Below are 57,671 nucleotides of genomic sequence, written 5' to 3' on the forward strand. Positions count from 1 at the left end.
GCGGTAGCGAGGGTGTCTATCTCGGTCGTCACACACTGAGACTGGACACCCTCGCCTCGTCTACGGGCCCAAACCCTTGGAATCGATCATCTAGGGCAACGGGGGCGCGGTACGGGCCGGATTGGCCTCCAGCGCCTCCAGGGCGATGCGCACGGCCTCGTCCAGCTGCGGGTCGCGCCCGGCGGCCCAGTCCTGCGGGGTGTGGACGACCTCCACGTCCGGGTCGACACCGTGGTTCTCCACGTCCCAGCCCACGCCCTCCAGCCACGTGGCGTACTTCGGCTGGGTGACCAGCGTCCCGTCGACCAGGTGGTAGCGGGAGTCGATGCCGATGACGCCGCCCCAGGTCCTGGTGCCCACCACGGGCCCGATCCCCAGCGCCTTGATCGCCGCGTTGACGATGTCGCCGTCCGAGCCGGAGAACTCGTTCGCGACGGCCACGACGGGCCCGCGCGGAGCGTCCAGCGGGTAGCTGAAGGCGGGCAGCCCGCGCGGCAGGTCCCAGCCCACGATCCGCCGCGCCAGCTTCTCCACGACCAGTTGGGAGGTGTGGCCGCCGCGGTTCTCCCGCACGTCCACGACCAGACCCTCCCGGGTGACCTCCACGCGCAGGTCGCGGTGGATCTGGGCCCAGCCGGAGCCGACCATGTCGGGCACGTGCAGGTACCCCAGCCGTCCGCCGGACAGCTCGCGCACGTACGCCCGGCGCCCGGTCACCCAGTCGTGGTAGCGCAGCGGCTCCTCGTCCCCGATGGGCACGACGACGACATGGCGCACCGCCCCGCCGTCGGCCGGGCCGACGGTGAGCTCCACGGGCTTGCGCACGGTGCCGAGCAGCAGCGGGCCGGGGCCGGCCAGCGGGTCCACGGGCCGTCCGTCCACCGCGAGGATCGCGTCGCCGGCGCGGACCGCGACGCCCGGCGCGGCCAGCGGGGACCCGGCCCGGGGGTCGGAGGTCTCCGAGGGCAGCACGCGCTCCACCCGCCACACGCCGTCCGCGTCGCGGGCGAGGTCCGCGCCGAGCAGGCCCTGGCGGTTCAGCGCGTCACCGCGGCCGCCGGGCGGGGTGACGTAGGCGTGCGAGGTGCCGAGCTCGCCCGCCACCTCCCAGAGCAGGTCGACGAGGTCGTCGTGGGTGGCGACCCGGTCCAGGACGGGCCGGTAGCGCTCGCGCACGCCGTCCCAGTCGACGCCGCCCATGTCGGCGCGCCAGAAGTTGTCCCGCATCAGCCGGTGCGACTCGTCGTACATCTGACGCCACTCGGCCTGCGGGTCCACGGTGACGCGGACCCGGGAGAGGTCGACGGTCACGTTGCTGTCGGTCTCGTCGTCGGACGGTGCCGACTTGTGGTCGGCCGCCGCCACCCGCAGCCGGTGACCGGACGTCACCAGCACCTTGTTGCCGTCCCCGCTGACGGCGTAGTCGTCGGCGTCGTCGGCGATGTCCTCCACGCGCAGCTGCTTGAGGTCGTACCGCTCCAGCGCGGTGGACGGCGGCTCGGCCTCGGGCGAGGCCAGGCTCGCCCCCAGGACGCCGCGCACGGGGTGCCGGAGCCACAGGACGCCGTCCTTGGCCGCGCGCAGCGTGGAGTAGCGGGCAGCCTCCACCGGGAAGGGCACGATGCGGTCGGCCAGGCCCTCGGCGTCCACCTTGGTGACGGGGGTGCGGTGCCGGTCCTCGCCGTCCTCCTTGCGGGAGTCCTTCTTGCCCTCGTCCTGGCCGCGGTCGTCGCCGTCCTTGTCCTCGGACGAGGAGTCGACCGGCCGCCCGTGGCGCTGCGGGCCGAAGGGCGAGGGCGTGGTGGCGGCGAGCGTGATCAGGTGGGGGCGGCAGGAACCGAGGAAGGCGAGGTCGAAGACGTGCTCGTCGTAGACCGGGTCGAAGGAGCGCTCGGACAGGAACGCCAGGTGCTTGCCGTCGGCGGTGAAGGCGGGCGAGAAGTCCCGGAAGCGCAGCGGGGTCGCGTCGACGACGGCGAGGTCGGCGGTCGAGGCGAGCTTGAGCTGGCGCAGCGGGTCGGGACCGGCGTGCGACCACGCGAGCCAGGCCGAGTCGGGCGAGAAGGCGAGGCCGCTCGCGGGGCCGTGCTCGCCCTCGACGACGGTGCGGACCTCACCGGTCTGGGCCTCGACGAGCAGCACCCGGCCGTCGTGCGAGGCGACGGCGATCCGGTGGCCGTCCGGGGAGACGCTCATGGACAGGACCCGGCCGAGCCGCCCCGCGGCCAGCCTGCGGGGCGCGGTCGTGCCGGAGCCCGCCGCGGGGGCGATCTCCAGCGCGTCCTCGCCCTCGGCGTCGGTGACCCAGACGACCTGCTGGTCGCCCTCGCCGCCGAACACCCGCGGCAGCCGCGTGCGCACCCCCGGCTCGGCGGACAACGCCCGCGCCGGGCCGCCGCGGTGGGTGACCCAGTGCGTGGTGCCGCGGATCTCCACCGCGCTGCCACGGCCGGTGTGGTCGGGCCGGGCGTCGCCGAGGTGGTGGGCCGCGTGGACCGGGTGCGGCTGCAGGTCGGCACGCTGGCCGCCGAGGCGTACCTCGACCGGGCGGGCCTGCGCGCCGTCGAGGTCGTCCAGCAGGAACAGCCGGCCGGTGCTGGTGTAGACGACGCGGGTGCCGTCGGTGGCGGCCTGCCGCGCGTAGAAGCCGCCGTCCTCCACGGCGGTGTGCCGGCGCAGGTCGCCGCCGTCGGGGAGGCTGGAGTAGAGCGCGCCGACGCCCTCGTGGTCGGAGAGGAAGGCGATCCTCTCCCCCACCCACATCGCGCACTCCAGGTTGCCGTCCAGGCCGGCGTGGATCCGCTCGAACTCCCCGTCGCCGGTGCGGTCGATCCACAGCTTGCCCGCGGTGCCGCCCCGGTAGCGCTTCCAGGCCGCGGCCTCGCGGCCCATCGTGGCCGACAGCAGCAGCACGGCCCCGTCCGGCCCGTGGGCGACGTCGCCGACCGGCCCGTACGGCAGCGTCGACGCGGGACCGCCGTCGACCGGGATCGCCCGCGCCCAGCTGCGGCGCAGCGACGCCTGCCCGGACGTGCTGATGGCCAGTACGTCGCCGCCGGGCGTCCAGCCGCGCACGGAGGTGCGGCCGCTGCCCCAGTACGTCAGGCGTTTCGACGGCCCGCCGTCGGTGGCCGCGACGTGCACCTCGGGTGCGCCGTCCCGCGTGGAGGTCCACGCGATGAGCGCCCCGTCGGGGGAGAACCGCGGATGGCCGACGGGCATGTTGTCCGCGCTGACCCGCCAGGCCCGGCCGGCGCCGTCCAGCGGGGCGGCCCAGACGTCGTCCTCGGCGGTGAAGGTGATCAGGTCACCGTGCAGGTGCGGGAAGCGGAGGTACGCGGGGTGCGAAGGCTGCGGCTGCGTCACGTCGTCACACTAACCACCCGGCGCCCTGCTGGTCAGGGGTTTTCGATCTCATTGCCCGCCGGGGGGGATTCCGGCCCGGCGGCCGCCTCAGCCCCAGCGCCCGGTGCGGCCGAGCAGGAGGGCGGTCGCGGCGACGCCGGCGGTGGAGGTGCGCAGGACACTGGCGCCGAGTCGGTACGGCTTGGCACCGGCCGCGGCGAAGGCGTCGAGCTCCTCCGGGGAGACCCCGCCCTCGGGGCCGACGACGAGCACGACGTCACCCTCGGGCGGCAGCGGGGCCGCGGCGAGCGGCTCGGAGCCCTCCTCGTGGAGGACCGCGGCGAACGCCGCACCGGACAGCAGCCCGGCGACCTGACGGGTCGTCATCATCTCGGCGACCTCGGGGAACCTCAGGCGCCGGGCCTGCTTGGCGGCCTCGCGGGCGGTGGAACGCCACTTGGCCAGGGACTTGGCGCCGCGCTCGCCCTTCCACTGGGTGATGCAGCGCGCGGCGGCCCACGGCACGACCGCGTCGACGCCGACCTCGGTCATGGTCTCGACGGCGAGTTCCCCGCGGTCGCCCTTGGGCAGCGCCTGGACGACGGTGATCCGCGGGCGGGGCTCGGCCTCCTCGCGGACGTCGGCGACGGCGACCTCGAGCGTGTCCTTGCCGTCGACGGCCGCCACCGTGCCGTACGCGCCGCGTCCCAGGCCGTCGGTGAGCACGATCTCCTCGCCGACCCGCAGCCGGCGCACGGACACCGCGTGCCGCCCTTCGGGGCCGGAGAGGGTGATGCGGTCCGTGCCCAGCGCTCCGGGTTCGACGACGAAGACGGGTGCGGTCACGGCGCGGTCCTCGGGGAGCGGTGGGTCAGGGCGGCCATGCGGCCATCGTTTCACGGCACGCGACGGCCCGCGGTCCAGGGTGTCCACCCCGGACCGCGGGCCGGTGGGCGGCCGGGCCCCGTCGGCCCGGCCGTGTCGTGCTAACGCCCGTTGAACGCGTCCTTCAGGCGGGAGAACAGGCCCTGCTGGCCCGGCTGGAACTGCCCCATGGGCCGTTCCTCGCCGCGCAGCTTCGCCAGGCGGCGCACCAGCTCCTCCTGCTCCGGGTCGAGCTTGCCCGGGGTCTGGACCTCGACGTGCACGATGAGGTCGCCCCGGCCACCGCCCCGCAGGTGGGTGATGCCGCGCTGGTGGAGCGGGATCGACTGGCCGGACTGCGTCCCGGGCCTGATGTCGATCTCCTCCAGCCCGTCCAGGGTCTCCAGCGGGACCTTGGTGCCCAGCGCCGCGGCCGTCATCGGGATGGTGACGGTGCAGTGCAGGTCGTCGCCGCGCCGCTGGAAGACCTGGTGCGGCAGCTCGCGGATCTCGACGTACAGATCGCCGGCGGGGCCGCCGCCGGGGCCGACCTCGCCCTCGCCCGCGAGCTGGATGCGGGTGCCGTTGTCGACACCGGCCGGGATCTTGACCGTGAGCGTGCGCCGCGACCGGATCCGGCCGTCGCCCGCGCACTCCGGGCACGGGGTGGGGACGACGGTGCCGAAGCCCTGGCACTGGGGGCACGGCCGGGAGGTCATGACCTGGCCCAGGAAGGACCGCGTGACCTGCGAGACCTCACCGCGGCCGCGGCACATGTCACACGTCTGCGCGGTCGTGCCCGGGGCCGCGCCCTCGCCGTGGCAGGTGTTGCAGATGATGGCCGTGTCGACCTGGATGTCCTTGGTCGTGCCGAAGGCCGCCTCGTCCAGCTCGATCTCCAGCCGGATCATCGCGTCCTGGCCGCGCCGTGTGCGCGAGCGCGGACCGCGCTGGGACGCCGTCCCGAAGAAGGCGTCCATGATGTCGCTGAAGTTGCCGAAGCCCTGGCCGAAGCCCGCGCCTGCGCCCGCGCCGCCGCCGTTGGCCGACAGCGGGTCGCCGCCGAGGTCGTAGACCTGCTTCTTCTGCGGGTCCGAGAGCACCTCGTAGGCGGCGTTGATCTCCTTGAACCGCTCCTGGGTCTTCGGGTCCGGATTGACGTCCGGGTGCAGCTCGCGCGCAAGACGGCGGAAGGCCTTCTTGATCTCGTCCGGGCTTGCGTCGCGGCGTACGCCGAGCACGGCGTAATAGTCCGTGGCCACTACGACTCCGCCAGGATCTGTCCGACGTAACGTGCCACTGCGCGTACCGCTCCCATCGTTCCGGGGTAGTCCATGCGGGTCGGTCCGACCACGCCGAGTTTCGCCACCGCCTCGTCGCCCGAACCGTAGCCGACGGAGACGACCGATGTGGAGTTCAGGCCCTCATGGAAGTTCTCGTGACCGATTCTCACCGTCACGCCCGAGTCCTTGGCCTCGCCCAGCAGCTTGAGGAGCACCACCTGCTCCTCGAGCGCCTCCAGCACCGGGCGGATCGTCAGCGGGAAGTCGTGCCCGAAGCGGGTCAGGTTGGCCGTGCCGCCGAGCATGATCCGCTCCTCGGTCTCCTCGACCAGGGTCTCCAGCAGTGTGGCGAGGACCACCTGGACGGAGGGCCGGTCGTCGGGCTCGAAGCCCTCGGGGAGCTCCTGCACCAGCGGCGGGACGTCGCTGAACCGGCGTCCCACCACCCTGCTGTTCAGCCGGGCGCGCAGGTCGGCCAGGACGGTCTCGCCGACCGGCGCCGGGGCGTCCACCAGCCGCTGCTCCACCCGTCCGGTGTCCGTGATCAGCACGAGCATGATCCGGGCCGGGGCGAGCGCGAGCAGCTCGACGTGGCGCACGGTCGAGCGGGTGAGCGACGGGTACTGGACGATCGCGACCTGCCGGGTCAGCTGCGCCAGCAGCCGGACCGTGCGGGCCACCACGTCGTCGAGGTCGACGGCGCCGTCCAGGAAGTTCTGGATGGCCCGGCGCTCGGCGCCGGACAGGGGCTTGACGCTGGTGAGCCGGTCGACGAAGAGCCGGTAGCCCTTGTCGGTCGGCACGCGGCCCGCGCTGGTGTGGGGCTGCTGGATGTAGCCCTCGTCCTCCAGCACGGCCATGTCGTTGCGGACGGTGGCCGGGGAGACGCCGAGGGCGTGCCGCTCGGTGAGCGCCTTCGAGCCGACCGGCTCCTCGGTGCCCACGTAGTCCTGGACGATGGCACGCAGCACTTCGAGCCGTCGTTCGCTGAGCATCGCGCACCTCCAGTCGCTCGGTCACCGTGCGGGTCGTGTCGCCCCCGTGGCCTGGCACTCCTCTTCCCTGAGTGCCAGTTTTCCCCAAGTCAGTGTACGGCGGGGTGGCAAGACCTCGGCAAGGGCCGTCCACGGGTCCGGCCCGGGGGCGTCCTTGACCGGCCACCGTAGCGGGCGAGAGGCGTCCCGCGGGGATACCGTCGCGTTGTGGAGACCACACCGACCGCACCGGACTCCCCCGGCGGCTGGGAGCAGCTCGCACCGGGGGTGGCGCGGCGGCGGCTGCCCTTCCTCGACGTGACCGTCGGGGTCGTCGTCGGCGACGAGGGCGTGCTGCTGGTCGACACGGGTTCCTCGGTCCCCGAGGGTGCCGGACTGCGCCGGGAGGTGCGCGAACTGACCGGGCGGGACGTGACGCACATCGCATTCACCCACGGCCACTTCGACCACGTCTTCGGCGCCGCCGCCTTCGAGGGCGTCCAGGTCTTCGGGGAGATGACCCTCGACGCCTACCTCGACCGCGAGCGCTTCTCGCTGGGCCTGGACGCGGTCGAGCACGGCGCCGGCAAGGCCGAGTCCGCACGGGCCGCGGACGCCCTCGTACGCCCCGGCCACCTCGTGGACGGCTCCTACGAGCTCGACCTCGGCGGCGACCGCCAGGTCCTGCTGGTCCACCCGGGTGAGGGCCACACCACCCACGACCTGGTGGTGGTCGTGCCGGGCACGCCGGCCGTGGTCTTCTGCGGGGACCTCGTCGAGGAGTCCGGCGAGCCCCAGGCCGGCCCCGACGCCGCCCCGCACTCCTGGCCCGCGACCCTGGACCGGCTGCTGCGGCTGGGCGGCGAGACCGCGCTGTACGTGCCGGGCCACGGCGCCGTCGTCGACGCCCGCTTCGTCCGCGCCCAACGGGACGCGCTCTCCGCCCGGTTCGGATCCGCCTGAGCGCCGGCCCGCGCGGATACGATCCCTGGCATGCGCAGCCGCAACTACGACCCCGACCTCACCCCGCCGTGGAAGCGTCCCGCCACGCCCGCACCCGAGGTCGCGGCCGAACGGGACCTGGTGGTGGAGGAGGTGTCCACCGGCTACTGCGGCGCGGTCGTCCGCTGCGAGAAGACCGCCGAGGGCCCGACGGTCACCCTGGAGGACCGCTTCGGCAAGCACCGCGTGTTCCCGATGACGCCCCGCGGCTTCCTCCTGGAGGGCCGCGTGGTCACCCTCGTACGCCCCTCCGCCGCCGCCCCCGCGACCGGCCCCCGGCTGACCGCCTCCGGCTCCCTCGCGGTCCCCGGCGCCCGCGCCCGGGTCGCCCGCGCCGGCCGGATCTACGTCGAGGGCCGCCACGACGCGGAACTGGTCGAACGCGTCTGGGGCGACGACCTGCGCGTCGAGGGCGTCGTCGTCGAGTACCTGGACGGCGTCGACGACCTCCCGGCCATCGTCGCCTCCTTCGCCCCCGGCCCGGACGCCCGCCTCGGCGTCCTCGTGGACCACCTCGTCCCGGGCAGCAAGGAGTCCCGCATCGCCGCGGAGGTCACCGGCGAGCACGTCCTGGTCGCCGGCCACCCCTACATCGACGTCTGGGAGGCCGTGAAGCCCTCCTCCGTCGGCATCCCCGCCTGGCCGGCCGTCCCCCGCGGCCAGGACTGGAAGACCGGCGTGTGCCGCGCCCTGGGCTGGCCGGAGAACACCGGCGCCGCCTGGCAGCGCATCCTGGGCGCCGTCCACTCCTACCGGGACCTGCAGCCGGAACTGCTGGGCCGCGTGGAGGAACTGATCGACTTCGTCACGGCCCCGGGCTGAGTCAGTCGACCAGGTCCCTGACGACGGCGTCGGCGAGCAGGCGGCCGCGCAGGGTGAGGACGGCGCGGCCCTCGCGGTAAGGACCGGCCTCCAGGAGGCCGTCCCTCACGGCGAGCTCCGCGGCCCCGGCACCCGCCGGGGCCAGCAGGTCGAGCGGGCAGCCGTCGGACAGCCTCAGCTCCAGCAGGATCCGCTCCACACGGCGGTCCTCCGCCGCCAGCACCTCACGGCCCGCCCCGGGACTGCGGCCTTCCGCGAGCGCCGCCGCGTACGCCGCCGGGTGCTTGACGTTCCACCACCGCACCCCGCCCACGTGGCTGTGCGCGCCCGGCCCGGCGCCCCACCAGTCCGCGCCGGTCCAGTACAGCTCGTTGTGGCGGCACCGGGCCGCGTCCGAGGTCGCCCAGTTCGACACCTCGTACCAGCCGTAGCCGGCCGCCGCCAGGCGCTCCTCCGCGATCAGGTAGCGGTCCGCGTGCACGTCGTCGTCCGTCATCGGCACCTCGCCCCGCCGGATCCTGCGCGCCAGCTGCGTGCCCTCCTCCACGATCAGCGCGTACGCCGACACGTGGTCCGGCCCCGCGCCGATCGCGGCGTCCAGCGACGCCCGCCAGTCCTCGTCCGACTCCCCGGGCGTGCCGTAGATCAGGTCGAGGTTGACGTGCTCGAACCCCGCCGCCCGCGCCTCCGCCACGCACTGCTCCGGACGGCCGGGCGTGTGCCGCCGGTCCAGCACCTGCAGCACGTGCGGCCGGGCGCTCTGCATCCCGAACGAGACCCGCGTGTACCCCCCGGCCCGCAGTTCCTCCAGGTACGCCGGGTCCACGGACTCCGGGTTCGCCTCCGTCGTGACCTCCGCGCCCTCCGCCAGGCCGAACTCGTCACGGATGGCCCCCAGCATCCGGGCCAGGTCCGCGGCCGGCAACAGGGTGGGGGTCCCGCCGCCCACGAACACGGTCTCCACGCGGCGGGGGTCGTCACCCAGCACCTTGCGGGCCAGCCGGATCTCGTCGACCAGGGTGTCCGCGTAGTTCTCCCGGGAGGCGAGCACGCCGCCGGTGCCGCGCAGCTCGGCGGCGGTGTAGGTGTTGAAGTCGCAGTAGCCGCAGCGGGTCGCGCAGTACGGGACGTGCAGGTAGAACCCCAGCGGGCGGGACTCCGCGCCGCGCAGGGCGGTCGGCGGGAGCGCGCCGTCCTCAGGCATGGGCTCCCCGTCGGGCAGTACGGATGGCATGCGTCCCATTGTCCGCCATCCCCCGCGCGGGCTCCGCCGCCGCCCTGCGGTGCCCCTCGCGGCCGGCTGTTGCGTGCGGGTTGTTTGCGCCTGCGGCGGGCGGTTTCCCCGCCGCCCGCCCGATTGCCCGGCGCGGTCAGTGCGGGCCTGCGCACTGTTGGGTTGGGGTCGGTGCCGCGCCGGCGCACGTCCTCAGCGCTCGCGGTTTACCCCTGCAATATTCGGTGCCGGGTCCCCCGCTCGTCGCTTCCGGGCGCACCCCGCCACACCCCCTCCCGTCGAAAGGGCGCGTGACGGCCGGTGGGGGTTCTGGAAAGGCACTTGCGGCGGACCCCGGACCGCCTTCTGACCCCTACCGGCCGTTACTGATGATCTCGGCGGGATGTCGCGCTCGCGTCGACCGTCGACGCAGTTCAAGGCGCTGCGCCGGGCGCCATCACGCCAGGAATCTCAATAGTCGCCCCGATAACCGGAGGGGGTGTGCCGGGGTGCCCCCATGGGGGTCCCCCCGGCCGAAGGCTGTGGGGAGACGAGCGGAGCACGCGGCGCCCGACGATGTAGGGCAGCGCCGCGAGCGCCGAGGTGGGGGTCCCCCCGGCCGGGGGCTGGGGGAGGGCAGGAGGGCGGGGGAGAAACCGCAACCGCAACGGCGCCGCACACAACAACGGGCCGCAAGGGGCACCCCCCGCACACGGCGAACGCACTCTCACTGGGCCTGAAGCACAAGCACCGCGAGATCATCATCCGGCGGCGCCACGTCGTACTCGTGCACCGCCCGCCGGACCCGCTCCGCCACCCCCGCCGCCCCCAGCCCGGCGCACGCCGCGAGCACGGCCGCGAGTCCGTCGTCGTCGTCGAACTGACGGCTCCCGTTCCGCCGCTCCGTCACCCCGTCCGTGACGCACAGCAGCGTGTCCCCGGGGGCCAGCCGGAACGATTCGCTGCGGTACCGCGCGTCGTCCGTGATCCCGAGCAGTATCTGCGGCGCCGCCGCGGGCCGTACCGCGCCGCCTCCCGTGAGGAGCAGCGGAAGGGGGTGCCCGGCGCTGGCCAACGTGCACAGGGCACCGCCACCCGCACCACCGCCCGCCGCGCCCTCCCCCGCCCCCTGCGGCCCGTCCGGACCCTCCGGGACGATCTCCCCGTACAGCAGGGACAGGAAGCGCGGCCCCGCGTCCCACCCCGGCCCGAGCGCGTCGCCGAGCGTGGCGGCCGCGGCCTCGTCCGACAGCGCGCGGTTGAGCCGGTCGAGGACCTCCGCGACGCCGTACCCCTCGCGCGCGAGGAGCCGCATGACGGGCCGGGCGAGGCCGGTGACCGCGGCGGCCTCGGGGCCGTGGCCCTGGACGTCGCCGAGGGCGAAGCACCAGCGGCCGCCGCCCGCGGGGAAGAGGTCGTAGAAGTCGCCGCCGACGACGTCGGCACGCGTGGGCTCGTAGACGACGGCCGTGTCGACGCCCGGCACCGCGCCGAGCCCCGCGGGCAGCAGGCCGCGCTGCAGGACCCGGCTGATCATGGCCTGCCGCGTGTACTGGCGGGCGGTGCCCACCGCGAGGGCGACGCGGCGCGCGAAGTCCTCGATGAGACCGATGACCTCGTCGGGGAAGCGCATCAGCCCCGTGCGTCCGAGGAGCAGCGTGCCGTGCCGGCGGCCCCCGGTGACCAGGGGGCAGGCGAGGGCCGCGCCGACCGCTTCCACGCCGTGGGCGACGGCTGGCCACGGCCAGGGCACTGCGCCGGGGCGGGAGCCGGGCGGCGGCGGTTCCTTCTCCAGCACCATGCGGAGCGCGTCGATGCGGCCCTCCGCCGCGTGCCAGACGCGCGCCAGGCGCGGCTCGGAGCCCTCGGGCCCGTCCCCGGTGAGCCAGACGGCGCACCAGTCGGCGAGCCGGGGCACCAGCAGCTGCCCGGCGAGGGAGGCGACCATGTCCTCGTCGAGCTGCCCGGCCAGCAGGTCGGAGGCCTCGGCGAGGAAGGAGAGCGAACCACGGTTGATCCACTCGCTGTCGTACCGCCGCGGGAGGCGGTGCGCCATGGGCGCGAGGATCTCGGTGGCGCGCAGTCCGCGCAGCAGGGCTCGCTCGGCCTCGGGCGCCGGCGGCAGCGTCTCCCCGGGTCCGCGGGCGGCGGCCAGCCGGCACCAGATGGTCTTGAGGTCGCGCCGGTAGGTGATGCCCCACTCCTCGGAGAGCGCGGAGACGAGCTGCAGGCCGCGCCCGCCGTCCCGGCCCTCGCGGGCGAGTTCGGCCCGGTCGCGGACGACCCGGGCGGGGTGGTGGTCGGAGACCTCGACGACGAGGCCGCCGTCCTCGCGTGCGCCGGGTGCCGCGCTCTCCAGCCGGCAGAGCAGCTCGACCGTGGTGCCGGCGTGGATGACCGCGTTCGTCACGAGTTCGCTCACGAGCAGCACCGCGTCGTCCACGAGGTGGTCACCGATGCTCTCGGCCGGCCAGGGCTCCTCGGTGGTCCACTCGGCCAGCGCGGCGCGGACGAACTTCCGTGCCGCGGAGGCCGCCAGCTGGTTGCCGGGCAGGCTGGTACGGGAAACGAACTCCCGTGGCATGGAATCTGGCCCCACTGTGCGGCTCCCGAGCAGATCCGGCATTGCGCCCTTAACGGCACGCACAGCGTGACAGACTGGGCGCGCTCATAAGCGCCGAGTCACCGAAGAAGGCCGTCATGGCTCTTAAATCGGCTGTTCCCGCCCCGAAAACCGCGACTCCTGCGCGTCCGCGTGTCGTCGACCCGCCGCCGGACGGTGAGTGGATACGCGCGGCGGAACTGCGGCCGCTGCTCACGGCGATGCGCTCCCTGTGCGACGGCGACTTCCGGGTGCGGCTGGGTGACGGTGCCGAAGGGGTGCTGGCCGAACTCGCCGGAACGTTCAACCGGATCGTCGCGCGGGAGCAGCACTTCTCCGCCGAACTGGGCCGGGTCAAGCGGGAGGTCGTACGCCGGGGCAGGCTGGACGAGCGGCTCGCGGACAGCCCGGGCCAGGGGTCCTGGGCGATGAGCGTGCAGGCGGCGAACTCCCTGATCGACGCGCTGGTCATCCCGGCGGCGAACGCCACCCGGGTGCTGGACGCCGTGGCGGACGGCGACTTGACGCAGCGGGTGGACCTGCACGACGGCAGCCGGCCGCTCCGCGGGGACCTGCGCAGGCTCGGCCGGGCGGTCAACCGCATGGTGGACCAGCTCTCGCTGTTCACCGGTGAGGTGACCCGGGTCGCCCGCGAGGTCGGCACCGAGGGCCGGCTCGGCGGCCGGGCCAAGGTGCGCGGGCTCTCGGGCAGTTGGCGGGACGTGACCGAGGCGGTCAACACGATGGCCGCCCGGCTGACCGCCCAGGTCCGCGACATCGCGCTGGTGACGACGGCGGTGGCACGGGGCGACCTGACCCGCGAGGTGACGGTCGAGGCGACGGGTGAGCTGCTGGAACTCAAGCTCACCGTCAACACGATGGTCGACCAGCTCTCCGCCTTCGCCGACGAGGTGACCCGGGTCGCCCGCGAGGTCGGCACCGAAGGCCAACTGGGCGGCCGCGCCCAGGTCCGCGGCGTCTCCGGCGTCTGGAAGGACCTCACCGACAACGTCAACTTCATGGCGTCCAACCTCACCTCGCAGGTCCGCAACATCGCCCAGGTGACCACCGCGGTCGCCAACGGCGACCTCTCGCAGAAGATCACGGTCGACGCGCAGGGCGAGATCCTGCAGCTGAAGTCGACGATCAACACGATGGTGGGCCAGCTCTCCGCCTTCGCCGACGAGGTGACCCGCGTCGCCCGCGAGGTCGGCACCGAAGGCCAACTTGGCGGCCGCGCCCAGGTCCGCGGCGTCTCCGGCGTCTGGAAGGACCTCACCGACAACGTCAACTTCATGGCCGACAACCTGACCTCCCAGGTCAGGAACATCGCCCAGGTCGCCACCGCCGTCGCCCAGGGCGACCTCGGCAAGACCATCACCGTGGAGGCCAAGGGCGAGATCCTGGAGCTCAAGTCGACCATCAACACGATGGTCGACCAGCTCTCCGCCTTCGCCGACGAGGTGACGCGCGTCGCCCGCGAGGTCGGCACCGAGGGCAACCTCGGCGGTCAGGCCCAGGTCCGCGGCGTCTCCGGCGTTTGGAAGGACCTCACCGACAACGTCAACTTCATGGCGTCCAACCTCACCTCGCAGGTCCGCAACATCGCCCAGGTGACCACGTCGGTGGCGAACGGCGACCTGTCGAAGAAGATCACGGTCGACGCCCGCGGCGAGATCCTGGAGCTCAAGGACACCATCAACACGATGGTCGACCAGCTCCGCGGTTTCGCGGACGAGGTGACCCGGGTCGCCCGCGAGGTGGGCACCGAGGGCCGGCTCGGCGGCCGCGCCCAGGTCCGCGGCGTCTCCGGCGTCTGGAAGGACCTCACCGACAACGTCAACTTCATGGCCGACAACCTGACCTCCCAGGTCAGGAACATCGCCCAGGTCGCCACCGCCGTCGCCCAGGGCGACCTGTCGAAGAAGATCGACGTGGACGCGCGCGGCGAGATCCTGGAGCTGAAGACGACCATCAACACGATGGTGGACACGCTGTCGTCCTTCTCCTCCGAGGTGACCCGGGTCGCCCGTGAGGTCGGCAGCGAGGGCCAGCTGGGCGGCCAGGCCCGGGTGGAGGGCGTGTACGGCACGTGGAAGCGCCTGACGACGGGTGTGAACGAGCTGGCGTCCAACCTGACCACCCAGGTGCGGGCCATCGCCGAGGTGGCCTCCGCGGTCGCCCAGGGCGACATGTCGCGCAGCATCGCGGTCGAGGCGCAGGGCGAGGTCGCCGAGCTGAAGAACAACGTCAACCTGATGGTGGCCAACCTCCGCGAGACCACCCGCGCCAAGGACTGGCTGGAGTCCAACCTGGCCCGCCTGGCCGGCCTGATGCAGGGGCACCGTGACCTGATGGAGGTCGCGGACCTCATCCTGCGCGAGCTGACCCCACTGGTGAACGCCCAGTACGGGGCGTTCTTCCTGGCCCAGACCGACGCCGCCCGGAGCGGCACCGCCCAGCCCCGGGCACCGCGCGGGCTGGCCTTCATCGCCGGGTACGGCTCGGCGCAGGGCGCCACGGTGGACACCCCGGGCATGCCAGGACACGGGCTGGTGCGGCAGGCGGCGCTGGAGAAGAAACGCATCCTCGTGGAGGAGGCGCCACCCGACTACATCACCATCACCTCGGGTCTCGGCGAGGCCGCCCCGACCAGTGTCGTGATCATCCCCATCCTCTTCGAGGACGAACTGCTCGGCGTCATCGAGCTGGCCTCCTTCTCCCGCTTCTCCGACGTCCACCTGGCCTTCTTCGACCAGTTCGTCAGCACCATCGGCGTGGCGATCAACACGATCATCGCCAACTCCCGCACGGAGTCACTGCTGTCGGAGTCCCAGCGGCTCGCCCAGCAGTTGCAGGAGCGGTCGGACGAACTCCAGCGGCAGCAGGCCGAGCTGCAGCGCTCCAACGCCGAACTGGAGGAGAAGGCGGCCCTGCTGGCCACCTCCTCGCAGTACAAGTCGGAGTTCCTGGCCAACATGTCGCACGAGCTGCGCACCCCGCTCAACTCGCTGCTGATCCTCGCCCGGCTGCTCGCGGACAACCCGGACGGCCATCTGTCGGAGCAGGAGGTGCACTTCGCCACCACGATCCACCGCTCCGGCTCGGACCTGCTGCAGCTGATCAACGACATCCTGGACCTGTCGAAGATCGAGGCGGGCCGCATGGACGTCCGTCCCAAGAAGCTGCCGCTGATCAAGCTGCTGGACTACGTGCACGCCACCTTCCGCCCGGTCACCCTCGACCGCGGGCTCACCTTCGACGTCGCCGTGGGCGAGGACGTGCCCCGCGAGATGTTCTCGGACGAGCAGCGGCTGCAGCAGGTGCTGCGCAACCTGCTCTCCAACGCGATCAAGTTCACCTCCCAGGGCCGGGTGGAACTGCGGGTGGCGCGCTGCGGGGGCGCCGACGACCTGATCGCCTTCGCCGTGCGGGACACCGGCATCGGCATCCCGGGCGAGAAGCTCCCGGTGATCTTCGAGGCCTTCCAGCAGGCCGACGGCACCACCAACCGCAAGTACGGCGGCACCGGGCTGGGGCTGTCCATCAGCCGAGAGATCGCCGGGCTGCTCGGCGGCCGCATCGTCGCCGAGAGCGAGCCCGGCCGGGGCAGCACCTTCACGCTGTACGTCCCGGCGGTGTACGCGGGCCACGGCGGCGCCGGCGAGCCCGAGCCGCAGCACGGCCCCGCGGGCGGCGGAGCGGAGGCCGGAGGCGGCCCGGTGCCCGTGGCCGCCGCGTACGACGCCGAGCGCCGGACGTCAGGCCCGGTCGCGCCGGGGGACACCTGGCCCACCTCGAACCGGATCGACGAGTGGCGGGACGGCCGCACCGGCCGGGTCCTGGCCGGCAACCGCGTGCTCATCGTCGACGACGACATCCGCAACGTCTTCGCCCTCACCCACGTCCTGGGCCGGATCGGGATGCCCGTCCTGTACGCGGAGAACGGCCGCGAGGGGATCGAGACCCTGGAGCGGAACCCCGACGTCGCCCTCGTGCTGATGGACATCATGATGCCCGAGATGGACGGGTACGAGACGATCGAGGCCATCCGCCGCACCCCGCGCTTCGCCGAGCTGCCGATCATCGCCCTCACGGCGAAGGCGATGCCGGGCGACCGGGAGCGCTCGATCGCCTGCGGCGCCAACGACTACGTGCCCAAACCGGTCGACGTGGACCGGCTGCTGCACGCGGCGCACCTGCTGCTCGACCCCGACGCGTGCCGGGACGGCGAACGGTCCTGCCCCGGCGGCTCCGACGGCCCCGCGAGGCCCACCTCGTGACCCCGGGCGGCACCGCCACGGTCACGGGGAAGGCCGGCATCCTCCTCGTGGACGACATGGAGGACAACCTGATCGCCCTGGAGGCCATCCTCGGCACGCTCGACCAGCCGCTGGTGCGCGCCCGTTCCGGGGAGGAGGCGATGAAGGCGCTGCTGCGCCAGGAGTTCGCGGTGGTGCTGCTCGACGTCCTGATGCCGGGCATGGACGGCTTCGAGACCGCCGCGAACATCAAGCGCCTCGACCAGACCAAGGACATCCCGATCATCTTCCTGACCGGGAACGACCTGGACACCACCTTCGCATTCCGCGGCTACGCCACCGGCGCGGCGGACTACCTCACCAAGCCCTTCGACCCCTGGGTGCTGCGCGCCAAGGTAACCGTCTTCCTGGAGCTCCACCACAAGACCCGCCAGTTGCGGGGCCTTCTGGAGCGCGACCGGGACCGGCTGGAGGCGATCGAGCAGCGCCTCGCGGCCGTCGAGCGGCAGCTCGCCGCCGACGGCCGTCCGGACGTCACCGCGCTCGCCCGCCGCGTGGCCCGGCTGGAACACGCGCTGCGCGACGTGGACCTGCCGGGCCCCCGGGTGGGCGACTGAGACGCTCAGTCCTCCCGCGTGCCGGCGTACATGTCCTCGATCAGGTCCTTGAACTCCCGCTCCACGACCGGCCGCTTGAGCTTCAGGCTCGGGGTGAGGTCACCGTGCTCGACGTCCAGGTCGCGCGGCAGCACGCGGAAGGTCTTGATCTGCTGCCAGCGCTGCAGGTCCGCGTTGACCCGCTGCACGTAGCCGTCCATCAAGGCCCGCACCTGCTCGGAGCCGACGACCTCCGCGTAGGGCTTGCCCTCCAGGCCGTTCTCCTTCGCCCAGCCGAGGATCGTGGGCTCGTCGAGGGCGAACAGGGCGGTGCAGAAGTTGCGGTCGGCGCCGATCACCAGGACGTTGCTGATGAACGGACAGGCGGCCTTGAACTGGCCCTCGACCGCGGCCGGCGCGATGTACTTGCCGTTGGAGTTCTTGATGATGTCCTTCTTGCGGTCGGTGATCGTGAGGTAGCCGTCCGCGGAGAGCTCCCCGATGTCACCGGTGTGGAACCAGCCGTCCGACTCCAGCACTTCGGCCGTCTTCTCGGGCAGCCCGTGGTAGCCCTGCATGATGCCGGGGCCGCGCAGCAGGATCTCGCCGTCCTCCGCGATGCGGACCTCGGTGCCGGGCAGCGGCTTGCCGACGGTGCCGGTCCGGTAGGCCTCGCCGGGGTTGACGAAGCTGGCGGCGCTGGACTCGGTCAGGCCGTAGCCCTCCAGGATGTGGATGCCGGCGCCGGAGAAGAAGTAGCCGATCTCCGGGGAGAGGGCGGCCGAGCCGGAGACGCAGGCGCGCAGCTTGCCGCCGAAGGCGTCGCGGAGCTTGGCGTACACCAGGCGGTCGGCGACGGCGTGCTTGGCGGAGAGCCCGAAGGGCGCGCCGGCGTTGCCGGTGCGACGGCGGTTGTCCTGGGTGACCTTGGCGTACTCGCGGGCGACCTCGACGGCCCACTTGAAGATCCGGTACTTCGCCGCGCCGCCTGCGCGGGCCTTGGCGGCGACACCGTTGTAGACCTTCTCGAAGATGCGCGGGACGGCGGCCATGTAGGTGGGCTGCACGACCGGCAGGTTCTCGATGATCTTGTCGACGCGGCCGTCGACCGCGGTCACGTGGCCGATGGTGATGTGCCCGGCGGTGAGCACCTTGCCGAAGACGTGCGCCAGCGGCAGCCAGAGGTACTGGACGTCGTCCGCCTCCAGCAGGCCGTTCGCCTGGATCGCGCGGGCCATGTACGCCCAGCAGTCGTGCGGCAGCCGCACGCCCTTGGGGCGGCCGGTGGTGCCGGAGGTGTAGATGAGGGTGGCCAGCTGGTCCTTGGTGATGTCGCCCACGGTCTTGCGGACGGCCTCGGGGTTCTTCTCCAGGTAGACCTTGCCGTGCTGCTCCAGCTGGGCCAGCGAGAGCGCCCACCCGTCCTCCCCGAGGTCGGCGCCCTCGGCGTCCACGACCACGACGTGGGCCAGTTCGGGCAGCTCGGCACGGCGCTCGACGGCCTTGGCCAGCTGCACGGCGTTCTCGGCGATCAGCACCCGGCTGCCGGAGTCGGCCAGGATGAAGGCCGTCTCGTCGGCGTTGGTGCTCGGGTAGACGGTGGTGGTCGCGGCGCCGGCGCAGAGCACGCCGAGGTCGGCCAGGATCCACTCGACCCGGGTGGCGGAGGCGATGGCCACCCGCTCCTCGGGGCGCACCCCCAGGTCCATCAGGCCCGCGGCGATGGCATGGACCCGGTCCGCAGCCTGCTTCCAGGTGAGCGACCTCCATTCTTCCGGACCGCCGTCGGCCGACGGCACCGGGAAGCGGTACGCCTCGGCATCGGGCGTCGCCTCGACGCGCTCCAGGAACAGGTTCGCCACGGAGGGCGGCCGGTTCTCGATCAAAGTCTGCGTGTCGGTCACGACAACCTCCGGGGGCCCGCCTCTTTGCTGGGTGACTCGCGAGTAACTAACGAGTGGTGATCAGAGTAGGGAATCGGCGCCCGCTTGGTAAGGGGCCGCGGCCACCGCGATGCAACCGTGACGACCAGATACATGGTATGTACACGTAACGGCGGGCCCGCCCGGAATCCGGGGAGCCCGCCTTCCGGCCACCGCTCCGGCCACCCGTCGGCGGCACCGCGGGATGTACGGCGCTCAGCCGCCGATGGGCAGACCGCCGATCATGCCCTTGGTGCCCCCCGTCTTGCCGGCACCGCCGAGCAGCTCGTTCGTCTTGCCCGTGACCGCCTTCAGACCGGTCTTGGCGACCTCGTCCTTGGCGTCCAGGATCTTCATCGGCCCGTTGCCGAGCGGGAGGGCCTCCCCGGCGAAGGCGGGGGACGCGGCGGCACCGGCGGCGCCCAGCGCGATCACGGAACCGGCTACGACGGCCGCGGCCTTCGAGTACTTCACTTCACATTCCCCTTCCGCAGCGACGCCTTTCGCCGCTGTCACGATGAGTAACGTCCTCGATCCCCGGCAGAAACCGCGCGGCCCGGGGTTTTTGCCAATCACCCGAATGCCGGTCCGCTCATACGAAAGGGCGCCTGCCCGGTCATCGGACAAGCGCCCTTCCTGTGCGGTGCGTCGGACCGCGCCGGCGAGCCGCGCCGGCTACTTCTTCTTGGCCGCGCCCTCGTCGCTGGAGAGCACCGCGATGAAGGCCTCCTGCGGCACCTCCACGGAACCGACCATCTTCATCCGCTTCTTGCCCTCCTTCTGCTTCTCCAGCAGCTTCCGCTTACGGGAGATGTCACCGCCGTAGCACTTGGCGAGGACGTCCTTGCGGATGGCGCGGATGGTCTCGCGGGCGATGACCCGCGAGCCGATGGCGGCCTGGATCGGCACCTCGAAGGCCTGCCGCGGGATGAGCTCGCGCAGCTTGGCGACCAGGCGCACCCCGTACGCGTACGCCGCGTCCTTGTGCGTGATCGCCGAGAAGGCGTCCACCTTGTCTCCGTGCAGCAGGATGTCGACCTTGACCAGGCTGGAGGTCTGCTCGCCGGTGGGCTCGTAGTCCAGCGAGGCGTAGCCGCGGGTCTTGGACTTCAGCTGGTCGAAGAAGTCGAAGACGATCTCGGCGAGCGGGAGGGTGTAGCGGATCTCCACCCGGTCCTCGGAGAGGTAGTCCATGCCGAGCAGCGAGCCGCGCCGGGTCTGGCAGAGCTCCATGATCGCGCCGATGAACTCCGTGGGCGCCAGGATCGTGGCCCGCACCACCGGCTCGTACACCTCGGCGATCTTGCCCTCGGGGAACTCGCTGGGGTTGGTGACGACGTGTTCGGCGCCGTCCTCCATCACCACCCGGTAGACCACGTTGGGCGCGGTGGCGATCAGGTCGAGCCCGAACTCGCGCTCCAGCCGCTCGCGGATCACGTCGAGGTGCAGCAGGCCGAGGAAGCCCACGCGGAAACCGAAGCCGAGGGCCGCGGAGGTCTCCGGCTCGTAGACCAGCGCGGCGTCGTTGAGCTGCAGCTTGTCCAGCGCGTCGCGCAGCTCCGGGTAGTCGGAGCCGTCCAGCGGGTACAGGCCGGAGAACACCATGGGCTTGGGGTCCTTGTAGCCGCCCAGTGCCTCGGTGGCGCCCTTGGACTGCTGGGTGATCGTGTCGCCCACCTTGGACTGGCGGACGTCCTTCACGCCCGTGATCAGGTAGCCCACCTCACCGACGCCGAGGCCGTCGGCCGACAGCATCTCGGGCGAGTTGGTGCCGATCTCCAGCAGCTCGTGGGTCGCGCCGGTGGACATCATCCTGATGCGCTCGCGCTTGTTGAGCTGACCGTCGACGACCCGGACGTAGGTGACGACACCGCGGTAGGAGTCGTACACGGAGTCGAAGATCATCGCGCGGGCGGGCGCGTCGGCGACGCCGACCGGGGCCGGGACGGTCTCCACCACGCGGTCCAGCAGCGCCTCGACGCCGAGTCCGGTCTTGGCGGAGACCCGCAGCACGTCGGAGGGGTCGCAGCCGATGAGGTTGGCCAGCTCCTCGGCGAACTTCTCGGGCTGCGCGGCCGGCAGGTCGATCTTGTTCAGCACCGGGACGATGGTGAGGTCGTTCTCCATCGCCAGGTAGAGGTTGGCCAGCGTCTGCGCCTCGATGCCCTGGGCGGCGTCGACCAGCAGGATGGTGCCCTCACAGGCCGCGAGCGACCGGGAGACCTCATAGGTGAAGTCCACGTGCCCCGGGGTGTCGATCATGTTCAGGATGTGGGTCTTCCCCTCATCGGCGCCCGCGGTGGGCGCCCAGGGCAGACGGACCGCCTGGGACTTGATCGTGATGCCGCGCTCGCGCTCGATGTCCATGCGGTCGAGGTATTGGGCGCGCATCTGCCGCTGATCCACCACACCGGTCAGCTGGAGCATCCGGTCGGCAAGGGTCGACTTGCCGTGGTCGATGTGCGCGATGATGCAGAAATTGCGGATCAGCGCCGGGTCGGTACGGCTCGGCTCCGGCACGTTCGAAGGGGTCGCGGGCACGCAGGGTCCTGTCTCTTGAGGCGCCTGTCGCCTCTGGTCGGATCGATACGTATGGCTCCCATAGTCCCATGGCCGGGGCCCACGGCCGTGCCGGGCGGTGCGGGAGGAGCCACGGGACCCGCCACGGGCCACCGGTTTGGGCGGCGCGGCGGCCGACTGCTAACCTGGGCAGTCGCGCCTCGTGCCCTCTTACCCGAGGCGCGGACCCCATCAGACCAAACCTGAAAAGGCTCTTTCGTGGCGAACATCAAGTCCCAGATCAAGCGCAACAAGACCAACGAGAAGGCGCGCCTGCGCAACAAGGCCGTCAAGTCCGAGCTCAAGACCGCCATCCGTCGCACCCGTGAGGCCGTGGCCACCGGCGACGTCGAGAAGGCGACCGAGGCCGCGCGTCTCGCCTCCAAGAAGCTCGACAAGGCCGTGAGCAAGGGCGTCATCCACAAGAACCAGGCCGCCAACAAGAAGTCGGCGCTGGCTCTCAAGGTCGCCGGCCTCCAGGGCTGAGCCTTCCCGCAGCAGTACCCGCCGGTGACGGACACAGCGGTCCCTCTCACCCGCTCCTCCACCGGCACCCTTGATGTTCCGGCCGCACGCGGCCTGCGTTCGCCACGCGGGTGCGGCCCCCGAAGGGCCCCGTACCTCCCGGTACGGGGCCCTTCGGCACGTCCGGTTCCGGCGGCTGCGGCCGTCAGCGGGCCCGCGCGGCCCGGGCCACGGCGACGACCGCCTTCTCCAGGGCGTAGGCCGGGTCCGCGCCGCCGCCCTTGACCGCGGCGTCGGCCTCGGCGACCGCACGCAGGGCGGCGGAGACACCGTCCCCCGACCAGCCGCGCATCTGCTGCCGGACGCGGTCGATCTTCCACGGCGGCATGCCCAGCTCCCGCGCCAGGTCCGCGGGGCGCGCCCCGCGCGGGGCGGAGGCGAGCTTGCCGATGGCCCGGACGCCCGAGGCGAGCGCGAACGTGATGCCGGGCAGCGGCTGGCCGACCGCGATCGCCCAGCGCAGCCGCTCCAGTGCCTCGGCGGCGCGGCCGGTCACCGCGAGGTCGGCGACCTCGAAGCCGGTGGCCTCGGCCCGGCCCGTGTAGTAGCGGGCGACCACGGCCGCGTCGATCGCGCCTTCCACGTCGGCGGCGAGCTGGGCGCAGGCGCTCGCCAACTCCCGCAGGTCGCTACCGATGGCGTCCACCAGGGCCTGGCAGGCCTCGGGGGTCGCGGACCGCCCCAGCGCGCGGAACTCCTGCCGGACGAAGGCCAGCCGGTCGGCCGGCTTGGTCATCTTCGGGCAGGCCACCTCGCGCGCCCCGGCCTTGCGGGCCGCGTCGAGCAGACCCTTGCCCTTGGCGCCGCCCGCGTGCAGCAGGACGAGCGTGATCTCCTCGGCCGGGGCGTCCAGATAGGCCTTGACGTCCTTGATGGTGTCCGCGGACAGGTCGTGCGCGTTCCGTACGACCACGACCTTGCGCTCGGCGAAGAGCGAGGGGCTGGTGAGCTCCGCCAGCGTGCCCGGCTGGAGCGCGTCCGGGGTGAGGTCGCGCACATCGGTGTCGGCGTCGGCGGCCCGCGCCGCCAGCACGACCTCCCGTACCGCGCGGTCGAGGAGCAGGTCCTCCTGCCCCACCGCGATCGTCACGGGGGCGAGCGGGCTGTCTGTCGTACTGTTCCTGGCCATCGCCGTCCAGCATCCCACGCGGGTCCGACACAATGTCCCGGTGACCGACGTCAGACATGTGCTCGTCCTCCCCGACCGCGATGCCGCGGAGGAGGCCGCCGACGAAGCCACCGAGCGCTTCGACCTGCCCGCCCGCCCCCAGCTCCTCCGTGACGCCCTCGCCGGCGAGGACGACGCCGAGGACGCCCAGTGGCTCCTGCTCATCAACGACGAGGACGAGGAACTCGACCCCGCCGCGCTGAACGAACTGGCGGAGGAGTTCGAGGGCTGGCTGGAGGAGGACTAGACCGTGCCGCTGCGCGTTCCCGCCCAGCGCCGTCGCCCGCAGGAACCGGGGGCGGAGCGCCCCGGGGTGGCCGGGGCGCTCCCCGCGGTCCCGTTCAACCAGCGCGTACGTCTCCTGGTCGAGGCCGTCGACGAGCCCGACGAGCTCGCCCTCGCCCAGGGACTGATGGAGGCGCGGGGCTGGGCGGTGCGCCGCGCGGGCCGTGAGGACGCCCCCGCCACCGCGGGTGGCAGCCGCGTCGCGCTCGTCGTCGAGGTACGGCTGAACGGCTCCCGCTGGCGGGCCGAGAAGGCGGCGTGCGGGGCCGTGGAACGCCTGGCGAGGACCCATCAGCTCGGCCTGTGGGTCCGGGACGCGGCGTTGCTGCTGCGGCCGGACGACCGGCGGACCGAGTACCGCGTGATCCACCGTCCCGGCGCGGACGGCGGAGGGCACGACCGGCTCGCACGGTGGTGGGCCGCATGCGGCGGGCGCGGCGCGCACCGGCTGCTGCGGCTGCCGTCCGGGCTCACCCGGGAGGCCGTCGAGCGGGAGCTCTCGGAACGTCCCCTCGGTGGAAGCGCGTTCACACCGGACACCCACGAACTGCGGCCCGCACCGCCCGAGACGGACGTCCCGGCGGCCACCGGGACGCACCGTGCCGCGCTCCGGGTGCGGACGCTGCCCGGCGTGGCCGCCGCCGCGGCCTCGGCGGCGCTGCTGGGCTGGACGGCCTCCGGGGCGGACGCGGAACTCCTGTGGTGGCCCCTGGCGGCGGTGGCCCTCCTGTGCGCGCCGGGGGTCCACTTCGCCCTGCGCGACTCGTGGTTCTCACGGAACGCGGTCTGGCTGGTGCCGCTCGCCCTGCCCGTGGGGTGGTCGCTGGTGACCTGGCTCGGGCGGCTGATGCAGGCGTTCTACCTCGACCGGTTCGGCATCCCGTCCGGCTCGGTCCGCTCCACCGCGGACCTGTGGCCGTACGCGGCAGCCGCCGAACCGCTGGGCCTCGCCCTGGGGTTCGTGCTGCTCTTCACGGCGGTCGCGGGCTGGCTGCGGCACGTGCACATCGCCAAGGGCGACAACCGCCTCGCCCTGGTCACCGTGACCGTGCTCCTGTCGGCCGCCTTCGCGGCCACCACGCTCGTCGCCGGCGCCCACGACGCGGACCGGGCCGCCCGCGATGCGGCGTCCGCCGCCGGGCGGGGGCACGTCCCGGCGACGTACTTCGGGCTGCACGGCACCCTGATGTGCGTGGTGCCCGTCGGCGAGGGCCCCGTCCCCGTGGAGAACGGCCCGGTGCCGGCCGGCCACGCCGTCCTGTCCTTCGGCGCCTCCGGGGACTGGATCTGGCTGTGGGACCCGCGCCGTTCGCAGGCCCTGTCGGTGCGCCGGGAGGACGTGCAACTGCTCCCCGCGCCCGCGGTCAGCGGCGGGAGTCCCCGAACAGGATGCGGTAGATGATCAGGAGGGCGAGCGCGCCGCCTATGGCCGCGCCCCACGTGGGCAGGTCGTAGAAGTCCTTGGTGATGGGGTGGTCGAGGAACTTCGCCGAGATCCAGCCGCCCACCACCGCGCCCGCGATGCCGATCAGCGTCGTCCCGACCAGTCCGCCCGGGTCCTTCCCGGGCAGCAGTATCTTCGCGATGGCGCCCGCGATCAGGCCCAGTACGATCCAGCCGATGATGGTCATGCCGTCAACCTGCCACGGCCCCCGCCCCTTCATGCGCACCGAGACGGAGCCATGGGCAAGCCGTGACACGGCGGTTGCACTTCTCAGCGAACTCTCGGCCCGGCGGCGGGCGGGTGACACCGGGTGCGGGAAAACCGGGTGACGTCCGTGCCCGCGGCTCTGCAGGATCGCGGGGTCAGCCGCTCCCAGCCAGGAGGTCCCGTGGTGCACCGCATGATCGTCCCGACCTTGTTCCCGCCGCCCGGTTACGCGCACGCCACGGTCGTCGAGGCCGGGCAGCGGCTCGCCTTCATGGCGGGTTCCGTACCGCTCGACGCGGAGGGCACCCTGGTGGGGCCCGGCGATCCCGTCGCCCAGGCGCGCCAGGTCGTCGCCAATCTCGACGAGGCGCTGCGGGCCGTGGGCAGCGGCCTGGAGCACGTGGTCGCCTCCACCGTGTACGTCGTGGGCACCGAACCCGCCGAACTGTCGCGGGTCTGGGAGGTCGTCCGGGCCTCGGGGCTGGGCGAGGGGCCCCACACGTCGACGCTGCTCGGGGTCGGCTGCCTCGGGTACGCCGGCCAGCTGGTGGAGGTCACCGCGACGGCGGTGGTGCCGTGAGCGGCGGCGGACGGTTCAGCCGCGCCAGGCGCGGACCAGGTCCTCGGGGCCCCAGTGGGCGGCCAGGGGGAGGCCGGGGGTGACACCGCAGCGCGAGACGGCGACGAGCGGGGTGGCGGGCGTCGCGCCGGGGACTGCGGTCACGTCGCGGACGAGGGCTTCGTATTCGTGGCGGCCGAAGGGGTGGGTGTCGAACCACTTGACGGAGCCGACGAAGTGGACCTGCGTGGCCACCGGTTCGCGGTCGGCGCCGACGAGGTCGACCTCGGGGTTGTTCTGGCGGTTCCACCAGCCGCCGACGGCCTCGGTGCGGGGCCAGGCCTCGTCGGGGAGCAGCCTGAGCAGGGACGCGCGGACGACGGGCTCGACCGCGCGGCCGCGCCAGGTGGACCAGGACCGCTCGAAGCGTTCCAGGGCGAGGTCGCCCCGGCCGCGTTCGATCAGGGGGAGGGCGCGGTCCACGAAGGCGAGCCAGAAGCGCAGGTAGGGGTCGGCGATGCGGTAGCGCTTGTTCTTGGTGTCGGCCTTGGCCGACAGGGGGAGGTCGGCGGAGAGCACGCGCTTGGTCAGGAGGGTGCCGAGCAGGGGCGACAGGGTGCCCGAGGGGAGCGGGTGGGCGCCCCCGGTGCGGGCCGCGATGGAGGAGAAGGTGCGTTCGCCGCTGCCGACGGCCTCCAGGACGGCACGGGAGTGGGAGGCCTCGGGGAACTCGCCGAGCAGGGAGAGCTCCCCCGCGACGAGGAGCGGGGAGAGCGGGGTGGAGAAGGCCCCGCGCAGGAACGCGGTGCGGGAGGTGCCGGGCCGCCACGACTGGACGATCTCCGGGAAGCCGCCGGTGATCAGGAGGGCGTCCACCGCGTCGGCGGCGCCGAGACCGGTCATGGACTGCACGTCGGCGAGGTGGAGCGGGCGGACGGTCATCTTGGTGCCGCGGCCGTAGAAGGGGCGGCCGTAGGTCTGGAGCGCCTCCATCACCGACATGTCGCTGCCGACCAGCACCAGCAGGACGGGCTTGGCGGACAGGTGGCGGTCCCAGACGGTCTGCAGGGCCCCCTCGAACTCGGGGTCCTGCTCCACCAGCCAGGGCACCTCGTCGATCACGGCGATGCTCGGCGTGGTGTCGGGGACGGCGAGGGCGAGCGAGCGCAGCGCCTGGTTCCAGTCGCCGGTCCGGAGGCCGGCGACGAGGTCGGCGCCGGGCAGGCCGGAGTGGGCGAGGGCCGTGGCGAAGTCCGCTCGTTCGGCCGCGGGGTTCCGCCCGCGGGTGGCCTGGAAGACGACGTACGGCACCCCGGAGCGGTCGCAGAACTCCTGGACCAGGCGGGACTTCCCCACCCGGCGCCGGCCCGTCACGATCACGGCTTGGCCGCGGGTGGCGGCCGTGCCGTCGGTGACCCGGCGCAGCAGGTCGGTGAGGTGCTCGAGGTCGGCTGTGCGGCCGGTGAACTCCATCGGCGTCGGCCCCCGTGGGCTGGCTGGGAAGGCGGCTGGAAAGGTAGACCCGATCTTACGTAGATCGAGTCTTACTTTACCTCGGGAACCCGGTCCAGGACGAGGCCGAAGCGCTCGCGGTAGGCGGCGAGGACGGCGGCGTCGCCGTCCAGGGCCTCTTCCCGGCGGATGCCGTCCGGGGCGGTGGTGATGAGCGTGCGGCCGGAGAGGGTCAGCCTCCCGCCGTCCTCCGTCAGACGGGAGCAGACCAGGGACCGCGTGAAGTGGGAGTGTGGCGAGGTCTGCTGGTACCAGGAGCCGACCTCGAAGTCGGCGAGTTCCCGGGGGCGGGGTTCGAGGCGGAAGACCGGCTCGCCGTCGTGGTGGAGGTCGAGGTCGCCGTACGGGGCCGGGGTGAAGCGGAAGACGCCGCCGGGGTCCTTCTGGTCGACGCCGGGGGTGAGGTCGAGGGGGAGGTGCGCATGGCGGCCGAAGCCGACGTCCGCGAGGAGGGTGACACCGTCGCAGGTGCGGACGCGGAGCGCCATGTGGTCGAAGGGGATGCCGAGGCGCGGGCCGTTGACGGAACGGGCCGCGTAGAGCGTGACGTCGTAGCCCAGGGCGGCGAGCAGGGCGCCGAAGGCGCCGTTGACCTCGTAGCAGAAGCCGCCGCGGCGGGCGGTCACGATCTTGTCGTGGAGGACCTCGGGGTCCAGATAGACGCCTTCCCCGAGGTGGATGGAGAGGTTCTCGAAGGGCACGGCGACGAGATGGCGCACGTGCAGCTCGCGCAGAGCCGCCGCGTCGGGGCGTTCGGGGCGCGCGGCGCCGATGCGGCGGAGGTAGGCGTCGGCCTGGGAAGCGTCCATGGCGTCAGTCTTGGGGAACCGGCGACGATCACGCCAGACCCGGCTGGCTTCACGGCATGACGCGAACACTGCGCGAGCGGCACGCCGCGGCGATGGGCCGGCTCAGGGACGACGGGGACGTGTGGGTGGCGACGGCGGACGCGCGCGGGGTGCCGCGCCTCGTCCCGCTGTCGTTCTGGTGGGACGGGGAGGAGCTGTGGCTCGCCACGCGCAGGACGAATCCCACCGGGAGGAACCCGGAGTCCTCGGGCCGTGTGCGGCTGAGTCTGGGTCACACCAGGGATCTGGTGCTCATCGACGGCACGGCACGGGTCGTGGACTTCGCGCGGCTGCCGGACGGTGTCGCTGACGCCTTCGCGGCGAAGGCCGAGTGGGATCGCCGCGGTGACGGACCTTCGTACGCGTTCTACGCGATCCGGCCGCAATGGGTGCAGGCCTGGGGGACGCTGCCGGAGATGCGGGACCGGGACCTGATGAAGGAAGGGGTGTGGCTGTTCTGATCGCCAATCGGCGATATACACAGTGACAGGCCTTAAGTTGCCGGTTTTACGTCGGACATGGGCTGGTTGATCTTCGGATTTCGTTGTCCGGAGACTCTTGACGGGGGCTTGACGCGCGCGGTTTCATCCTCGGAAGCGGAGATGAATATTCCGTTTCATGTTTCCCTGGACCGGAGGCGGTAGCCCCCTCGAGCCCGACCCGATCGGATGCGCGCATGACCGACACGCTCCACCCGCCGACGGCCCCGCACTCGCCGCTGGCCCCGCCCATCGAGGCCCCGAAGTCGCTCAAGAGGTCGATCGGCGTGGTCGGCGGAACGCTTCTGACGCTGTCGTGCCTGACCCCGGCCTCCTCGCTGTTCGTCATCGTGCCCCCGCTCTTTGCCGACCTGGGAACCGGGACGGCGCTGACCATCGTGATCGCGGCGGTCCTCTGCATCGCGGTGGCCTTCTGCTACTCGGAGCTCGGGACGCTGATACCGAGCGCGGGCGGCGAGTACGCGATGGTCGGCACGCTCATCGGGCGGCTGGCCGGGTGGATCGTGTTCGTGCTGTCCCTGATCGTCGTGATGATCGTGCCGCCGATCATCGCGCTCGGCACGGGCGAGTACCTGGCGCCGATCATGCAGATCGACCCGAAGATCGCGGGCGCCGCCGTCATGCTGCTGGCCACCGTCATGGGCCTGCTGGACCTGCGGGCCAATGCCTGGATCACCGGCATCTTCCTGGTCCTGGAGGTCGTCGCGGCGGCGGTCGTGGCCTTCCTCGGCTTCTCCCACAGCTCGCGGTCGGCCTCGGTGCTGATCCACCCGGTGACGGAGGCCGGGCACGGGGTGGGGTCGGCGGTCACGGCGGGGACGATCATCGCGGGGCTGGCGATCGCGCTCTTCGTGCTGCAGGGCTTCAGCACGGCCGTGTACCTGTCCGAGGAGATGGAGAACCCGCGGCGCACGGTCTCCCGGACCGTGCTGTGGACGCTCGGCATCGGCGCCCTGGTGGTGATCGTGCCGACGATCGCGATCACGCTGGGCGCGCCCGACATGAACTCCCTGATGGCGGGCGACCTCTCGGCGCTCGTGCGGGGCTGGAGCAATTCGGCGGTCGGCACCTTCATCAGCCTCTGCATCGCGCTGGCCATCATCAACGCGGGCATCGTGATGGTCATCCAGAACTCCCGGGTGCTGTACGCCTCCGCGCGGGACCGCGCCTGGCCGGCCCCGGTCAACAAGGCCTTCGGCACGCTGAGCAAGCGGTTCGGCGCCCCGTGGATCGCCACGCTCGCGGTGGGCGTGCCGGGCGCGGTGCTGTGCTTCGTGCCGGTGGAGACGCTGAGCGGCGTCACCGGCGTGGCGGTCGCCGCGATGTACGTCGTCGTCGCCCTCGCGGCCCTCGGCTCGCGCCGCGCCGGGCACAAGGAGCGTGCGGCCTGGCGCATGCCGCTGTGGCCCGCGGTACCGCTGCTGCTGGTCGTCGTGCTGGCGTACGTGCTGACCCAGCAGACCGCGCAGGACCTGGTGATCACCGGTGTGATCGTCGCCGCCTCGCTGGCCTACTGGCTCTTCTACCTCCGGCCGCGGCAGAGCACCCGCTGGGTGATCTCCGTGCCCGAGGAGGAGATGGGCCTGGAGGACGCCTGAGCCGCCCGTCCCCGGCACCCGTGGGGCCCGTACCGGTCGTGCACCGGTGCGGGCCCTTCGCCGTCCCCGGACGGCCCGCTCCGCGGCGGGCGACGGACCGGTCGCGGCGGCCCGCAGGTCCTCCCGGTCGCCCAGGACGGCGACCGGGCCGTCCCGGTCGGTGCGCAGGACCGTGGTGCCCTGGGCGCGCAGCGCCGCGAGGGTCCGGGGCGACGGATGTCCGTACGGGTTCCCGGCCCCGCAGCTGACGAGCGCGAGACGGGGCCGGATGCGGGTCAGCAGCGCCGGGTCCTGGTAGGCGGAGCCGTGGTGGGCGACCTTCAGGACGTCGACGCGCGGGAGGTCCGGGGCGGCGGTCAGGAGCGCGTGCTGGGCCGCGGGCTCCAGGTCGCCGAGGAGGAGCACGGTGAGCCCTGCGGTGCGGACCAGCAGGGTGACGCTGGCGTCGTTGGGATTGGTGCCGCCCAGATCGGCGCCCTCGGCGCCCGCGAGCAGGGAGGGCGCGGCGGGCCACAGCACACGCCAGTCGAGGGGGCCCAGGCGGCGGCGCTCCCCGGGCGTCGCGCGCAGCAGGGGAACGCGGGCGGCGGCCGCCTGACGGCGTACGAAGGCGGCCTGGTCGGAGGGTTCGTCGAGGGTGGTGGTCTCGATGGCGCCCACGGCACGGTCGCGCAGGACCCCGGGGAGGCCGGCGACATGGTCGGCGTGGAAGTGCGTGAGGACGAGCAGCGGGATCGCGGTGACCCCGAGCGAACGCAGGCACCGGTCGACGAGGCGGGGCTCCGGGCCGGTGTCCACCACGACGGCGGCGCCGTCGCCCGCGGAGAGCACCAACGCGTCGCCCTGGCCGACGTCGCAGGCCACCAGCCGCCAGGCCGGCGGCGGCCAGCCGGTCACCGAGCGGGGCAGCGGTGCGGGGCGTACGACGGCCAGCACGAGCAGCAGCGCGGCGGCCGCGCACAGCCAGGGGCGGCGCAGGATGCGGCGCCCCGCCGCGACCACCACCACGGTGACGGCCGCCAGCAGCAGGGCGCCCGCCCAGGTGCCGGGCCAGTCGAGCGTCGCCCCGGGCAGGGCGGCACCGCGCCGGGCCACCGCAGCGATCCAGCCGGCGGGCCAGCCCGCGACCCAGGCGAGTGCCTTGGCGACGGGCATGGCGAAGGGCGCCGCGGCCAGGGCGGCGAAGCCGAGGACGGTGGCGGGGCCCACCGCGAGTTCCGCCAGCAGGTTGCAGGGGACGGCGACCAGGCTGACGTGGGCGGCCAGCACCGCCACCACGGGGGCGCACACCGCCTGCGCGGCGGCCGCCGCGGCCAGGACCTCCGCGAGGCGCGGTGGCACCCGCCGGTGCCGCAGGGCGGTGCTCCAGCGCGGGGCGAGGACCAGGAGCGCCCCGGTGGCCAGCACGGACAGCGCGAAGCCGTACGAGCGGGCGAGCCAGGGATCGTGGAGGAGCAGCAGCAGGGCGGCCCCGCACAGCGCGGGCAGCAGGCTGCGGCGGCGGCCCGTGCCGATGGCCAGCAGGGTGATCAGCCCGCAGGCGGCCGCGCGCAGCACGCTCGGGTCCGGTCGGCACACGACGACGAAGGCCACGGTGAGCACTCCCCCGAGCACGGCCGTCACACGGAGCGGAAGGGCCAGCCGCGGAGCCAGGCCGCCGCGCTCGGCGCGCAGCGCGAGACCGGGCGGACCGATCAGCAGGATCAGCACCAGCGAGAGGTTGGAACCGCTGACCGCGGTCAGATGGGTCAGGTCGGTGGCCTCGAACGCGTCGTGCAACTCCACCGGGATACGGGAGGTGTCCCCGACGACCAGCCCGGGAAGGAGGGCACGGGCGTCGGGCGGCAGGCCCTCGGTGGCCTCGCGCAGCCCCGCGCGGAGTCCGCCGGCCACACGTTGCGCACGGCCGGGCGGCCCCACGACGCGCGGCGGCCCTCGCACCGACAGCACCGCGGCGATCCGGTCGCCCGGCCCCGCCGCCGGGGCGAGCCGGGCCTCCGCCTCGACGCGCGTGCCGGGCAGCAACGTCAGCCACGTACGGGCGGGTTGCCGGGCGATGAGCAGGACCGGTGTGCGGACGGCGGTCCTCGTGCCGCTCGCCGTCACGCGTACAGCCTCGGCCTCCACCAGCACCGCTTCCGGCGCCCGGACGGCCCCACGCACCTGCGGGCGGATCAGCCGGGGATCCGCCGTCAGCCTCAACTCCACCCTCGCATGTGCGTGTTCGGCCGCCAGGGCGGGCACCGAGCCACGGTGCAGGTCAGCGGAGTGCAGTCCCGCCACGGCCGCGGACGCCGCAGCGCAGAGCGCCACGGTGGCGACCGACGTCCACCGGCGTACGAACGACGCGAGCGCCACCAGGACGACCAGCGCGCACGTCCCCACCACGGCTCGCCCGGGCGCCGCGAGGGCGACGCCCGCGGCGAGCCAGGCCGCGAGGGCCGGGGCCACCAGACGGAGGTCCGGCGGGCCCTCCTGGCGCGGGTTCGACGCGCCCCGGGGTGAGGCGGCCGCCGCGTGCACCGCCGGGCGTGGCGCGCTCACGGGGTGACCAGCGGCTTGAGATCGGAGAACCGGCGGTCCCCGATGCCGTTGACGTCACGCAGCTGCTCGACGGAGGTGAAACCGCCGTGCCGGCCGCGGTAGTCGATGATGTGCCGGGCGAGCACCGGCCCCACACCGGGCAGGGCGTCCAGCTGCTCGGCGGTGGCGGCACTGAGGCTGACCGGACCGCTCGACGCGGCGGTTGACTGGACCCCGGTGGCCGGTTGCGGGGCGGCACGGCCCACGACGATCTGCTCCCCGTCGGCCAGCAGGCGGGCCAGGTTCAGGGCGCTGGTGTCCGTACCGGGCAGCGCTCCCCCGGCGGCGTCCACGGCGTCCGCCACGCGGGACCCCGCGGGCAGCCGGCGCAACCCCGGCCTCCTGACCTTGCCGGCGACGTCCACGACCAGCACCGGTTTCGCCCCGGGCGCGGGGCTCGGCGCCCGGGGCCCGGCCGCAGCGGAAGCCCGCGCGGCGACGGGGGCCTCGGCCGCGGCGGGCAGCGCCGCGGCGACCGGCGGCACCGCCACGGTGCGCGGCCGGCCGGTCCAGAAGTGGTGCACCGCGAAGGCGAGGGCGACGAGGAGGACGACGGCCAGGGCGGCCGCCGTCTTCGCCTCGATGCCGCAGCGGACGGAGAGCCAGGTGGGGAGGCGCTCGGTGAGGGCCAGGCGCCAGGCGCCCGCGGCGCGGCGCCCCGGCGGATCCGGCGCCCCCGGCGCCGCCGCTCGTTCCGGCGCAGCCGCTCGTTCCGGCACGGCCAACCGCTCCGGCCCATCCGGTCGTTCCGGCACGGCCAACCGCTCCGGCCCATCCGGTCGTTCCGGTGGATCCGGAGCCGCCGCGCCCGCCCCACCCCGTGGCGCGGGACGGGTCGGCGGACGGTCGAAGAGGGCGGCGGCCCGTTCCCGGACCGCGCCGGCGGCGGGCCCGGGTGCGGGCACGCGTGCGGACGGGTGCCTGCGGTGGCGAGGAGTTGCGGTGGTCGATCCCATGTCAGGGACGGTAGGCGGACCGGCGCCAACGAGATGATCTTGCCCAAGTCCTGTGGATCGTCCAGAGGTTGTGGATAACCCCGTCACCCGAAGGAGGTCACAGCGGGGAGACGACCGCCCCCAGCAGCCCGGGCCCCGTGTGGGCGCCGATCACCGCCCCGACCTCGCTGAGGACGAGGGTGTTGAGCCCGGGGACCCGCGCCCGCAGCCGCTCCGCCAGGGCGGACGCGCGGTCCGCGGCGGCCAGGTGGTGGACGGCGATGTCCACCGGACGGGTGCCCGCCCGTTCGACGACGATCTCCTCGAGCCGCGCCAGCGCCTTGGAGGCCGTACGCACCTTCTCCAGCAGCTGGATGCGGCCCTCGTCCAGCTGCAGCAGCGGCTTCACCGCGAGCGCCGACCCGAGCAGCGCCTGCGCCGCGCCGATGCGTCCGCCCCGGCGCAGGTAGTCCAGGGTGTCCACGTAGAAGTACGCCGACGTGTCCGACGCCCGCTTCTCCGCCGCCGCCACGATCTCGTCCGCGGAGCCGCCCGCCTCCGCCGCCTCGGCGGCGCTCAGCACCGGGAACCCGAGGGCCATGGCGACCATCGCGGTGTCCACGACGCGCACCGGCACGGGCGCGTCCGCCCCCGCGAGCAGCGCGGCGTCGTAGGTGCCGGAGAACTCCGCCGACAGGTGCAGGGAGACGATCTCGGTCGCGCCCGCCTCCGCCACCGCGCGGTAGGCGGCGGCGAATTCCTCGGGGCTCGGCCGCGACGTGGTGACGGGCTTGCGGCGTTGCAGGGCGCGGGCGACCGCCGGCGCCGACACCTCGGTGCCCTCTTCCAGCGCTTCGTCGCCGATCACCACCGCCAGGGGCACCACGGTGATCCGGTGCCGGGTCAGGGCCTCCTGCGGCAGGTAGGCCGTGGAATCGGTGACGATAGCGACATGGGACGACATGTGCGGGAGGTTACCCGCGCCGAAGGCCGGGCGACAGTACGGCTCCGCCGAGGTGAACCCCGGTGAACGTCCCCGCGGCCCGTCCCGGCCGCGTCCGGCCCCTCACAGCGCCTTGGGCGGCTGTCCGGTGCCCGGCTCGGGCATCCGCCCGCGCCGCGTCCCCGGCTGAGTGCGCGGTTCCGGTTCCGGCTCCGGCAGTGCCGAGGGCGCCCAGTGCCGCAACGCCCCGGCCTCCAGGTCGATGTCGCGGCCCAGCGCCGCGAGGTCGTCGTCGGCGAAGCGGCGGGCCCGGTCCTGGGCGGCCCAGCGCAGCGAGTCCGCGGAGTGGGTGATGCGCCGCGTGCGCTCCTCCAGCTCGCCGATCCGGGCCGCGATGCGGGCGCGGTCGGGCTCGCGCTCCAGCAGCCGCAGCTCCGCGTCGAGCTCCCGGGCGTGGGAGCTCAGCCTGGCGAGCAGCGCCACGGCCTCGCTCAGCGACGGGTCGACGGCGGCCTGCCCCTCCAGTGCCGCTTCCGTGCTCGTGACGGACGTACGCAGCGCCAGGCGCAGCTCGGCGAGCTTCCCTGCGGGCCCGGGCCTGCTGTACCGGCGGGCCTTCAGGCCGGTGTCCTCGACCACGCGGCGGGCCTCGATGCTGGTGCGCTCCACCCCGCGCTTGACCGCCCGCGCCGTCTTGACCGCGGCGACGACACCGAGCGCCACGAAGGAGGCGAAGAGCAGCAGGATCACGGCGACGGCGACATCCACGGCGGCTCCTCTGCCCGGTCGGCCCGGTCCGTCCGACCGGCCCGATCTGCTCGATCGGTTGTATGCCCACCGTAAACGGACGGGGGCGGGCGAGGGTTCCGGGAGAACCCCCACCCGCCCCTTACACCGACCTGCTCCGGCCTGCTCCGGCCTGCTCCGGCCTGCTCCGGCCTGCTCCGGCCTGCTCCGGCCGGACGATCAGCCGCGCATCAGGCGCTCAGGCCATCACGCGGGGACGATGTTCACCAGCTTCGGCACCCGCACGATCACCTTGCGGACCCCTGCGCCGTCCAGCGCGGCCACGACCGCCGGGTCGGCCAGGGCCTGGGCCTCCAGGTCGGCGTCGGAGATCGTCGGCGGCACCTCCAGACGGGCCTTGATCTTGCCCTTGATCTGGACGACGCAGGTGACGGTCTCGTCCAGCACGTACGCCGGGTCGGCCACCGGCAGGTCCTCGTGCGCCAGGGAGCCCTCGTGCCCCAGCCGCCGCCACAGCTCCTCGGCGATGTGCGGGGCCAGCGGCGCGATCAGCAGCACCAGCGGCTCGGCGACCGAGCGCGGCACCGGACCGCCCGCCTTGGTCAGGTGGTTGTTCAGCTCGGTGATCTTGGCGATGGCGGTGTTGAAGCGCAGGCCCTCCAGGTCCTGGCGGACGCCGTCGATCGCCTTGTGCAGGGCGCGCAGGGTGTCCTCGTCCGGCTCGGCGCCGGTCACCGTGACCTCGCCGGTCGTCTCGTCCACGACGTTGCGCCACAGCCGCTGCAGCAGCCGGTACTGGCCGACGACCGCGCGGGTGTCCCAGGGCCGGGAGACGTCCAGCGGGCCCATCGCCATCTCGTACAGGCGCAGGGTGTCGGCGCCGTACTCGGCGGCGATCTCGTCCGGGGTGACGGCGTTCTTCAGGGACTTGCCCATCTTGCCCAGCTCGCGCTTGACCTGCTCGCCGCCGTACCACCAGCCGCCGTCGCGCTCCTCGACCTCGGCCGCCGGGACGGGGAAGCCGCGGCCGTCGCGGTAGACGTAGGCCTGGATCATGCCCTGGTTGAACAGCTTGTGGAACGGCTCCACCGACGACACGTGGCCCAGGTCGAACAGCACCTTGGACCAGAAGCGCGCGTACAGCAGGTGCAGCACCGCGTGCTCGGCGCCACCGACGTACAGGTCGACGCCGCCGTGCGGCTGACCCTCGCGCGGCCCCATCCAGTACTGCTCGATCTCGGGGTCGACCAGCTTCCGGTCGTTGTGCGGGTCCAGGTAGCGCAGCTCGTACCAGCAGGAACCGGCCCAGTTGGGCATGGTGTTGGTCTCGCGGCGGTAGCGGCGCACGCCGCGGCCGTCACCCAGGTCCAGCTCGACGTGGACCCACTCCGCGTTGCGGGACAGCGGGGTCTCCGGCTCGGTGTCCGCGTCGTCCGGTTCGAAGGTGCGCGGGGAGTAGTCCTCGACCTCGGGCAGTTCCAGCGGCAGCATCGACTCGGGCAGGGCGTGGGCGACGCCGTCCTCGTCGTAGACGATCGGGAAGGGCTCGCCCCAGTACCGCTGGCGGCTGAACAGCCAGTCGCGCAGGCGGAAGTTGATGGTGCCCTCGCCGATGCCGCGCTGCTCCAGGTACGCGATGACCTTGCGCTTGGCGTCGGCGACCTCCAGGCCGTTCAGGTCGATCTCGTCGTTGGCGGAGTTGATCGCCGGGCCCTGGCCGGTGTACGCCTCGCCCTCCCAGCCCTCGGGCGGCCGGACGGTGCGGATGATGGGCAGCTCGAAGACGGTGGCGAACTCCCAGTCGCGCTCGTCCTGGCCGGGGACGGCCATGATGGCGCCGGTGCCGTAGCCCATCAGGACGTAGTCGGCGACGAAGACCGGGACGCGGGTGCCGGTCAGCGGGTTCACGGCGTACGCGCCGCTGAAGACGCCGGTCTTGTTCTTGCCCTCGGTCTGCCGCTCGACGTCCGACTTGGACTGGGCCTGCTTGCGGTACTCCGCGACGGCCTCGGCCGGGGTGGCCGCGCCGCCGGTCCAGGCGTCCTTGGTGCCCTCCGGCCAGGCTGCCGGCACCACGGTGTCGACCAGCGGGTGCTCGGGGGCCAGCACCATGTAGGTGGCGCCGAACAGGGTGTCCGGACGCGTGGTGAAGACGGTGATCGGGCTCTCGCCGTGGCCCTCGACCGCGAAGTCGACCTTGGCGCCCTCAGAGCGCCCGATCCAGTTGCGCTGCTGCAGCTTGATCGCCTCGGGCCAGTCCAGGGCGTCCAGGTCGGCCAGCAGGCGGTCCGCGTAGGCGGTGATGCGCATCATCCACTGGCGCAGCTTGGCCTTGAAGACGGGGAAGTTCCCGCGCTCGGAGCGGCCGTCGGCGGTGACCTCCTCGTTGGCCAGCACGGTGCCCAGGCCGGGGCACCAGTTGACCGGGGACTCCGAGGCGTACGCCAGGCGGTACTCGCCCAGGACGGCGTCACGCTCGGCGGGGCTCAGCTCGGCCCACGCCCGCCCCCCGGGTGTCTGCCGCTCGCCCTTCTCGAACTGCTCGACCAGCTCGCCGATGGGGCGGGCGCGGTCGGCCTGGGGGTCGTACCAGGAGTTGAAGATCTGCAGGAAGATCCACTGGGTCCACTTGTAGTAGTCCGGGTCGATCGTGGCGAACGACCGGCGCTTGTCGTGGCCCAGGCCCAGCCGGCGCAGCTGGGACTTCATGTTGTTCATGGCCGCCTCGGTGGTGACCCGAGGGTGCTCGCCGGTCTGCACGGCGTGCTGCTCGGCGGGCAGGCCGAAGGCGTCGAAGCCCAGGGTGTGCAGCACGTTGTGCCCGGTCATCCGCTGGAAGCGGGCGAAGACGTCGGTGGCGATGTAGCCCAGGGGGTGGCCGACGTGCAGTCCCGCACCCGAGGGGTACGGGAACATGTCCATGATGAACTTCTTGGGCTTGGCCAGCTCGCCGTCCCCGGCCAGGTCACCGGTGGGGTTCGGGGCGGCGAAGGTCTGGTGCTCGTCCCAGAAGTCCTGCCAGCGGCTCTCGATGTCGGCGGCCAGGGCGGCCGTGTAGCGGTGGGGCGCAGCCGCCTCCGCGGCGGGGGTGGTCTCGCTCATCGTCCTTCGTACTCCATCGCTGTCATGACGGCCTGCGGCCCGGCCGCCGTACGGACATCTGCCTGCTCACTGCGGAAACGAAAAAGCCCCTCGCACAGGAGGGGCGCCGCACTGACATCGATCGTGGTCAGCGCGGCTTGCTAAGCAGAAGGCGTACGGCACGCATGCGGTCAGGGTACCCCAGAGCGGGAAGGGCCCGCACCGAGGTTCCCCCCGGTGCGGGCCCTTCCGTGCCGTTTCCGGACCTGATCAGCGGTGGTGCGGCCGGTACGAGTCGAGGTAGCCGCGCGCCGGGGTGCCGACGCCGGTCACGTCGTCGTAGCCGACGACCGCGGACAGCGAGCTGTCCTTGCCGAGGCTGCGGAGCGAGGTGATCGTGCCGTCCGCCGCGTCGAAGCCGTTGGCGTAGTCCACGCGGACGACCGCGAGGTCCTTGCCGCGGCCCAGCGGGTGGTCGGTCACGTCGTGGTACGCGCCGGTGCCGTAGCGGTCGTAGATCAGCGGGTTGGCGAAGCCGATCGGCACGCCGTGCCGGGCCTGCTGCGCCAGCGCCTGGACGCCCGCGATCACCGGTGCGGCGAGCGAGGTGCCGCCGATCCGGTACTCGCCGTACTGGAAGGACCCGTCCGGGAAGGCCTGGGTCTGGCCGACCAGGAAGCCGGTGTTCGGGTCGGCGACGGCCGAGATGTCCGGCTCGACGCGCTGCTTGACCGTGCCGCCGTTGGCCAGCGCGAGCGAGTTGGGAACCACGCCGCGCTGGTAGAAGGGCTGCGCGTAGAGCTTGCTGGTGCCGCCGCCGGCGCCGGAGGTGTAGGCGCCGGGGAAGGCCGTCCAGCTCGAGCCGTCCTCGGCCAGCGTGGCCTTCAGGGTGCCCCAGCCGGTCTCCCACTGGTACTTGTCGCCCTTGCCGACGGCGAGCGAGGTGCCGCCGACGGAGGTGACCCAGGGGGAGTTCGCCGGGGTGTCGACCTGCTTCGCGCCGTGCGCCGCGACGTTGTCGCCCGCGTCGCCGGAGGAGAAGTAGAAGCCGATGCCCTCGACCGCGCCGATCTGGAAGATCTGGTCGTACGCGGCGGCGATGTCCGGGGTCTCGTTGCTCTCGATGTCGCCCCAGGAGTTGGAGACGATGTCGGCGAGCCGGTGGTCGACGATCTTGCCGAGCGCGTCGAGCAGGTCGTCGTCGGTGCAGGAGGAGGCGCCGACGTAGGTGATGTCGGCGGCCGGGGCGACCGCGTGCACCGCCTCGACGTCCAGGGTCTCCTCGCCGTACCAGCCGGAGGCGTCGCACTCGTCGGGGCTCGTGTAGCGGTAGTCGGCCGGCAGCACCTGGGAGAGCTGGCCGCGCTTGTAGGCCGCGTCGCCGTTGCGGGCGGCGTACTTCTTGGCGTCGGCGACGATCGTCGGGGAGGCGAACGCGTCGGTGATGGCGACGGTGACGCCCTTGCCGTTGTACGAGCCCGCGCCGTAGGCGGCGCGCAACTGCTTGCCCGTGTAGCCCTTGACGGCGTACGGGGCGCGCGTGCCGTAGGCGACCGGCAGCTTCTTGTTCGTGTTCGACCCGTAGTAGGTGGAGAAGGGGCCGGAGTTCTTGAAGACGGCGCCGGGCGGCGGCAGCGTGTCCTGGTGCTGCGCGCGCCGCGGGGAGTTGTCCAGGCCGGTGACGGTGAGCACCGCGCCGCCCAGGGAGGCGGGGACGGAGGCGGTCCCGGTCGGGGCGTGGTAGGTCTTGGCGCCCTTCGCGTAGTTGTGGAGCTGGGTGCCGAACGCCTGCTCCGCGTCGGCGACGTCGCCGGTCACGGTCAGGTAGTGCTCGTCGACGCCGGTGACCTTCAGCCCGGAGGACTCCAGCCACTGCCGCGTCTGCGCGATCTGCTGCGCGGAGGCGCCGAAGCGGGCCTTGGCCTGCTTCGCCGAGAGGAACGTGCCGTACGAGGCGGAACCGGGGTCGGACACGGCCTGGGCGTAGGCGGCCAGGCCCTGGGCGTCACGGCCGGCCAGGTACACCCGGAGGGTGACCTTGGCCGAGTCGGCGGTGGCGCCCTTGTCGGCCTTGGCGGTGGCCCAGGCCGGCTTGCTGCCGGCGAGGCTGTGACGTCCGTGCGGTGCGTCGGCCTGGGCGGTGGGTATGCCCATCGCCAGCGCACCGGCGACCAGAGGCAGTGTCGCTGCCATGGCCAGGCCGGCCCGCCTTCTCGAGCGGGTTGAGCTCATGAAACCCCCTGCTGTGTGAAGTTCGCGCGGAGTGGCGGCGCGCCGGAGACGGCAGCGCGCGTGGACCGCCACGCCACTCTCGCGGTGAACAGCTCATGCCAGGGACATGTGTTCGCCAAGAAGGACTCAAGGAAGGCCCACGAAAGGGCAATTGGGACGGCAATCCGATCCGGAATGCGGACATATGGTGCCGGAGAGCGGACGCTCCGGTGAAGGACCGATCATCCTTGCCGAACGGAGCCCGAACAAACCAACGTTAGCAGTTCGTAATGATCCTCATCCCGGGTTGTCGAAAGACGATCGTTCAGGCCACCCGTACGGGTTAGCGTCTGCCGCATGCGCACCAACCGACAGTCCCCGGACGGTCGCCGGACCCCCCCGATACCGGCGAGCGACATCCTGTCCGGGGCCCTTCGCGCCGCACGGTCGCCCCGCGCCTGGGCGATCGCCGGCACCGCCGCCGCCCTGCTCGTCCTCGCCGTCACCGCGGGTCCGTACCTGCGGGCGTTCCTGGACTTCGGCGCCGGCGTCCTCACCCTCGTCTCCCTGAGCTGCACCGTCATCTGGGGCCTGGTGTCCACCGACACCGTCTTCCTCGGCCCCCGCGAACGCCTGCTCACCCAGGGCATCCACCGCGGTCTGGGCGTCGCCGCGATCGGATTCCTGGTCCTGCACGTGACGACGAAGGTCGTCGAGGTGCGGGTCACCACCGCCGGCGCCTTCCTCCCCCTCGGCGTGACCGGCCGGGACGGCCTCATCGCCCTCGGCGTGCTCGCCGCCTACCTGATGATCCTGGCCGCCGCCACGGGCGCCATGCGCAGCGTCTTCGCCGCCAACCGGCACCCCGTGCGGTGGCGCATCCTGCACAGCACCGCCTACGCGTCCTGGTGCATGGCGCTGATCCACGGCCTGCAGTCCGGCCGCTCCGCCAAGACCTGGATCATCGTCGCCTACGGGATCTGCCTGGTGGGTGTCGCCATCGGGCTGATCTACCGGCTCCGCAGGACCCGTGGCGAGGCGCTCTTCCCCGACACGCGGGAGCGCTCGGCCTCCTTCCGCAAGCTCGGCGGCGAACGGGCCGCGTCCCGGGGCGGTTCCGGCCGCCGGCGTGCCGTGCCCCGCGAGGAGAACGGGCCCAGCCTGGCCAGCGCCTACAGCGAACCGCTGCCGCCGCTGCCCAACTTCCCCACCGCCCAGCAGTACACGGCTGTTCCTCCCCCGGCCCCGGACCGTACCCTCGGCATGGATCCCGCGGCCGCCACGATGCAACTGCCGCAGGTGCCCGCCGACCCCCAGGCGACGTACCAGCAGCAACCGCAGGTGCCGTACCAGCAGCAACCGCAGCAGACCAGCTGGGACGGCACTCCCGCATGGGGCACCCCGGTGCCGGACGGCAGGCAGGGCGCGGATCCGCTGGGAGCCGACAGGCTCCAGCCGATCGCCTGGCAGCAGTCCACGCCCGGACCCTATGAAGGACAACGATGAGCGTTCCCGCCATACCGGACCGGTCACCCGCCCCTCGCCCGGGGGCGGGTGATGTGCTCCCCGACGTGCGTACCGTCGGGCTGCCCCGGATCACCGCGGGGTTCGACGAGGTGGAGCGCCTGGACCGGGTGACCCACCTCAATGTGCACGGTTCCATGCCCAGCATGACCGAGGGCGAACTGCTCGACCTCGCCGAGCTGATGGGCCTGCGCGGCCGTGGCGGGGCGGGCTTCCCCTTCTACAAGAAGCTCAAGGCCGTCGGTGAGGCCGCACGCCGGCGCGGCTCGCCGACCGCGGTGATGGTCAACGGCTGCGAGGGCGAACCGGCCTGCCGCAAGGACGCCGTCATCCTGCGCCGCGCCCCGCACCTCATGCTGGACGGGGCCCTGCTGTGCGCCGAGATCCTCGGCGCCCGCGAACTGGTCATCAGCGTCACGCGCGACACCAACGAGCAGTCCGTGCGCGACGCCCTGGCCGAGCGGGGCCTGGGCACCAAGCGGGGCCGCCAGCTGAGGGCCCGGATCGTGCGCATGCCGGAGCGCTTCGTGTCGGGCGAGTCCTCGGGCATCATCTCGGCGGCCAACGGCGGCCTCCCCCTGCCGCCCGGCAAGAAGGTGAGCGCGAGCGAGTCCGGCCTCGGCGGCATGCCGACGCTCTTCTCCAACACCGAGACCTTCACCCAACTGGCCATCGGCGCCCGCATGGGGGCGATCCGCTTCGGCTCCGCGGGCGCCCCGGGCGAGCCCGGTACGGCCATGCTGACGGTGTCCGGCTCGGTGCCCCGGCAGACGGTCGTGGAGACCCCGACGGGTGTGCCGATGTCGTACATCCTGCAGATGTGCGGCGGGAACCCGGGGCAGGGCGTGCTCGTCGGCGGCTACCACGGCAACTGGATCGACCCCAGCGTCGCCTCGATGGTGACCATCGCCCGCGAGAGCCTGGAGGCCCACAAGGCCACCCTGGGCGCGGGCGCCCTGCTCCCGCTGGACCCGGGACTGTGCCCGCTGGGCGAGTCGCTGCGGGTCGCGCAGTGGCTGGCCGCCGAGACGGCCGGGCAGTGCGGGCCGTGCCGCCTCGGGCTGCCCCGTATGGCCGGACTGCTGCAGGACGTGCTCAACGGCGGCGGGCAGGCCGCGCTGGAGCAACTGCGGCAGACCGCGGTCGCGGTGAAGGGGCGCGGGGTGTGCAAGCACCCCGACGGCTCGATGCGCTTCGTGATGTCCACCATCAACGCCTTCACCGACGACCTCGCCGCCCACGTCCTCGGCGGCGGCTGCGGCCGCCCCACCGTGGGCGTGCTGCCGCTGCTGAAGTCCGACCCGCCGGCGCCGCGGGGTGGCGCCCCCGTCGGCGCCGCCGCGCAGACCAGCAACAAGCGGCTGAACGTCGACTGGACGCTGTGCAAGGGCCACGGCCTGTGCGCCGGCGTGCTCCCGGAGATCGTACGGCTGGACCGGGACGGCTACCCCGACATCGCCGGCACGCCCGTCCCGCCGCACCTGGACGCGGCCGCGCAGCGCGCGGTGGCCCGCTGCCCCGCACTGGCGCTGCGCATGGAGGAGGGCGGCCGCCGCTGACCCCGGCCGCACACAGGAGGGCCCGGCGCCGTCGCGGTGCCGGGCCCCTCCGGCGTACGGACCGCGGTGCGCCGGGGCATACGAAGAACCCGTCCGGTCGTGACGACCGGACGGGCAGTGTCCGCGGTGGGAAGTGGAGCTACGGGGATTCGAACCCCGGACCTCTTGCATGCCATGCAAGCGCTCTACCAACTGAGCTATAGCCCCGCGATGCCGTTCTCCCGGGTTCCCCCGGCGACCTGGGATACATTACACGGCCCCGGGGCCGGTACGCCAAATCGATTCCTGGCCCGCGGGCACGGCGCCCGGTACTGTCGGCTGACCCCGCCCCGGAAGAATCTGGAGAAGGCCGCAGTGACCGCGACGCAGCCGATCGCCGACACCGCGGCCCGCAGCTCCCGGGTCGGCAGGCCCACCCTCGTCGCGGCGCTGGTGTGCCTGGTGTCCTTCGCGGCGTTCTGGGCCGCCCAACGCGCGGCACACGTCTCGATGATCGACCTCACCGTCTACCGGGCCGAGGGCTGGTCGGTGCGGGGCGGGGACGACCTGTACGCGATGCGGGTCACCCACGCGCAGCTGCCCAACACCTATCCGCCGTTCGCCGCGCTGCTTTTCACGTCCCTGACACTGCTGGGCCCGGGTGCCGCGCGGATCGCGGCGACCGCGGTCAACCTCGGCCTGCTGGTCGTCCTGGCCCATCTGTCGCTCCGGCTGGCCGGGCTGCCGCGGCGGCTGCCCGCGGCGGCGGCCGCACTGGGCGTCGCGGCGGGCGCGGTGTGGTGCGAGCCGGTCTGGACGACGCTGCGGTACGGCCAGATCAACCTGCTGCTCGCGGTGCTCGTGCTGGGGGACCTCGCCGGGCGCAGGGGCCGGGTCGCGGGCATCGGCATCGGCATCGCGGCGGGCATCAAGCTGACACCGCTGCTGTTCGTGGCCTTCCTGGCCGTCGGCGGGGCGGTGATCGCCTGGCGGCGGCGGGAGCGCTGGAACACCTGGCTGCGGACGGCCGCCGTGGCGTCCGTCACCTTCGCCGCGACCATCGGCCTTTCCGCGCTCGTCCTGCCGCGCGACTCCCGGCGCTTCTGGACGGAGGTCGTCCTCTCCGCCGACCGCGCCGGCAACGGCGAGGACACGGCCAACCAGTCGCTGCGGGGCGTCCTCGCCCGCGCCCTGCACACCGGCGACCCCGGCACCTGGTGGCTCGTCGCTGCACTCCTCGTGGGCGCCGTGGGCGTGGCCGTCGCCACGGCCCACCTGGCGGCCGGGGAACTCGCCTGGGCGGTCCTGTCCTGCGCCGTCACGGCACTGCTGGTCAGCCCCGTCTCCTGGTCGCACCACTGGGTGTGGGCGGTCCCCCTGGTCGTCCTGCTGGCCGGCCAGGCCCTGCGGCGGAGCCGTCCCGCACGCTGGTGGGCCGGCGCCGCCGCGTACGCCGCCCTCTTCTGCTCGTACGCGCTCTGGCTCACCCCGCACGGCGACGGCGTCTCGCGTCCCGAACTCCACCAGTCCGCGGGGCAGATGGCCCTGTCGGCGGTCTACCCGGCCGCCGGGGCCGCGTTCTTGTGCCTGTCGGCGGCCGTCGCCGTCGCCCGGCGCCGCCCTCGCGCACCGCGCAGGACCCCCGTGGCGGCCGCCTGAGCGGCGCTCAGGCCCTCCGCCGCCGCAGCACCGCCACGAGCGCCCCGGCCGCCGCGGTGGCCGCCAGGGCGGCGGAGGTGACCGCGACGGCGTGCGCCGAGGAGTGGGCGGCGCTCAGCCGGCCCAGGAACAGCGTGCCGAAGGAGGCCACCCCGATCAGCTGACCGAGCTGGGTGACGGTGGCCAGCAGGCCACTGGCGTCCGCGGCGTCCTCGGGACGGACCTGCCCCAGGGCGAGGGTCAGGGTGGGGCTGAAGGAGGCGCCCAGCCCCAGGCCGACCCCGAACAGGGCCACCAGGAAGGCCGGTTCGTGCTGCTGCCCGTCGCGCAGCAGCAGGCCGATCGCCGCGAAGGACGCGCCGGCCACGATCAGTCCGCCCGGCGCCAGCCAGGCGTGGGCACGCGCGGGCAGCCGGCGCCAGGTGAGCCCGGTGCCGCCGAAGGAGACGGCCGCGGCGCTGAAGGTGAGCCCGGTGTGCAGGGCGCTGAGGCCCAGCCCGCTCTGCAGGTGGAGCGCGATGGCGAACAGGAACCCGGCGTTGAGGGCCATGGCGACCCCGATGACGGCGACGGAACGGAGCATGCCGGGTGCCCGCAGGACCCGCGAGGAGACCAGCGGCGCGCCACCGCGCCGGGCGAGCCGGGTCTCCAGCACGGCGAAGACCACGCACAGCACGACGCTGAGGCCGAGGCAGACCCAGCCCCACGCCGGCCAGCCCTCCTCCTGCCCCAGCACCAGGGGCACGGTGAGCAGGGTCACGGCCGCGCCGAGGGTGACCAGCCCGGGCAGGTCGAGACCGCGGCGGCGCTCGGCGGCGCCTTCGGGGTCGCGCGGGACGACCCGCGGGACCAGGACGAGCAGGACGAGCCCGATGGGGACGTTCACCAGGAAGGCCGGGCGCCACCCGGTGCCGAACAGGTCGGCGCTGACCAGCAGCCCGCCCAGGGACTGCCCGGTGGCGGCACCGGTGGCCAGGACGGCAGCGTAGACGCCGAGGGCGCGCACCCGCCGTTCGCCGGAGAAGTTGCGCTGGATGAGGCTGAGCACCTGCGGGATCATCAGGGCGGACCCGGCCCCCTGCACCAGCCGGAACGCGGTCAACTGCCCTGTCGACCCGGCGAGTCCGCAGGCCAGGGAGGCGGCGGTGAAGACGGTGAGCCCGGCCAGGAACGCCCTGCGGTGGCCCCACAGGTCGCCGGTCCTGGCACCGGTGATGAGCAGGACGGCGTAGGAGATGGTGTAGCCGGCCACGATCATCTGCAGCCCGGCACCCGAGGCGTGCAGGTCGGTGCGGATGGTGGGCGCGGCCACGTTGACGATGAAGACGTCCAGCAGGGCCATGAACTGACCGGTGAGCAGGACGCCGAGCAGTTGTCCGGCACGCGGTCCGCGGCGGCCCGGAGGGCCGGCCGGGGCACGGCGTGCGGTAACGGTGGGATTCGCCATGGTCCGAGGCTGCGGGCGGTCCCGTACCGGTAACGAGAGCCCCCGGATCCTGGTACTGACAGCACCTGGCAGCCCCGCGCGGACGGGCGGACGATGGGCGCATGGCCGTACCGTCCCCGCGCCGCACCGAGCTCGCCGCCTTCCTGCGCAGCCGCCGCGCGCGTATCCGGCCGGAGGACGTCGGCATGCCGCCCGGCCTGCGCCGCCGTACGCCCGGGCTGCGGCGGGAGGAGGTCGCGCAGCTCGCCGGGGTGGGGGTGACCTGGTACACGTGGCTGGAGCAGGGCCGGCCGATCAACGCCAGCGTGCAGGTGCTGGACGCGGTGGCGCGCATCCTGCGGCTGGACGTGGCCGAGCGCAAGCACCTGTACCGGCTGGCGGGCGTGCCCTTCGTCCGCGAGCCGGTCTCCGACGCCGAGGCGGTGGGCGAGGAGGTGGAGGGCATAGTCGACGCCCTCGACCCGCTCCCGGCGGTGGTCTACAACGCCCGTTACGACGTGCTGGCCTGCAACTCCGGTTACCGGCGGCTCTTCCCCCAGGTGCGGATCGCCTCCCGCGCCGACCGCAACGTGCTGCTGCGCCTGTTCACCGGCCCGCCGTGCTGCTCGGCGTACGTCAACCGGGAGGCCGAGCTGCCCCGGATGGTCGCGCAGCTGCGCGCCTCGTACGGCCGGCACGTGGGCGAACCGGCCTGGGAGTCCTTCGTCGGGCGGCTGGTCCGGGAGAGCGCGGAGTTCGCGCAGATGTGGGCGAGCGGGGACGTGGCGGCTCCGGGACAGCGGATCAAGGTGATCCAGCACGCCTCGGTCGGCAGGATCCGGCTGACCTCGACCTCGCTGGCGGTCCAGGCGATGCCGGAGCACCGGATCGTGGTCTACACGCCGGCCGACGAGGAGAGCCGGGAGCTGACGGTGCGGCTGCGGGAGCTGGACGACCCGCTGGTGGGCTGCCCCCGGCACGCGCGCCCGCTCTCGGCGCTCGCCGCGGAACAGGAGCCGGCCGCGGAACGGACCGGGTGAAACGCGAGGATCCCGCCTCCCCTGGGGGAGACAGGATCCGATACCGCTGTGGAGCTACGGGGATTCGAACCCCGGACCTCTTGCATGCCATGCAAGCGCTCTACCAACTGAGCTATAGCCCCGCTGTCCTCGGGCTTTCCGCCCGGCGAACGAGAAGAAGCTTAGCCGGTCAGGGCCGGATTCCTGAAATCGGCTGCGTCCCGGCCCCGCCCCGGCTCCCGGCCCCGTCAGTCGTCGTCGCCGAGCACCGGCTCGGGCAGGGTCCCGGCGTTGTGCTCCAGCAGCCGCCAGCCGCGGGCGCCCTCGCCGAGGACCGACCAGCAGGTGTTGGACAGCCCGCCGAGCGCCTCCCAGCTGCGCGGGTCCAGCCCGAGGAGCCGGCCGATGGTGGTGCGGATGGCGCCGCCGTGGCTGACGACGACCAGCACACCGCCGTCGGGCAGCTTGTCGGCCGCCGCGAGCACCACCGGGGCGGCCCGGTCGGCGACCTCGGTCTCCAGCTCGCCGCCGCCGCGCCGCACGGGCTCGCCGCGCTTCCAGGCCGCGTACTCCTCGCCGTAGCGCTCGGTGATCTCCTCGTGGGTCAGGCCCTGCCACACGCCCGCGTAGGTCTCCCGCAGGCCCTCGTCGTACGAGATGTCCAGCTCCGTGACCGCGGCCAGTTCGGCGGCGGTGTCGGCGGCGCGCTGCAGGTCGGAGGAGATGATCGCGTCCGGCTGCAGCGCGGCCAGCAACCGGGCGGCGCGCTTGGCCTGCGCGACGCCGGTCGAGGTCAGCGGGATGTCCGTGGAGCCCTGGAAGCGGCCCTCCACGTTCCAGGAGGTCTGTCCGTGCCGCCAGAAGACGACGCGGCGGCCGCGACCCCGCGTGTGGCCGTTCAGATCAGCTCTCCGTCCTCGTCGGCGGCCGCGTTGGCGCGGGCGTGCTCCTCGGCCTTGCCACGGGTGGCGACGGCGTCCTTGGGGAGCTCGAGCTCGGGGCAGTCCTTCCAGAGCCGCTCCAGCGCGTAGAAGACCCGCTCCTCCGAGTGCTGGACGTGCACCACGATGTCGACGTAGTCGAGCAGGACCCAGCGACCCTCGCGCTCGCCCTCACGGCGCACCGGCTTGACGCCGAGCTCCTCCTGCAGCCGCTCCTCGACCTCGTCGACGATGGCCTTCACCTGGCGGTCGTTGGGCGCGGAGGCCAGCAGGAACGCGTCGGTGATGGAGAGGACGTCGCTGACGTCGTAGGCGATGATGTCGTGCGCGAGCTTGTCGGCGGCCGCCTGGGCGGCGGTCTGAATGAGCTCGATGGAGCGGTCCGTGGCGGTCACAGGTAAGGCTTTCCGGTCGGGGACGTCGTACGTCCAGGGTCTCACGGACCGCGCTCGGTCCCCGACCGGTTATGGACCGCCCCGGGTCAGTTCTTCTCCGGCGGGCTGTAGTCCTGGCCCAGGACGACCGTGATGTCGGCGTTGGAGGCCACGCCGCCCTTCTTGGCGGCCTTGGCGGACAGGCCCAGCGTCTTGGCCAGCTCCTCCGCGTTCGTCTTCTGGTCGGCGTCGGCGTACAGGACCTGTGAGGTGGCCCGGGTGTCCGCGGTGGCGCCGGAGACGAAGGTGTAGCCGCCGCCGACGATCTGCACCTGGGCCTCGCCGGTGTTGGCGGCGACGCCGGTCGCGTTGCGCAGGGTGACCCGGGGGATGCCGTCGGAGTCGGTGTTGGTGACGGTGCCGCCGAGCACCTTCTTGACCACGTCCTCGGTGGCCTTCTCGCTCAGCGTGCCGTCGGGCTCCACCGGCAGCGTCTCGGTGGTGTAGTCGCCGCCCTTGGCCTCCTCCGACAGGGCCGCGAGGCTGCTGCCGAGGTCCTTCTCGGTCAGCGGGGGCTCGATGACCTGGTTGAGCCCCTCGACGGTCTTGGTCGCCAGGTCCGGGTCGCTGTACATCTTCTTCAGCACGGCCTGGACGACCTGCCCGAAGCGGGCCAGCTGCTTGTCGGGCCCCTCGCCCGGTCCCCGGTAGACGGCGTACGCGACGGCGGCCTGGCCGCCCAGCTCCTGCTGCTTGCCGGGCTTGACGAGGGTCTTGCCGTCCTGCTTCTTGCCTGCCTTCACCGTGGCGTCGGTGTCGACGAGGACTCCGCCGAGGGACTCGACGAGGTTGTCCAGGTACGGGGTGTCCAGCCGCCAGGTGCCGCTGATCTTGGTGCCGAGCAGACCTTCCAGCGCCTCACGGGTGGGGGCGGAACCGTTCTCCACGACGGACTTGCCGAGCGTGGTGCTGCCGCCGTCGTCGCTGCTCACGGCGAGCGAGTTCGGCAGCAGGACGGTGGTGCCCTTCTTGGTGGTCGAGTTGCTGACCAGCAGCGCGGTCGAGGTCGCCTCGCTGCCGACCGGGCGCAGGTGCAGCACGATGACGTCGCGCTTCTGGCCGCCCGCGGCCTGCTGGGCGGTCCCGGAGTCCCCGCCGAGGCCGGGGATCTTGCCGGCCTTCCACAGGTAGCCGACGCCGCCGACGGCGGCCAGCACCAGGACGACGACCGCGGCGACCACGCGGTTGCGGCCGCGGCGCCTGGCCTCCTCGCGCCGCTCGGTGCGGGACTCGGTGAACTTCAGCCAGTCGATGACCTCTTCCGACTCCTCGGTCTCCTCGTCGACGAAGGAGAACTGGCCGGTGTGGTAGTCGGCTTCGGCCGCGGCGGAGCGGCCGGCGGCGGGCCGGGCCGGCGGCTCCTCGAAGGCGGGCTGCCGCTGGGCCGGAGGGGCCTGCGGCGGGGTCTGCGGGGGTGCCGGCGGCTGCTGTCCGTACTGCTGCTGCTCGTAGTACGGCTCCTGGTACTGCGGCTGCTGCGGGATCCACCCCTGGTACTGCTGCGTCTGCTGGGACTGTTGGGGGTGCTGGGGTCGCTGGGGTTGCTGCTGCGGCGGCTGAGGTTGCTGGTACTGCTGCTGCTCCTGCGGGTAGTACGGCTGCCCGGAGTACCCCTGCTGGTCCTGGTAGGACTGCTGCCGGCCGGTCTGCTCACCGGTCTGCTGCGCGTACGGGTCGTACTGGCCGTACTCGTTGCCGTAACCGTTTGCGTAGTCGCCCTGCTGCTGTGCGTAGGGGTCTTCTCCGTAGGGGTCCTGACCGCCCCGCTCGGGTGTTCCCTCGGCGAATTGCCATCGGGGGTAGTCGTTCACTGGGGACCCCTCCAGTTGCCGATCAGCCGCTGATCACTTACCGGTACAGCCTGCGTTTGTCGATGTAGCGAACGACGCCGTCGGGCACGAGGTACCAGACCGGCTCCCCCTTGGCGACCCGCTGACGGCAGTCGGTCGAGGAGATCGCCAGGGCGGGCACCTCCACCAAGGAGACCCCGCCGGCCGGGAAGCCGGGGTCGGACAGGGTGTGCCCGGGGCGGGTGACGCCGATGAAGTGCGCCAGCGAGAACAGCTCCTCGGCCTTGCGCCAGGAGAAGATCTGGGCCAGCGCGTCCGCACCCGTGATGAAGAACAGCTCCGCCTCGGGGTGCTCGGCCCGCAGGTCGCGGAGCGTGTCGATGGTGTACGTGCGGCCACCGCGCTCGATGTCGCTGCGGCTGACCGAGAACTGCGGGTTCGACGCGGTGGCGATCACCGTCATCAGGTAGCGGTCCTCGGCCGCCGACACCTTCTGCTCGCTCTTCTGCCAGGGCCGGCCGGTGGGCACGAAGACCACTTCGTCCAGCTGGAAAAGGTGCGCCACCTCGCTGGCCGCCACGAGGTGACCGTGGTGGATGGGATCGAACGTCCCACCCATCACACCGATTCGCTCCTTCATGCGGATAGACCCTACCCGCATCGCCTGATCGAGCTCAGCGGTCGCGGTTGAAGCGGGTGGTGATGAAAAGCAGCAGCAGCAGCGCGAACAGCGCGCCACCGCCCGTGAGGTAGGGGCTCAGGCTCTCGTGGTTGCCGCCGCCCTCGCCCTCGGCGAGCGTGGTCAGAACGGCGGCGGTCGCGTAGGAGGTCATTCGGCTGTCCCTTGGTGGCTTCGGGGTCTGTCGACGGGCGGAGGACTCGGCAACATCGTACGGGCGGCCGGGGTGGAACTTCGCGGTGGCTCCGCGCGTCCTCACTAGGTACCCAACGGCCGAACAGGGGGGCGGGGACATATGTCCGGTCCGAACGATTCGAGTGGTGCGAACGGCGGCACGAGCGGCGGTGAGCGGCTGCCCGGACGCAACCGGCGGCGCTTCGAGGGCATCTCCTCGCGCGCGTACGAGCACCCGGCGGACCGTTCCGCGCTGGTGGCACTGCGCAAGCTGAGCGGCTTCGACACCGTCTTCAAGGCGCTCAGCGGCCTGCTGCCGGAGCGCTCGCTGCGGCTGCTGTTCCTCTCGGACTCGGTGCGCGTCGGCGACCAGCAGTTCGCGCACCTCAACGACATGCTGCGGGACGCCTGCTACATCCTCGACCTGCCCAAGGTCCCGGCGATGTACGTCACCCAGGACCCGCAGCCCAACGCGATGTGCATCGGGCTGGACGAGCCCATCATCGTCGTGACCACCGGGCTGGTGGAGCTGCTGGACGAGGAGGAGATGCGGGCCGTCGTGGGCCACGAGGTCGGCCACGCGCTGTCCGGCCACTCCGTCTACCGCACGATCCTGCTCTTCCTGACCAGCCTGGCGCTGCGGGTGGCGTGGATACCGCTCGGCAACCTCGCGATCATGGCGATCGTCACCGCACTGCGCGAGTGGTTCCGCAAGTCGGAGCTCTCCGCGGACCGTGCCGGACTCCTGGTCGGCCAGGACCTGCAGGCCTCGATGCGCGGCCTGATGAAGATCGCCGGCGGCAACCACCTGCACGAGATGAACGTGGACGCCTTCCTGAAGCAGGCCGAGGAGTACGAGGAGTCCGGCGACCTGCGCGACTCCGTGCTGAAGATCCTCAACGTCCTGCCGCGCAGCCACCCGTTCACCACGGTGCGGGCCGCGGAGCTGAAGAAGTGGGCGGCGAGCCGCGACCACCAGCGCATCATGGACGGCCACTACCCGCGGCGCAGCGAGGACAAGGACACCTCGGTCTACGACTCGTTCAAGGAATCCGCGAGCCACTACGCCGAAACGGTGAAGACGAGCAAGGACCCGCTCATGAAGCTGCTCTCCGACATCGGGGCGGGGGCCGGCGACGTCGGCGGCCGGCTGCGCGACCGCTTCACCGGGACGCCGGGCTCGGGCTCCGGCCCGTCGGGGCGCCCGCCGAAGGACTCGCAGGACCCGCCGCCGGAGGGCTGATGCCCGGTCCGGCCGCCGGGGCCGGGGCCAGCACCCCGCACACCGAGCCGATCTCGTGGCGGTGGTCGTAGGGGTCGACCCCGGGCTCCACCGGCGGCCGCTGCCCGGCCAGCAGCGGCAGGAAGTGCGCCACGGGGGCGGTCACGCAGGACAGCGGCCCGGCCTCGACGGCGGCCCGCAGCAGTTCCACGTGCTTGTCGCGCAGGTCAGCGCGGTCGAAGCGCAGCCGCAGCTCGCGCCGCACGGTGAACAGCGAGGCCTGGCCGCTGCCCCCGGTGGCGGCCTGCACGACGTAGACCAAGGTGTGGTCCGTGACGACCTCCAGGGCCTCCTCCCCCGCCTCGGACACGGTCATGGTGCCGCGCACCTTGACCTCGTCGTCGGCGAGGGCGACGCGGGCGGGGTCGAAGCGCACCAGCCAGCCGGTCGCCGCGTGGCGCCCGTCGTCGGCGGGCCGCTCCAGGCTCCGGTCGAACTGGTCGAGCTGCCCGGGGTCCAGCATGGTGCGCACCGTGCGGATGTCCCCGCCGGTCAGCGCGTCGGGATCGGCGGAGGAGGCGACCAGGTAGTCCTTGGCGGAGACCAGGGCCTGCATGACCTGGCTTTCGCTGAAGTGCGCGGTGCGGCGCGCCGGCGGCAGCGCGTAACCGGTCCCGCCGGCCCGGTAGTGCTCGGCGCGCTGCCCGGCGAACGGCCGGGACCGGTCCACGGCGGCCACCGCGGCCGTGGGGGCGAGCGGCAGCAGGGTGATCTGCAGCGACTGCGCCACGGGAGGGGCGGGCTGGTCGTAGGGATTGCGTATGCCCAGGTAGACGGCGGTGCCGAAGGCCACGACGATCAGGAGGACGAGGACCAGTGCCTGGCGCGGGGCGCCGCCACGGGCCCAGAGCCGGCGGGTGCGCACCGAGCGGGCCGATCCGTCCAGCCGCTCCCGCGCGGAGAACTCCTGTATCCGGGCAGCGCGGACGAACGATTCGTCGAAGACGACGGATCGGTACTCGTCCTCACCACCTCCCGGGGAGCCCTCGGGGTTCCCCTCCGGTGGGTCTCCAGGCCCGGCCATACAACAAGCGTAGGTCTGTCAGGGCCCTTTAAAACGTCCTGGTACGAGACAAGTTCGCGAGGCGCTCAGGGGGTGTGGCTGACCGCCACCGGGGGTAGCGACGGGGCTCCGATCCGGCCCGTCGGGGAGGGCGGCACGGAGGGCTGGCGGGCCCCTCCGGCGCCCCGGTAGACCGCCGCGAAGGTCAGGGCGACGACACCGATGCCCATCACCACGGCGAGCATCCACGCCACGGTCCGGTGCCAGCGGCCGTGCCCCCGGTACGGGCGGCGCTGGGCGTAGAGGTCCTCGTACTCCTCGTCCTCCGCGGAGTGCTCGGTCTCCTCCTGGTCGTACGGACCGCTGCCGTCCTCCGTGCCCAGCACACGCGGGCGGGACGCCTCTGCCTCGGCCTGTGCCGTGGCGGCGGCGAGCATGCGCTCGTGGGCGCTCGGTTCGTGGAAGGCAGCCGCCCGTATGAAGGCCTCGTCGAGCACCACGGACGCGAATTCGTCATCCGCGCCACCGTGGTCCTCGCCGTCCGGGAACGGCTTGCCCCCCAGTTCGTCCGGCACCCGTCCAGAATAGGGCCGATGACGCGGATTGGGCAGACCGCTCGGAAACTCCGTCCGTCCGCCGGGGCCGGTCAGCCGCGGACGTGGCCGTCCCCGGTGTAGACGTACTTGGTCGAGGTCAGCTCCGGAAGGCCCATCGGCCCCCGGGCGTGCAGCTTCTGGGTGGAGATGCCGATCTCCGCGCCGAAGCCGAACTGCCCGCCGTCGGTGAACCGGGTCGAGGCGTTGACGGCGACGGCCGCGGAATCCACCAACCGGGTGAAGCGCCGGGCGGCCGGCTGCGAGGTGGTGACGATGGCCTCGGTGTGCCCGGAGGACCACAGACGGATGTGCTGCACGGCGGCGTCCAGCGAGTCCACCACGGCTGCGGCGATGTCGAGGCTCAGGTACTCCGTCTCCCAGTCCTCGGCGGTGGCCGGGACGACGGTGGCCTTGGTGCCGCTCTTCTCGGCCAGTTCCCGCACCCGCTCGTCGGCGTGCACGGTGACCCCGGCCCCGGCCAGCGCGTCCAGGGCGCGCGGCAGGAAGTCGGCGGCGATGTCCCGGTGCACCAGCAGCGTCTCGGCGGCGTTGCACACGCTCGGGCGCTGCGCCTTGGAGTTGAGCAGGACCGCGACGGCCGTGTCGAGGTCGGCCTGCGCGTCCACGTACACATGGCAGTTGCCGGTGCCGGTCTCGATCACCGGGACGATGGACTCCTCGACCACCGTCTTGATGAGGGAGGCGCCGCCGCGCGGGATGAGCACGTCGACCATGCCGCGGGCGCGCATCAGCTCGCGCACCGACTCCCGGCTCTCCCCCGGCACCAACTGGACGGCGTCGGCGGGCAGTCCGGCGCCGCCGACCGCGTCGCGCACCACCGTCACCAGCGCGGAGTTGGAGTGGAACGCGGAGGAGGAGCCGCGCAGCAGCACCGCGTTGCCGGACTTCAGGCACAGCGAGGCCGCGTCCACGGTGACGTTGGGCCGGGCCTCGTAGATGATGCCGACCACGCCCAGCGGCACGCGGATCTGGCGCAGGTCCAGCCCGTTGGGCAGCGTGGAGCCGCGCACCACCTCGCCGACCGGGTCGGGCAGGCCGGCCACGTCCCGCACGTCGGAGGCGATGGCGCGGACCCGCTCGGGGGTCAGCGTCAGCCGGTCCACGATCGCCTCGCCGGTGCCCGCCTCACGGGCGCGGGCGACGTCCTTGGCGTTGGCCTCGACGATCTCCCGCGTGCGGACGACCAGGGCGTCGGCGATGGCCAGCAGCGCGTCGTCCTTCACCGAGCGCGGCAGCGGCGCGAGGTCTTCGGCGGCCGCACGGGCGCGGTAGGCGGCCTGCAGCACCGGGCTCTTCGGCCACGGCGAGGGCAGGGAGGCGGCGAGGTCGTCGTTGCTGTGGCTGCGGCTGCTCATAGCGGCCAGGGTACGGCGTGGGCGCCGGCCGGCGGGACGGCTTTCCGGCCGGTGAGACCGTGCCGCGCACGGCGGCCGGGCCGGTGCGGCTCAGTAGGGGTGCACGCCGAGGGGCGCCGCCGGGGGCGGTCCGTAACCCTCCGCGAGGCGCTGGTGGTAGGTGTCCCGGTCGATGACCTCCAGGCCCACCGTCTCCCAGGGCGGCAGGTTGGCGGAGGAACGGTGCTCGCCCCACAGCCGCAGCGCGATCGCGGCGGCGTCGTGCAGGTCGCGGGCCTCCTCCCAGTACCGGATCTCGGCGTGGTCGGCTGCGTACCGGCTGGTCAGCAGGAAGGGGTGGTCGTTCGCGAGCTGCTCCAGCGCGCGCCGCACCTCGGCGAGCGGGGCCTCGGGCCCGCAGACGCTGAGCGTCACGTGCCAGAGCCGGGACACGGGGCGCTCCCGCGCGGGCGGGGCGGTGTCGTCGCTCGTCACGCTCACCAGTGTCCGCTCCGCCGTCCCTCGGGACGACGATGCCCCTGGGCGCCCTCGTCTCACCGGCGGCCTCCCTGTCGTCCCTGTCGTCGCGTCCCTGGCCGGATTCCGTGCTCCGCCCTCAAAGTCCAGCAGCCCGGAAGCGGGCGCGGGGCGGTTTTCACGAAGTAACCACGAAGGAGGTCCGCCTCAGTGGTGCAGGAGTACGAGGTCGTCCCGGTGCACGACCTCGCGCTCGTAGGCGGGGCCGAGCTCCCGCGCCAGTTCACGGGTGGAGCGCCCGAGCAGCCGCGGCAGCTCCTTGGCGTCGAAGTTCACCAGGCCCCGCGCGACGGCGTGGCCGGAGGTGTCGCGCAGTTCGACCGGGTCGCCGGCGGTGAAGTGGCCCTCGACCGCCGCGATGCCGGCCGGAAGCAGCGAGGTGCGGCGCTTGACGACCGCCTGCACGGCGCCGTCGTCCAGGATCAGCGCGCCGAGCGGGGTGGAGGCGTGGGCCAGCCACAGCAGCCGGTCGGCGGAGCGCTTGCCCGTGGCGTGGAAGAGGGTGCCGGTCCGCCGCCCGGCCAGGGCGTCCGCGGCCTGCGAGGCGGAGGTGAGGACGACCGGGATGCCGGCGCCGGCGGCGATCCGGGCGGCCTCGACCTTGGTGACCATGCCCCCGGTGCCGACGCCGGCCTTGCCCGCGCTGCCGATGGAGACGCCCTCCAGGTCCCGCGGCCCGTGGACCTCCTCGATGCGCGAGGTGCCCGGGAAGGCGGGGTCGCCGTCGTAGAGCCCGTCGACGTCGGAGAGCAGGACGAGCAGGTCGGCACGGACCAGGTGGGCGACGAGGGCGGCGAGGCGGTCGTTGTCGCCGAAGCGGATCTCGTCGGTGGCCACCGTGTCGTTCTCGTTCACGATCGGCAGGGCGCCCATGGCGAGCAGCTTGTCCAGCGTGCGGTAGGCGTTGCGGTAGTGCGCCCGGCGGCTCATGTCGTCGGAGGTGAGCAGCACCTGCCCGACCCGTACGCCGTACCGGGCGAAGGAGGCCGTGTAGCGGGCGACGAGCAGGCCCTGGCCGACGCTGGCGGCGGCCTGCTGCCGCGCCAGGTCCCGGGGCCGCCGGGTGAGCCCGAGCGGTGCCAGGCCGGCGGCGATGGCGCCGGAGGAGACCAGGACGACCTCCT

The 57,671-nt window shown here is 73.0% G+C and carries 44 protein-coding genes, 2 tRNA genes and 1 pseudogene (1 of these 47 running past the window's edge); 15 read left to right on the plus strand and 32 right to left on the minus strand.

What is annotated here, in order from left to right; genetic code table 11:
- Nucleotides 1–90: 90 nt before the first annotated feature.
- From ACFYYN_RS40475 to hrcA, 4 genes are all read right to left on the minus strand, one after another.
- Nucleotides 91–3,366, minus strand: a complete 3,276-nt coding sequence (locus ACFYYN_RS40475) for a S41 family peptidase (RefSeq protein WP_500549794.1) — start codon at nt 3,364–3,366, stop codon at nt 91–93.
- A gap of 87 nt (nt 3,367–3,453) precedes the next feature.
- A complete protein-coding gene (locus ACFYYN_RS40480; RefSeq protein WP_500549795.1) occupies nt 3,454–4,191 on the minus strand; it encodes a 16S rRNA (uracil(1498)-N(3))-methyltransferase in 738 nt (245 codons plus the stop codon).
- Nucleotides 4,192–4,331: 140 nt separating this feature from the next.
- Nucleotides 4,332–5,471: a molecular chaperone DnaJ gene (gene dnaJ / locus ACFYYN_RS40485; RefSeq protein WP_499511827.1), complete on the minus strand. Its 1,140-nt coding sequence runs from the start codon at nt 5,469–5,471 to the stop codon at nt 4,332–4,334.
- Nucleotides 5,471–6,487 carry a heat-inducible transcriptional repressor HrcA gene (gene hrcA / locus ACFYYN_RS40490; RefSeq protein ID WP_499511828.1) on the minus strand — a complete coding sequence of 339 codons (1,017 nt, stop codon included), beginning with the start codon at nt 6,485–6,487 and terminating at the stop codon, nt 5,471–5,473. Before hrcA ends, dnaJ begins: the two co-directional genes overlap by 1 nt.
- 207 nt (nt 6,488–6,694) lie before the next feature.
- On the opposite strand from hrcA, the gene ACFYYN_RS40495 reads away from it, so the two are divergent.
- Nucleotides 6,695–7,429, plus strand: coding sequence for an MBL fold metallo-hydrolase (locus ACFYYN_RS40495; RefSeq protein ID WP_500549796.1), 735 nt, complete (start codon nt 6,695–6,697; stop codon nt 7,427–7,429).
- A 30-nt stretch (nt 7,430–7,459) separates the two neighbouring features.
- Nucleotides 7,460–8,290, plus strand: coding sequence for a DUF3097 domain-containing protein (locus ACFYYN_RS40500; protein WP_500549797.1), 831 nt, complete (start codon nt 7,460–7,462; stop codon nt 8,288–8,290).
- Between the two features lies 1 nt (nt 8,291).
- Here ACFYYN_RS40500 and hemW read toward each other — a convergent pair whose 3' ends face one another.
- Nucleotides 8,292–9,524 (minus strand): radical SAM family heme chaperone HemW, encoded by a 1,233-nt coding sequence (gene hemW / locus ACFYYN_RS40505; RefSeq protein WP_500322986.1) that lies wholly within the window; start codon nt 9,522–9,524, stop codon nt 8,292–8,294.
- 706 nt (nt 9,525–10,230) lie between these two features.
- The gene (locus ACFYYN_RS40510) at nt 10,231–12,087 is read right to left on the minus strand and encodes a SpoIIE family protein phosphatase (RefSeq protein ID WP_500549798.1); all 1,857 of its coding nucleotides are present in this window, start codon (nt 12,085–12,087) and stop codon (nt 10,231–10,233) included.
- 239 nt (nt 12,088–12,326) lie between these two features.
- Between ACFYYN_RS40510 and ACFYYN_RS40515 the strand changes: the two genes are divergently transcribed.
- Both ACFYYN_RS40515 and ACFYYN_RS40520 read left to right on the plus strand, forming a co-directional pair.
- Entirely contained in the window at nt 12,327–16,388 is a 4,062-nt protein-coding gene (locus ACFYYN_RS40515; RefSeq protein ID WP_500549827.1) for a HAMP domain-containing protein, read from the plus strand.
- Between the two features lie 56 nt (nt 16,389–16,444).
- On the plus strand, nt 16,445–16,984 hold the full coding sequence (locus ACFYYN_RS40520; RefSeq protein ID WP_499516830.1) for a response regulator: 540 nt from the start codon (nt 16,445–16,447) through the stop codon (nt 16,982–16,984).
- Nucleotides 16,985–16,989: 5 nt separating this feature from the next.
- Here the strand turns inward: ACFYYN_RS40520 and ACFYYN_RS40525 are convergent, their stop codons facing one another.
- From ACFYYN_RS40525 to lepA, 3 genes are all read right to left on the minus strand, one after another.
- A complete protein-coding gene (locus ACFYYN_RS40525; protein WP_500549799.1) occupies nt 16,990–18,867 on the minus strand; it encodes an AMP-dependent synthetase/ligase in 1,878 nt (625 codons plus the stop codon).
- Nucleotides 18,868–19,101: 234 nt separating this feature from the next.
- Nucleotides 19,102–19,359, minus strand: a complete 258-nt coding sequence (locus ACFYYN_RS40530; protein WP_361797151.1) for a hypothetical protein — start codon at nt 19,357–19,359, stop codon at nt 19,102–19,104.
- A gap of 201 nt (nt 19,360–19,560) precedes the next feature.
- Entirely contained in the window at nt 19,561–21,426 is a 1,866-nt protein-coding gene (gene lepA, locus ACFYYN_RS40535) for a translation elongation factor 4 (protein ID WP_500549800.1), read from the minus strand.
- Between the two features lie 237 nt (nt 21,427–21,663).
- Here lepA and rpsT point away from each other — a divergent pair, with 237 nt between their 5' ends.
- Nucleotides 21,664–21,930 (plus strand): 30S ribosomal protein S20, encoded by a 267-nt coding sequence (gene rpsT, locus ACFYYN_RS40540; RefSeq protein WP_018556617.1) that lies wholly within the window; start codon nt 21,664–21,666, stop codon nt 21,928–21,930.
- A 184-nt stretch (nt 21,931–22,114) separates the two neighbouring features.
- Here the strand turns inward: rpsT and holA are convergent, their stop codons facing one another.
- Nucleotides 22,115–23,098: a DNA polymerase III subunit delta gene (gene holA, locus ACFYYN_RS40545; protein WP_499511835.1), complete on the minus strand. Its 984-nt coding sequence runs from the start codon at nt 23,096–23,098 to the stop codon at nt 22,115–22,117.
- A 40-nt stretch (nt 23,099–23,138) separates the two neighbouring features.
- Between holA and ACFYYN_RS40550 the strand changes: the two genes are divergently transcribed.
- Together ACFYYN_RS40550 and ACFYYN_RS40555 are read left to right on the plus strand one after the other, a co-directional pair.
- Entirely contained in the window at nt 23,139–23,384 is a 246-nt protein-coding gene (locus tag ACFYYN_RS40550) for a hypothetical protein (RefSeq protein WP_499511836.1), read from the plus strand.
- Nucleotides 23,385–23,387: 3 nt separating this feature from the next.
- Nucleotides 23,388–24,824 carry a hypothetical protein gene (locus ACFYYN_RS40555; protein ID WP_500549801.1) on the plus strand — a complete coding sequence of 479 codons (1,437 nt, stop codon included), beginning with the start codon at nt 23,388–23,390 and terminating at the stop codon, nt 24,822–24,824.
- Here ACFYYN_RS40555 and ACFYYN_RS40560 read toward each other — a convergent pair.
- A complete protein-coding gene (locus ACFYYN_RS40560) occupies nt 24,787–25,053 on the minus strand; it encodes a GlsB/YeaQ/YmgE family stress response membrane protein (RefSeq protein WP_499511838.1) in 267 nt (88 codons plus the stop codon). The two genes, ACFYYN_RS40555 and ACFYYN_RS40560, sit on opposite strands and share 38 nt — an antisense overlap.
- Before the next feature lie 213 nt (nt 25,054–25,266).
- Between ACFYYN_RS40560 and ACFYYN_RS40565 the strand changes: the two genes are divergently transcribed.
- Complete coding sequence (locus ACFYYN_RS40565; RefSeq protein WP_500549802.1) at nt 25,267–25,653, plus strand: RidA family protein; 387 nt, start codon at nt 25,267–25,269, stop codon at nt 25,651–25,653.
- Nucleotides 25,654–25,668: 15 nt separating this feature from the next.
- Here the strand turns inward: ACFYYN_RS40565 and ACFYYN_RS40570 are convergent, their stop codons facing one another.
- A complete protein-coding gene (locus ACFYYN_RS40570; RefSeq protein WP_500549803.1) occupies nt 25,669–27,105 on the minus strand; it encodes an ATP-binding protein in 1,437 nt (478 codons plus the stop codon).
- Nucleotides 27,106–27,176: 71 nt separating this feature from the next.
- Complete coding sequence (locus tag ACFYYN_RS40575; protein WP_500549804.1) at nt 27,177–27,953, minus strand: arylamine N-acetyltransferase family protein; 777 nt, start codon at nt 27,951–27,953, stop codon at nt 27,177–27,179.
- Between the two features lie 56 nt (nt 27,954–28,009).
- Between ACFYYN_RS40575 and ACFYYN_RS40580 the strand changes: the two genes are divergently transcribed.
- Together ACFYYN_RS40580 and ACFYYN_RS40585 are read left to right on the plus strand one after the other, a co-directional pair.
- Nucleotides 28,010–28,453 (plus strand): pyridoxamine 5'-phosphate oxidase family protein, encoded by a 444-nt coding sequence (locus ACFYYN_RS40580; RefSeq protein WP_500549805.1) that lies wholly within the window; start codon nt 28,010–28,012, stop codon nt 28,451–28,453.
- A gap of 215 nt (nt 28,454–28,668) precedes the next feature.
- Nucleotides 28,669–30,090 carry an APC family permease gene (locus ACFYYN_RS40585; protein WP_500549806.1) on the plus strand — a complete coding sequence of 474 codons (1,422 nt, stop codon included), beginning with the start codon at nt 28,669–28,671 and terminating at the stop codon, nt 30,088–30,090.
- Between the two features lie 105 nt (nt 30,091–30,195).
- Here ACFYYN_RS40585 and ACFYYN_RS40590 read toward each other — a convergent pair.
- From ACFYYN_RS40590 to ACFYYN_RS40615, 6 genes and pseudogenes are all read right to left on the minus strand, one after another.
- A pseudogene (locus ACFYYN_RS40590) lies at nt 30,196–32,634 on the minus strand (ComEC/Rec2 family competence protein); the annotation flags it as partial.
- On the minus strand, nt 32,631–33,392 hold the full coding sequence (locus ACFYYN_RS40595; RefSeq protein WP_500549807.1) for a ComEA family DNA-binding protein: 762 nt from the start codon (nt 33,390–33,392) through the stop codon (nt 32,631–32,633). The gene ACFYYN_RS40595 and the pseudogene ACFYYN_RS40590, both read right to left, overlap by 4 nt.
- A 334-nt stretch (nt 33,393–33,726) precedes the next feature.
- Nucleotides 33,727–34,572, minus strand: coding sequence for a DegV family protein (locus ACFYYN_RS40600; protein WP_500549808.1), 846 nt, complete (start codon nt 34,570–34,572; stop codon nt 33,727–33,729).
- Between the two features lie 102 nt (nt 34,573–34,674).
- Complete coding sequence (locus tag ACFYYN_RS40605) at nt 34,675–35,319, minus strand: hypothetical protein (RefSeq protein ID WP_500549809.1); 645 nt, start codon at nt 35,317–35,319, stop codon at nt 34,675–34,677.
- A 225-nt stretch (nt 35,320–35,544) separates the two neighbouring features.
- Nucleotides 35,545–38,400: a leucine--tRNA ligase gene (gene leuS, locus ACFYYN_RS40610; RefSeq protein ID WP_500549810.1), complete on the minus strand. Its 2,856-nt coding sequence runs from the start codon at nt 38,398–38,400 to the stop codon at nt 35,545–35,547.
- 249 nt (nt 38,401–38,649) lie between these two features.
- Entirely contained in the window at nt 38,650–40,572 is a 1,923-nt protein-coding gene (locus ACFYYN_RS40615) for a S53 family peptidase (protein ID WP_500549811.1), read from the minus strand.
- A 375-nt stretch (nt 40,573–40,947) separates the two neighbouring features.
- On the opposite strand from ACFYYN_RS40615, the gene ACFYYN_RS40620 reads away from it, so the two are divergent.
- Both ACFYYN_RS40620 and ACFYYN_RS40625 read left to right on the plus strand, forming a co-directional pair.
- The gene (locus ACFYYN_RS40620) at nt 40,948–42,096 is read left to right on the plus strand and encodes a hypothetical protein (RefSeq protein ID WP_500549812.1); all 1,149 of its coding nucleotides are present in this window, start codon (nt 40,948–40,950) and stop codon (nt 42,094–42,096) included.
- A complete protein-coding gene (locus tag ACFYYN_RS40625; protein WP_500322961.1) occupies nt 42,093–43,673 on the plus strand; it encodes an NADH-ubiquinone oxidoreductase-F iron-sulfur binding region domain-containing protein in 1,581 nt (526 codons plus the stop codon). The genes ACFYYN_RS40620 and ACFYYN_RS40625 overlap by 4 nt, the downstream gene beginning before the upstream one ends.
- 134 nt (nt 43,674–43,807) lie before the next feature.
- On the opposite strand, the gene ACFYYN_RS40630 is transcribed toward ACFYYN_RS40625, so the two are convergent.
- Nucleotides 43,808–43,880, minus strand: a tRNA-Ala gene (locus ACFYYN_RS40630).
- 147 nt (nt 43,881–44,027) lie between these two features.
- On the opposite strand from ACFYYN_RS40630, the gene ACFYYN_RS40635 reads away from it, so the two are divergent.
- Complete coding sequence (locus tag ACFYYN_RS40635) at nt 44,028–45,311, plus strand: glycosyltransferase 87 family protein (RefSeq protein WP_500549813.1); 1,284 nt, start codon at nt 44,028–44,030, stop codon at nt 45,309–45,311.
- Between the two features lie 7 nt (nt 45,312–45,318).
- Here ACFYYN_RS40635 and ACFYYN_RS40640 read toward each other — a convergent pair whose 3' ends face one another.
- Nucleotides 45,319–46,758 carry an MFS transporter gene (locus ACFYYN_RS40640; protein ID WP_500549814.1) on the minus strand — a complete coding sequence of 480 codons (1,440 nt, stop codon included), beginning with the start codon at nt 46,756–46,758 and terminating at the stop codon, nt 45,319–45,321.
- Between the two features lie 101 nt (nt 46,759–46,859).
- Here ACFYYN_RS40640 and ACFYYN_RS40645 point away from each other — a divergent pair, with 101 nt between their 5' ends.
- Nucleotides 46,860–47,777, plus strand: coding sequence for a helix-turn-helix transcriptional regulator (locus tag ACFYYN_RS40645; protein ID WP_500549815.1), 918 nt, complete (start codon nt 46,860–46,862; stop codon nt 47,775–47,777).
- Nucleotides 47,778–47,826: 49 nt separating this feature from the next.
- Here ACFYYN_RS40645 and ACFYYN_RS40650 read toward each other — a convergent pair.
- From ACFYYN_RS40650 to ACFYYN_RS40675, 6 genes are all read right to left on the minus strand, one after another.
- Nucleotides 47,827–47,899: transfer RNA gene (locus tag ACFYYN_RS40650), tRNA-Ala, on the minus strand.
- Nucleotides 47,900–48,004: 105 nt separating this feature from the next.
- Nucleotides 48,005–48,658: a histidine phosphatase family protein gene (locus tag ACFYYN_RS40655; protein WP_500549828.1), complete on the minus strand. Its 654-nt coding sequence runs from the start codon at nt 48,656–48,658 to the stop codon at nt 48,005–48,007.
- Entirely contained in the window at nt 48,655–49,092 is a 438-nt protein-coding gene (gene rsfS / locus ACFYYN_RS40660; RefSeq protein ID WP_500549816.1) for a ribosome silencing factor, read from the minus strand. Before rsfS ends, ACFYYN_RS40655 begins: the two co-directional genes overlap by 4 nt.
- A gap of 86 nt (nt 49,093–49,178) precedes the next feature.
- A complete protein-coding gene (locus ACFYYN_RS40665) occupies nt 49,179–50,942 on the minus strand; it encodes an LCP family protein (RefSeq protein ID WP_500549817.1) in 1,764 nt (587 codons plus the stop codon).
- Between the two features lie 37 nt (nt 50,943–50,979).
- Entirely contained in the window at nt 50,980–51,561 is a 582-nt protein-coding gene (gene nadD / locus ACFYYN_RS40670) for a nicotinate-nicotinamide nucleotide adenylyltransferase (protein WP_499511856.1), read from the minus strand.
- 34 nt (nt 51,562–51,595) lie between these two features.
- Complete coding sequence (locus ACFYYN_RS40675; protein ID WP_018556595.1) at nt 51,596–51,754, minus strand: hypothetical protein; 159 nt, start codon at nt 51,752–51,754, stop codon at nt 51,596–51,598.
- 141 nt (nt 51,755–51,895) lie between these two features.
- Here ACFYYN_RS40675 and ACFYYN_RS40680 point away from each other — a divergent pair, with 141 nt between their 5' ends.
- Nucleotides 51,896–53,017: a M48 family metallopeptidase gene (locus tag ACFYYN_RS40680; protein WP_500322951.1), complete on the plus strand. Its 1,122-nt coding sequence runs from the start codon at nt 51,896–51,898 to the stop codon at nt 53,015–53,017.
- Here the strand turns inward: ACFYYN_RS40680 and ACFYYN_RS40685 are convergent.
- From ACFYYN_RS40685 to proB, 5 genes are all read right to left on the minus strand, one after another.
- Complete coding sequence (locus tag ACFYYN_RS40685) at nt 52,938–54,080, minus strand: SCO2583 family membrane protein (RefSeq protein ID WP_500549818.1); 1,143 nt, start codon at nt 54,078–54,080, stop codon at nt 52,938–52,940. The genes ACFYYN_RS40680 and ACFYYN_RS40685 overlap by 80 nt on opposite strands.
- A gap of 65 nt (nt 54,081–54,145) precedes the next feature.
- Nucleotides 54,146–54,634: an SCO2584 family spore wall biosynthesis protein gene (locus ACFYYN_RS40690; RefSeq protein WP_500549819.1), complete on the minus strand. Its 489-nt coding sequence runs from the start codon at nt 54,632–54,634 to the stop codon at nt 54,146–54,148.
- A gap of 71 nt (nt 54,635–54,705) precedes the next feature.
- Nucleotides 54,706–56,031, minus strand: coding sequence for a glutamate-5-semialdehyde dehydrogenase (locus ACFYYN_RS40695; RefSeq protein WP_500549820.1), 1,326 nt, complete (start codon nt 56,029–56,031; stop codon nt 54,706–54,708).
- Between the two features lie 90 nt (nt 56,032–56,121).
- Complete coding sequence (locus tag ACFYYN_RS40700; RefSeq protein ID WP_499511861.1) at nt 56,122–56,568, minus strand: DUF8830 family protein; 447 nt, start codon at nt 56,566–56,568, stop codon at nt 56,122–56,124.
- A gap of 126 nt (nt 56,569–56,694) precedes the next feature.
- A protein-coding gene (gene proB, locus ACFYYN_RS40705) for a glutamate 5-kinase (protein ID WP_500549829.1) crosses the window boundary here: on the minus strand, nt 56,695–57,671 show its 3' portion. It continues 142 nt past the right edge of the window; the window shows 977 of its 1,119 coding nt (coding positions 143–1,119); its start codon lies beyond the right edge, outside the window; its stop codon occupies nt 56,695–56,697.

Source organism: Streptomyces sp. NPDC001902 (genome assembly GCF_042891295.1).
Classification (GTDB): Bacteria; Actinomycetota; Actinomycetes; order Streptomycetales; family Streptomycetaceae; genus Actinacidiphila.

What these genes read in the sequence shown, in the direction of transcription:
- hrcA (WP_499511828.1), bottom strand. Translation starts at nt 6,487, where the DNA reads ATGCTCAGCGAACGACGGCTCGAAGTGCTGCGTGCCATCGTCCAGGAC.
- ACFYYN_RS40500 (WP_500549797.1), top strand. Translation starts at nt 7,460, where the DNA reads ATGCGCAGCCGCAACTACGACCCCGACCTCACCCCGCCGTGGAAGCGT.
- hemW (WP_500322986.1), bottom strand. Translation starts at nt 9,524, where the DNA reads ATGCCATCCGTACTGCCCGACGGGGAGCCCATGCCTGAGGACGGCGCG.
- ACFYYN_RS40510 (WP_500549798.1), bottom strand. Translation starts at nt 12,087, where the DNA reads ATGCCACGGGAGTTCGTTTCCCGTACCAGCCTGCCCGGCAACCAGCTG.
- ACFYYN_RS40515 (WP_500549827.1), top strand. Translation starts at nt 12,327, where the DNA reads ATGCGCTCCCTGTGCGACGGCGACTTCCGGGTGCGGCTGGGTGACGGT.
- ACFYYN_RS40520 (WP_499516830.1), top strand. Translation starts at nt 16,445, where the DNA reads ATGGAGGACAACCTGATCGCCCTGGAGGCCATCCTCGGCACGCTCGAC.
- holA (WP_499511835.1), bottom strand. Translation starts at nt 23,098, where the DNA reads ATGGCCAGGAACAGTACGACAGACAGCCCGCTCGCCCCCGTGACGATC.
- ACFYYN_RS40560 (WP_499511838.1), bottom strand. Translation starts at nt 25,053, where the DNA reads ATGACCATCATCGGCTGGATCGTACTGGGCCTGATCGCGGGCGCCATC.
- ACFYYN_RS40565 (WP_500549802.1), top strand. Translation starts at nt 25,267, where the DNA reads ATGATCGTCCCGACCTTGTTCCCGCCGCCCGGTTACGCGCACGCCACG.
- ACFYYN_RS40570 (WP_500549803.1), bottom strand. Translation starts at nt 27,105, where the DNA reads ATGGAGTTCACCGGCCGCACAGCCGACCTCGAGCACCTCACCGACCTG.
- ACFYYN_RS40575 (WP_500549804.1), bottom strand. Translation starts at nt 27,953, where the DNA reads ATGGACGCTTCCCAGGCCGACGCCTACCTCCGCCGCATCGGCGCCGCG.
- ACFYYN_RS40580 (WP_500549805.1), top strand. Translation starts at nt 28,010, where the DNA reads ATGACGCGAACACTGCGCGAGCGGCACGCCGCGGCGATGGGCCGGCTC.
- ACFYYN_RS40585 (WP_500549806.1), top strand. Translation starts at nt 28,669, where the DNA reads ATGACCGACACGCTCCACCCGCCGACGGCCCCGCACTCGCCGCTGGCC.
- ACFYYN_RS40600 (WP_500549808.1), bottom strand. Translation starts at nt 34,572, where the DNA reads ATGTCGTCCCATGTCGCTATCGTCACCGATTCCACGGCCTACCTGCCG.
- leuS (WP_500549810.1), bottom strand. Translation starts at nt 38,400, where the DNA reads ATGAGCGAGACCACCCCCGCCGCGGAGGCGGCTGCGCCCCACCGCTAC.
- ACFYYN_RS40615 (WP_500549811.1), bottom strand. Translation starts at nt 40,572, where the DNA reads ATGGCAGCGACACTGCCTCTGGTCGCCGGTGCGCTGGCGATGGGCATA.
- ACFYYN_RS40620 (WP_500549812.1), top strand. Translation starts at nt 40,948, where the DNA reads ATGCGCACCAACCGACAGTCCCCGGACGGTCGCCGGACCCCCCCGATA.
- ACFYYN_RS40625 (WP_500322961.1), top strand. Translation starts at nt 42,093, where the DNA reads ATGAGCGTTCCCGCCATACCGGACCGGTCACCCGCCCCTCGCCCGGGG.
- ACFYYN_RS40640 (WP_500549814.1), bottom strand. Translation starts at nt 46,758, where the DNA reads ATGGCGAATCCCACCGTTACCGCACGCCGTGCCCCGGCCGGCCCTCCG.
- ACFYYN_RS40645 (WP_500549815.1), top strand. Translation starts at nt 46,860, where the DNA reads ATGGCCGTACCGTCCCCGCGCCGCACCGAGCTCGCCGCCTTCCTGCGC.
- nadD (WP_499511856.1), bottom strand. Translation starts at nt 51,561, where the DNA reads ATGAAGGAGCGAATCGGTGTGATGGGTGGGACGTTCGATCCCATCCAC.
- ACFYYN_RS40675 (WP_018556595.1), bottom strand. Translation starts at nt 51,754, where the DNA reads ATGACCTCCTACGCGACCGCCGCCGTTCTGACCACGCTCGCCGAGGGC.
- ACFYYN_RS40680 (WP_500322951.1), top strand. Translation starts at nt 51,896, where the DNA reads ATGTCCGGTCCGAACGATTCGAGTGGTGCGAACGGCGGCACGAGCGGC.
- ACFYYN_RS40685 (WP_500549818.1), bottom strand. Translation starts at nt 54,080, where the DNA reads ATGGCCGGGCCTGGAGACCCACCGGAGGGGAACCCCGAGGGCTCCCCG.
- ACFYYN_RS40695 (WP_500549820.1), bottom strand. Translation starts at nt 56,031, where the DNA reads ATGAGCAGCCGCAGCCACAGCAACGACGACCTCGCCGCCTCCCTGCCC.